We start from the raw sequence: 53,239 nt of genomic DNA, 5'->3' as shown, positions 1-53,239 counted from the left end.
TCCCCTTCCTTCAAAGGACGCGATGGTTTCAAAAACATGATGTGTATACCGCCAGGTTGAAGTTCGATCGTATCGCCAGCCCCAATTTCGATGCCATTTTGCACCGGCCTCATGCTGGCAACCCCGTCGATCACGGTCGACTCGTGGATTTCCGCCCGTTCTGACAGAGGTGATGAGATCGAGACCAGGCGGTCGGCCATGTGGCCATCGTTCGTTAGCGTCAGATAGCCGCCGGCTACCGGCGCGACCGGCGGAGTCGCGCGTGACCACGGATGATCGATGGTGATCGAACCGGCCTGGAAGTCGTTACCCACAGCAGGAACGATCGACGCGGTAAGGGCAAGGAACGCGCCGGATAGCGCTCGCAAACTAATCATGTTGTTTTTCCTTTGTTTCCAGCTTCGCCGGCCTTCTCAAGGATTTCGAAGCCGCTTCTGACAACGACAACAACCACACCCACGCCAATGATCAGATCCGGGTATGGCGAATTGAAAAGGATCACGGCCAGACCCGAAAGCGCGATGGCCGAGTTCACAAGCATGTCGTTTGTCGTGAAAATCCATGAGGCTTGCAGATGCACGCCGCCTTCCCGATGTGATTTCAGGAACCACATGCAGACCATATTTGTAAGCGCGCTTGCTATCGCCACGGCGATCATGACCGGCCCTATCGGATCGGAACCAGTGAAGAAGCGACGTCCGACTTCGAATAGAAGAAGACCGGCGAAAACGATCAGGAGGATACCCGACAGCCGGGCAACTCGAACCTTCGCGGCCAAACCGCGTCCGACGACAAAAAGGCTGATGGCGTAGACACCTGCATCGCCAAGATTATCGAGCGCGGAACCCATCAGTCCTGTTGACTGAGCCCACCACCCTAATCCTCCCACAATGGCTGCCTGGGCCGTATTGATCGCAAGCACCCATGCGAGCGCCCATTGTTCGCTCTTCTCGGATGAAGTGGCACTGCCCTTGGACTGATTCCTCATAAATTACACCTCGGCTTTCTTGGCAAGAAGTGGAAGCCGCGACCTGCCTTCGCGCACTGCTTAAGCTCATTTGTCGCGGGTGCCGCGCCAGGTCAGCAGGCGCAACGCATTGGCCGTAACGAGGACCGTAGCGCCCGTATCGGCGAGGATCGCCATCCAGAGCGTGGTAATGCCGAATAGAGTCGTCACGAGGAAGACGGCCTTCAGACCAAGCGCTATGGCGATATTTTGCCAAATATTGCCGAGTGTCGCCTGTGACAACCCGATGAGATCGGCAACACCCGTCACCCGGTTTCTGAGCAGCGCGGCATCTGCGGTCTCCAAAGCAACGTCGGTGCCTGCTCCCATGGCGACACCAACGGAAGCGGCTGCGAGCGCCGGCGCGTCATTGATACCGTCTCCCACCATGGCGATCGGGCCATCAGCCTTGAGGCGGCCGATCTCGGCGAGCTTGGCGTCGGGCAACAATTCGGCGCTCGCCTCAAGGCCAAGATGGGCCGCGATGGCGTCGGCCGTGCGCTTGTTGTCGCCGGTCAGCATCAGTGGCCGCACACCCCGATCTGTCAGTCGCTTCACACCTTCGATAGCGTCGTCGCGTGGTTCGTCGCGCAGAGCGATCAAACCCTCGACGGTCTTGCCCTTTAAAAGCACAACGACCGTCTTGCCTTGGCTCTCCAGTGTCGTGATCGTCTCGGCGATGTTCTCTTCAAGGGCAGCCTGTTCGGCGGCATGACGGGGAGACCCGACCGAAGCGAAGCCGTCCTTCAATCGCGCTGTGACCGCCTTGCCTGGTGTGGCAACGCCGCCTCCGAAGGTGACGGGCAGTTCGAGCCCACGCGACTCCGCCGCCGCCACGATTGCAACCCCAAGCGGATGGCTGGTGTTGCGCTCGACCGCTGCCGCGATGGCAAGGACGGAGTTCTCGTCCCCATTGATCGGCACAATGTCCGTCACCTGGGGGTGGCCACGCGTCAACGTTCCCGTTTTGTCGAAGGCAACGGTTACGACCTTGCCGAGTATTTCCAGCGCCGCCCCGCCCTTGATCAGCAATCCCTGACGCGCGCCGGCTGCAAGACCTGACGCGATGGCCGCCGGCGTGGAAATCACGAGTGCGCAGGGACAAGCAATCAGCAGCGTGGCGAGACCCCGATACACCCATGTCATCCAGTCGCCGCCGAAGGCGAGCGGCGGTACGACAACGATCAGAGCCGCAACGACCATCGCGCCCGGCGTATACCAGCGGCTGAAACGGTCGATCATGCGCGCCGTTGGGGCCTTTGATTCCTGAGCTTCCTCAACCATGTGGATGATACGGGCAATGGTGTTGTCAGCCGCGACATGGCTGATCGACACCCGCAGCTCGCCATTGGCATTGATGCTGCCGGCATAGACGGTTGCGCCGGCTTCTTTCAGCACGGGCACGGATTCGCCTGTCACGGGGGCCTCATCGACCTCGGATACACCGTCAATCACCGTGCCGTCAGACGGCACACGGTCACCAGGCCGGACAACGACGACATCACCAATGGCCAGCTCTTCGGCAGCGACCTGCTCAACGGCACCGTCGCGCTCGCGGAACGCGACGCGAGGCACGAGGTCGATCAACGCCTCGATACCGGCGCGCGCGCGGCCAGCCGCTACGGTTTCAAGCAGTTCGCCCACTGCGAACAGGACGATCACGACAGCGGCTTCTTCGGCCTCGCCAATGGCGACCGCGCCGAGTGCCGCAACCGTCATCAACGTCTCGATGGTGAAGGGCGAGCCGGACATCGCTCCGGCGACCGCGCGCCTCGCGAATGGGATAACGCTGATCAAGGCCGCGCCTGAATAGAGCCATTGCTCCCAATCCGGCAGGATACGCGCGAGGGCGAAGGCAAGCACGAACAACGCGCCGGTCAGGAGGACAAGCCGACCCTTGCTGCCTTTCCACCACGCCTCTGTACTGCGCTTACGAGGCGGGCCCGCCTTTGTCTCCGCCTGTTCGATCACTGGCGTGTAGCCCAGCGCGCGGATCTTTTGCTCAATCGTGCCGAGGGCCGTGCGGTCCTCATCGAGTTGCAACGCGAGCGTCTCGTTGGCGTAACTGACATTGACGTCGCTAACGCCTGGCAGACGTTGCATCGCCGTTTCGATTTTCAACGCGCAGGATGCACAGTCCATGCCTTCTACACGCAGTTTGTAAGGGCTCGCTGCCGCCATGAGATGTCACCTCGACAATTTGATGTAACACCGCAGATAGACCCTGTAGCAACTACAGGGTCAAGGGCCGGTTTCTATGATTACCTTTGCGCGGCGATCCGTGCGCGAATCCGTCGCACAGAGACTTGACCTTGTAGCTTGTACAGGGTGCAAAGATGCTCGAAATACAAAGCTTGATGGAACGAAAGAAACGTTGCGAAAGGGAGTGCTATGACCACCGGTGCGGGCACGACTGAAAATGTCTGGGCGGCCGTGTTCTTGGCATGGCTCATCGCGCTTGCCGCCTCGCTGGGCGCTCTCTTCATTGGTGAGATTATGGGACAGACACCGTGCAATCTGTGCTGGTATCAACGCGCTTTCATGTTTCCGCTGGCGGTCATTCTGGCTGTTGCCAGCTTTCGGGGCGATGCCAGCGTTTCCTGGTACGGGCTTCCACTGGCCGCCCTCGGCGCCGCCATCGCGGCGTTCCACTCCTTGCTTTATGCGGGCGTCATTCCCGCCGCCATCGAGCCCTGTGGTCAAGACGGCCCATCCTGTTCGAGCGCGGATATGACGATTCTTGGCGTTTTGCCGCTCCCCTACCTATCGCTCTCTGCCTTCTTGAGCATTGCCCTTCTTCTCGTTCTCGCGCGCCGGAGGCGTCCAGCATGACCAGACGGTCCATCGTACTTTTCACTGGCCTCGTCGCACTGATCGTCTTTGCCGGCGGAGCCTTTCTCTACGACCGCTACGGCAGCACCTCGGCACAGCTCGTTGCAACACCGCAAGGTGATTCGATGGTCAGGACGCATTCACCAATCATTGGCCCTGCGGATGCGCCGGTGACGATCGTGGAATTCTTCGATCCGTCCTGTGAGGCCTGCCGAGCCTTCTATCCAGCCGTTAAGCAGATCATGGCGAATTTCCCTGACGAGGCGCGCCTTGTCATCCGATATACGCCCTTCCATGAGGGATCGGAGGAAGCCGTCAGGATTCTGAAACGGCCCGTCTTCAGGACCGCTACGAACCCGTGCTGGAAGCCTTGCTGGCGCGCCAGCCGGAATGGGCCGTGCATGGTGCACCCGACCTTGTGAAAGCCTGGGAAATCGCAGCGGCGGCCGGGCTTGATGTCGAGCAGGCACGGCGCGAGATGTCCTCGTCCGAGATCGACGCGGTTCTTGAGCAGGACCTGGCCGATGTTCAGAGCAATAAAGTTCGCCAGACACCGACTTTTTTCGTGAATGGCAGGCCGCTCGAATCTTTCGGACCGCAGCAACTCTACGATCTGGTGCGTGAAGAGGTGGAGAGTGCCAGAGCGGCACAATAGGCGAGCCATCAAGATCGACAAACGTCCAGATCGAACCTACATTGACCCTGTATTCGCTATAGGGTCACGCAATGAACTCTTCAATTCTGACGATCGGACATCTTGCAAGGCAGACCGGCACCAAGGTCGAGACAATCCGGTTTTACGAGAAGAATGGTCTACTGCCCGAGCCGTCACGCACCGAAGGCAACTATCGGGCTTATGAGCCGGATCATCTGAACCGGCTGAGCTTCATCCGGCGCGCGCGTGATCTCGGTTTCTCGCTCGACCAGATCAGGGCGCTTCTCGCACTCTCCGACAATCGCGGGCAATCCTGTGCGGCTGTTGACGCCATCGCTAGTGAACACCGTGCAGAGGTTGAAAAGAAGATCACTGATCTGATGGCGCTTAAGGCCGAACTCGACAGGATGATCGACCAATGCGGGTGCGGCGTCGTCGCCGATTGCAGGATTATCGAAACCCTGTCTCCTCTGCCGTCGAGAACCTAATGACTGCTCACCGCAGCGCCGGGCCTCTCGATGCCAAAATCTTTGCGGCGATCGGTGACGTAATCATCTGGATCACAGCGAAGAAGGCGGCAGGCACGGCGATTTTCGAGGGCAACCCGGACGCCGCTACGAACGCCGCTGCAATGGAGAACTCCTTTTTGCTCACCGTGAACAGGTAGGCGATCAGTTCTTGCCGGTCGGCCACAAAGACTTGCGCGACGGACCCGACCGCATAGCCGATCAGGTTCAGCGTGAGCGCGGCCAGCGCGATCACGAAGGCGAACCAGCCATAGCCGAGGATTGTTTCGGCGTTCGGACCGACGACCGCCAGAAGCAGGAGCAGATAGAGCACCGAACCAAGAGAGGGATAGAGGCCATCGTGTCGGCCGACCGCTTCCGGGTATCGCGTGCGTAGGTAGACCCCGATCACGGTCGGCAGCACCACGATCTGCACTAATTCCATGATGACCGCCCCGATGGGAACTTGCAGCTCGATTCCGGTGAGAAGCAGGAACAGGATTGGCACGATGAAGGGCGAAAGCACTGTGTTGACCGCATTGAGGACCGCCGCGAGGGCGACATTGCCGCGTGCGAGCAGGACCAGCAACGGAGCGGAAACGTCAGTCGGCAGAGTGCCGACAAGGGTTTGACCGGCGGCCAGCGGCCCAGAGCCGAAGAACAGCCGCCCGGTGAACCATCCGGCGAGCGACATGGGACCATAGACGAGGCCAAGCGCCCAAAGCTGCCGGCTCGGCTTCCGGAAAACCAGCTTCACGGCGTGAGCGTCGAATGTCAGGCTGATGACCAGCATCAGCAATGCCAGAAGCGGGCTTATGCCGCTTTCAAGGACCATGCCGAGCGAAGGGACGAGCAGGCCAAGCGCGGCCGTTACAACGGCCAGCAGCAGGAGATTGTTTTCAACAAAAGCGAGGGCTTTCTGCATCGGCAGTCCTATTCGCAGCGGATCGTGCCGGTCGGGCGGCCCTCGCATTTCGCGAACAGGGCAATCGCTTGATCGCAATATTTGCAGTGACCTTGGCAGCAGTCGTGCATGAGGAAGGCGACGAGATCGGAGAGCGCCGGCCAATCGGCGCTGTAGATGATCGACTTGCCATCTCGCCGCCCCTGCACGAGTCCGGCACGCTCCAGTTCCTTGAGATGGAAGGAGACGCGCGACGGCGGCGCATTATCGAGCGCGCCGGCGATGGCACCAGCGGCCATGCCGTCAGCGCCGGCGACGACCAACATGCGGATTATCCGCAAGCGGTCCTCGTGAGAGAGCGCGGCGAAGCCCGCGAGCGCGTCGTTTTCGTCCATATCATTTCAACGTTTCATGTTTTGTTGAAATTGTTGCTTATAGACGGAGCGCACTCGCGTCAATGTCGCGCAAATCCTAAAGCCTGCAACAGATCGGCCGATCCTGGAAATCAAAGGTCTCCGTGTCGTATGTCTTTGTCGTTAGCGGCGGAAAACGCGCGACATAATTTGCGACAATAGGTGTCGTTTGATGGCGTTACCCTTCGGGCCGGGCTTTCGGCTGCGCCGGAACCACGCCTATGGCGCGTTTCCGCCATTCGGCTTCAATCCCATAACGCAAGGGCGGCGGCGCCCATTTCGCGGCAAGCCCAACCCGGTTGAGCAAGGGGCCCGGGGCCGATCCTGGTCGCCACGGCAGGCCCATGACGAGGTTGGGCTTTCCGTCCGCTTCAACCGGCAGGCGGATCAGCGCCGGGAAGCTCGAACCGTCCGCTTGGACGAGGCATGGCGCAACGCCCCGCAAGCGATCTTCGGGCCACGCCGGACACGGTAGCACCCGCGAAGGTCAGACGAAACCACACCCACTATAGCCCCCGCTGGCGATCGGCGAACTTGCCTTGCCGGTCGGGTCAGGGAAGGCCGTAACGGGAGGACCCGCGCACCGTCCCCGATCCCGGCGAGGCGCAGGACGGTCGCCATTGCCGTGTTCCATCTGATTTCCTGTTCGGACGCCCCATTCGCGTCCTCGATTGGCATGGTCTGACCGAGGACCGCCGCCGCTGAAGCGGCGCCTCGCTCCCTTCCCGCAACGTCCGTCGCCAGCTTTTTTCCGCCGCCTTCGGCTTTGCATCGCGAAACAAAAAAGCCGTCGCCGGCCGCCTTCCACGATGTTCCAGCCCCAAGGGGTGCGGGGCCGATCGTCCCCGGTCTCACGACCGCCATCGAGGTCGCAATGGCGCGGCCCGACAGGAAAAGGAATACGACAATGGCAACCATCGGCACCTTCACCAAGAACGAGAACGGCGTGGGCTTCACCGGCGCGGTCAAGACCCTGACCCTCAACGTCAAGGCGAAGTTCACCGCCACCGAGGGCGATAGCGAGCGCGGCCCCGACTTCCGCATCTTCGCAGGCGCTACCGAGTTCGGCGCGGCCTGGAAGAAGATCGCCCGCGAGACGCAGCGCGAATACTTCAGCGTCAAGCTGGACGATCCGAGCTTCCCTGCACCGATCTACGCCAGCCTGGTCGAAGCCGAGGACGGAAAGTCCCACAACCTCATCTGGTCCCGCCGCAACGGCGACTAAGACCGGCCCCGAGACTGCCCCGCTCAACCGAGCGGGGCTTCTTTTTGCTCATGGCCGCCACCGCTCAAGGAACAAGGAGATCGGGATACACGGCTTTCCGGTTCTCGGGTTTTGCGTATCCCGATCAGATTTTCTCTCCCGTCCTCCGCTGCGCTCTGGCCGGGCTGGTTGCTTGGGGGCGCTGCCCCCTGGCGCGGCACAAGGGCGGCCGGGCGGTATCCCCAGCCTTCCGCGCGGATGCCAGCTTTCGCACCTTCGTTATGACTTCGATCCGCTTGTGCAGGCCGGGTGATCCCCCTCCGCCCGTCCGTCCTTGCACCTTGCACCCCCCGGTCTCGCCGACGGGCAGGGTTGCAGCGCAGCGCTGCGCTCCAACCCAAGCCCATGAAAGGAAAGACCATGAACACCATGACCATCAACGCCAGCCAGCCGGTTTCCAAGGGGTATCGCGTGGACATTTCGCGCGGCCAGAATATTGGTCGCGTTTCATCGGAATGGTTTTCGCGCCCGGATGATGAGCGCTATCTGTCGCTCACCGAGCTTTACGACGCGGTGAAGGCCCGCGCGGATCGCGCCAAGGCGCGCACCGTGGAGAGCCGCGCCGTGCGCGTGGAGGCGACCCGCGACAATACCGAGCGGCTTTCGCTGATCGTGCCCGGACAGGAGCAACCCGTCGCCCCGACGCATTGGAGTTTCGGCCAGCTTTGCAGCCTTGTCGGTGCACCGGCCCGATACCTGCGCGAGCTTCCCGCGCCGCTGGCTGGCATCAACCTGCAACATGGCTTACTGTCCCATCGCGGCGAGCTTGTGAAAACGCTGGAAACCGAGGATGGCCGCGTTGAGCTTCGGGCCGTGACCGGCCCCGACTATGGCCGCATCTGGGATCATGAGCTTGTCGCCGCCGTGATGAAGATCGCCGGGAACGGAACCGGGGACACCATGTGGAAGGTGCCGGGCGTGCTGGATTGGGCGACCATGACGCACAACCCCTTTGTGGATGTAACCAAGGACACGACCACGCTTTACGCCAGCGACCGCGACGTTTTCCTGTTTCTGGTGGACGACACGCACCCCATCGAAGCCGGACGCCTGCCGAATGGCGACCCCGACCTTTATTTCCGGGGTTTTTATTGCTGGAACAGCGAAGTCGGATCGAAGACCCTCGGCATCGCCTCTTTCTATCTCCGGGCGGTCTGCATGAATCGAAATTTGTGGGGCGTCGAGAATTTCGAGGAAATCAGCATCCGGCACAGCAAGTTTGCCGCGCAACGCTTCGCCCATGAAGCCACCCCGGCGCTGACCAGCTTTGCCAATTCCAGCCCCGCGCCTTTCGTCGCCGGGATCAAGGCGGCGCGGGAGCGGATCGTCGCCCGCACCGACGAGGATCGGGAGAGCTTTTTGCGCAAGCGCGGTTTTAGCAAGGCGGAAACCGGCAAGATCATCGAAACCGTGTTGCAGGAGGAAGGCCGCCCGCCCGAAAGCATCTTCGATTTCGTCGCAGGCATGACGGCGCATGCCCGCAGCAAGGCCCATCAGGATACGCGCCTTGAACTGGAAACGAAGGCGAAAACCTTGCTGGAGAAGGCCGCATAGCCCTCAAAAGCCGCGCAGCCGGAAATCCGGTTGCGCGGCTTCCCGGTTCTCCAATTTTCCGCCGATCCGGCATCGCGGATCGGCGGTGCGGCCATGCCCAAAAACATGGCCGCGCTCGCCGGGCTGCGCCCGACTCGCAGAATCACACACGCACTGTTAAGAACAAAGTAACCAAGTAATTTATTGAGTTACGCGCTTCGGTTATCGCGACTGCACAGCTACAACGACTTCCGGTCTTCTTGAAATCTCTCTATCCGGGCGTTGCCCTGCGCCGCCCGGTATAGGGAGGTGACGCCATGTTGAGTATTGATTGGCGTGTTCCGGGCGCTTACGGGCACGCAAAAACCATCCCCGCCGCCGGATTCGCCTGGGAGTATCTTCGTCGCAATGAGGACTATCATCGCGACTTCGAGACCATATCACGCTTGAAGAAACCGGCTGCCAGCCGACTGGAAACCTTCTCGAAGCGTTGGGGGTTGCGATTTCCCGTCCGACCCCGAAACCCCACCTGACCGACAATCCCTGTTCTGGATTCCAAGCCTCCAGCCGCAAGTTGTTCTCCTTTCGCCCGTCCAGCATCGGGACGGCGCGACAGAACCTATAGTGACGCTGGCGCATCTGTCCGGCCTTGATCTGCGGCACGCGGCGGACGGATGGCATGGTATCTGGCAGGTCGATGGCGTCGCGCATCAATTCTGGCTGCCCGAGGCCGTGCCCGATGCAGCCGCCTTCTATGCCGCTACCCTGCTGATGGATTCCTTCATGGAGCTTCGCGCCCATGCGACCCGCCGCCTATGGCGATCCCTCAGCGGACGGGCACCTGGCCCGGACTTCCGAACCATGCCCGCCCAGCTCCGGCAGTTTCACACCTTGTCCCTGCGCGCGCTCGACGCTCGCCTGCGGGGCGAAAGCTACCGCGTCATTGCCGAAATTCTGCTCGGCTTTCGCGGGAGCAAGGAAGATTGGGAAGCCGATCCCCGCAAGAATCAGGTCCGGCGTCTGGTCGCCCACGGCATCAAGATGATGCGGGGCGGCTACCGCCTCTTGCTGCACTATCCGATCAAACCGCCTGCCAAGTGAAGCGCCAGCGCTAGTCAGCGCTGAGCTGCGACCGCCTGTTCCAAGATGCGCCGATATCCCTCGCGTGAAAGCCATTGGGCGCGCGCGAGGTGGCTTTCCCAGCAACGCAGCGTTCGCGCTTCGTCGTCAACCGGATCGCGGTGCAGGACGATCCGCGCAACTTCCTTCCAGTCCGTGCCTTCCGCCTTCGCGTCGAGAAGGCGCAGATAGGTGACGTAGTGCTGTTCATCGTATGGCGTGATGTTGTTACCCGTTGGCGCTTCGTCGCCTACATCAGGATCGAGTTCGACGGGTGTTTGCATCGTCGTTCCCCTTTTACCCGGAAGAGCCGAGCTTGCGGTGCGCCCCCGCAAATGGCCCCTCTGACCTGGTGATCGGGGAGTTAGTAACCGTGTTGGACGGCCCCATGGCCTTTAGGCGGGTAGCCCTGGACATACGCCATGGGCTCCCCGACCATAGGGTCAAGGAGTGTGGTGCCGTCACGGCCGACACCAACCGCCAACAGGGGTTACTAAGCCCCAGAGCAGCGCGTCTGCTCCGCCCGTAGTCTTAACCGAACCGCGCACGAATGTCTTCGCCAATTCAACGCGACGGCCACGCCCCCACTGAAATCGTTCCGCTTTTCGTCTTCGCGGGGGGTGCCGCCAGCGCATAGGCGCAAATACGGCACGCTACAGGTCGCCGATCCCTCGCCATCGTTCGCCATAGCCCGCTGCCGGCATCGGCAGCCCGACCGACGAACGAGGTGAACCCCATGGCCATCCGCCGCAATGCGGACCTGCCGCCGCGCCTGTTGCGCACAAAGGAAGCTGCGCGCTTCCTTGGCTTGTCCATCCGCACATTGGAGAAACATCGCACCTACGGCACCGGCCCGACCTATCGCAAGGTCGGCGGCCGCGTTCTCTACACCGTCCGCGATCTGGAAGCGTGGAGCGCCATCGGCACCCGCAAATCCACCCGCGACAAGAACGCCGGCACGGTCTTCGCCGCACGCCCGCTCACACCCAAAGAACGGGATGAGTGCTGAATGTTGCGCGACGACGAACATAGACCCGCGCAGCCGACCGACGCCAGCGAGCGCAGCCGCCTCGATCCCTTCGTGGTCGCAACCGGCGATGCCGCGCCGCGCGACCAGCGCGATTTGATGGAGCGGCCCTTCTTCTCGCTGGCGAAGCGGCCCCGCACTACGCCGATCCTCTACCGGGCCGCCGATGTAGAGGTGCAGGTGTTCGCCATGCCCGAACATGGCATGGCGACGATCTGGGATGCGGATGTGCTCATCTGGGCTGCCAGCCAGATCGTCGCGGCCGAGAACGCCGGTTTCACCACGTCGCGCTTCTTCCGCTTCATGCCATATCAGCTCCTGCGCGCCATCGGGCGGGCCACCGGCAACCGGGATTACCTGTTGCTCAAGGCCGCGCTCGCGCGCCTGCAATCGACCGTCATCGCTACGACGATCCGCAACGGCCGGCATTGGCGGCGGCGGCAGTTTTCATGGATCAACGAGTGGGAGGAAATGACGACGCGCACGGGCCGCGTCGAGGGCATGGAATTTGTCCTGCCCGAATGGTTCTACAACAGCGTCATCGACCGCTCGCTGGTGCTGACCATCGACCCGGCCTATTTCCGGCTGACCGGCGGCATCGAGCGCTGGCTGTATCGCGTCGCCCGCAAGCATGCCGGACGCCAGACCGAGGGCTGGGCGTTCGAGGTTTCCCACCTTCACCAGAAATCCGGTAGTTCGGCCCGGCCGTCCGACTTCGCGCTCGACCTGCGCCGGATCGCTGCCCGCCAGTCGCTGCCCGGCTATTGCCTCCAGATCGAATGGGAAGACGGCCGGGAGTTGCTGCGTTTCCGTCCCGAAAATCTATCCACAGTGCCTGTGGATAACCATGTGAATCCTATCGGGACATTAGGCGCACGCAGTATCGGGACATTAGGCGCAAATCGCCCGCCGGACTCTATAGAAGAATCTAACAAAGAATCTAACTCTTCTTCTTTGACGCGCGCGCACGCGATCCATGGTGCCTGTCGGGGTGCCAGGTTTCGCGAACCGGGGCGAGGTTTCGCGGACTCGCTCCGGGAAACGCGAACCGGGTTCACGAACCCGGAACCGAATACTGCCCAGAACCCCTCGGTTTCCAAGCCGGTCCACTCGATCAACGACGATCAGGTGGCGCAAAATCTGCGCAGAAACCAGTACGCAAACCCGGATCACCACGAGCCCGATTCACAAACCTGGAACGAGTCGCTCTCCGCCAATCCATTGGAAAGGCAAGATTCTGCCGACGGTTCGATTCACGAAACCTGGAAAAACGACAGTGCCGGCGCCACCCGGCGAGGTGCGCCATGATCGTCGCCGTTCTCAATCAGAAAGGCGGCGTCGGCAAAACCACGCTGGCGCTGCATCTCGCCGGAGCCTGGGCGGCGCAAGGACGGCGCGTCGTGCTGATCGACGCCGACCCGCAAGGCTCCGCGCTCGACTGGTCCGAACGGCGCAGCCATGAAGGGCTGCCGAGGCTGTTCAGCACCCTCGGCCTGGCCCGCGATACGCTGCACCGGGAAGCCCCGGAGCTGGCCCGCGATTCCGATCATGTCGTCATCGACGGGCCGCCCCGTGTCGCCAGTCTCATGCGCTCGGCGCTGCTCGCCGCCGACCTCGTGCTGATCCCGGTGCAGCCGTCCCCCTTCGATGGTTGGGCCTCGGCCGAGATGCTGGCGCTTCTGAGGGAAGCACGCATCTACCGGCCCGAGCTTGCCGCCCGCTTCGTTCTCAATCGTTGCGGCATACGCACGGTCATCGCGCGGGAGACGGCCGAGACGCTGGCCGATCACGATCCGCCCATGCTCTCCGCCACCATCGGCCAGCGTGTCGTCTTCGCCGACGCCGCGCAGTCCGGCCGGCTCGCCAGCGAGATTGACGGCGACAGCCCCGCCGCGCGCGAAATCGCGGCGCTGGCCGCCGAGATCGACCGGCTGCGCATCGGAAGGGCCGCGCCATGACCGGACGCACCCGCAAGCCCGGCTTCGCCTCCCGGCCGGGCAATCCCGAAAGCTGGATCAGGGCGGCCGAGGCGCAGCCGGATGGAAAGGCCGCCGGTGAAGCATTCACCGCCCGCCTGACCATAGACGTCACGCCTGAGCTGCGCGGCCGCATCAAGGTCGCCGCCTTCCGGCGCGGCATCACCGCCAGCGACATGCTGCGCGACCTGCTCGCGCGTGAATTTCCATCCTCCGAAGGAGATCAGCCATGACCGGCAAAGCGGCCCGCCGCATGCCCGGCCGTCCGCTGCCGGATGGCCCCGCACCCTTCACCACATTGGTCGAACTGACCTTCGAGAAGCGCAAGGTCGAGCATTGGATACGCTTCGGCCGCAAGAGCTACGAACAGATCATCGACCGCCGCCGCAGCGTCGTCGGCTTCGCGCCGAACAGCATATTCGCTTTCGTGCGATGGGCGGCCGGCGACCATGGCACGGTGATTTCCCGCATCGACATCGTGCGCGCCATCGGCCGTGGGGAGCCGTTCCAGACGCTGCCCTTTGTTCGCCCCGGTGGCGAAATCCTGTTGCGCCTCGGTAGCTGGGCGAAGGTGCAACGCGCACTTGCCGCCATCGACGCCGTGAAAGCGCTCGGCCTCGATCCGGCAGACGTATCGCCGGAGCACTGGCGGCATGTTCATAACCGCCTGACGGTCGGTCTGGAGCCGCATCCCTACACGCCCGAGCGGCATGCAGCATGGATCGGCCGCCAGAGGATCGACCCATGACGTGCCGCCGCATCCTCACGGTAACGGCGCTGGCCGTCATCGGTATCGCCGCCGCAAGCGTCGTCGATTGGCCTGCGAAACTGATCTGGAACGCCACCGCCAGCGCGCCCATCGGCTTCTACACGGTCGCGCCAGCCGACGCGCTCGACGTGCCGGAGCTGGTCGCCGTCATGCCGCCCGAACCGCTCGCCGCCTTCATGATCGAACGGGGTTACGTCGCACGCGGCGTCCCGCTCCTGAAGCGCGTACTCGGCTTGCCGGGACAGCGCGTATGCCGCGACGGCTCCGCGATCACGGTCAACGGAATCGAGATCGGCGAGGCGCTGGCGCATGACCGGATCGGCCGCGAACACCCTGTCTGGCAGGGCTGCCGCATCATCTGCGACGGCGAACTCTTCCTGATGAATTGGGACGTTCCCGACAGTCTCGACGGCCGATACTTCGGCCCCATCCCCGCAAATTCCGTCATCGGCCGAGCGGTCCCGATCTGGACCGACGAGGAAGGCGACGGCCGCTTTGAATGGCGCGCGCCGACGCAATGACCGCTTCCCCATCAGCGGGAGCGGTGCCCGCCGATGGTTCTCCAACCTCACCGCCAAGGAGAATGTCATGCCCCAGATTGGTGAATTTACGCGCGACGAGGCCGGCTTCATCGGAAACCTCGGGACGCTCTTACTGCATCAGGACATCATCATCGTCGCGGCAGAGCCGTCCGATGCGGAGAACGCACCGGATTATCGCGTTCACCTCTTCGACGGCATGAGCAACGAAACCGGCCCGGAGGTCGGCGCAGCCTGGAAACGCACCGGCGAGAAGGCCGGCGAATATCTTTCCGTGCTGCTGGACGATCCCACATTCCCGCATCCGATCCGCGCCAACCTGTTCCGCGACGACGATGCGGGCGCGTCGTGGTCGCTGCACTGGAGCCGCCCTAAACCGCGCGACGAGCGGGACTAAGGCCATGCGAACCCGCATCATTCCCGCACTCAAGACCCTCATCCCGTTGTTCGCGGAAGGACCGGCTCATCCCGCCGTCCCGCTCAGGCGCGAGACGGCCGACGCGCGCAGCGAAGGTCAAGGGCGGCCAACGGCCGGCGCTTGCGCCTTGCCCTTGACCGCAGCGAGCACGCTGGCAGGCTGGTGTCGTGGCGGAGACAGGGCGGCATGGCGCTATGCCGCCCTGATAGTAGCCGGCGTGCTGTCGTTCGGCGGCGGATCGGCTTTCGCGGTCGCGCAATCGACGCCGGCCGCTCAGTCCGCCGCCCATCCTCATGCCGCTCACATTGCCGAGGCGTCGCAGCGCTTCGGCATCCCCGAACTCTGGATTCGCGCCGTGCTGCGCGCCGAAAGCGCGGGCGACGTGCGCGCGGTCTCAACGGCCGGCGCGATGGGGTTGATGCAGGTCATGCCCGACACCTGGGCGGGCCTGCGCACCCGTCATCGGCTCGGCCGCGATCCCTACGAGCCGCGCGACAACATCCTCGCAGGAACGGCCTATCTGCGCGAGATGTTCGACCGCTACGGCAATGTCGCGGCGATGCTGGCGGCCTACAATGCCGGTCCCGGTCGCTACGATGAATACCTTGCGACCGGCCGCGCATTGCCCGCCGAAACCCGCGCCTATGTGGCCGCGCTCGCGCCGGTTCTCGGCGGCGCGGCTGCATCCGATACCATGGTATCGGCACCGCCACCGCCGCCCGACTGGCGCGAAGCCCCGCTCTTCGTCACGCGCCGCAGGCCGGCAGCATTTTCGTGGCCCGCGCCGACGATGGGGGAACGCCATGAGGACGGCGTTCCCGTCCTCGGCGCGATCCGTTCCGGTGTCCAGTCGGGCAGGTTTGCGCCTGGCTGGATTCCCGGCAGGAAGGGCGGAAAGGGCGAAAAGGAAGGAGGGCAAGATTGAAGAAACCGGCACCATATCGGGCCGGTTTCCGAAATTGTTGTTGTCTGCACACTGGTTGGGCGGCCGATTCCGGCACCATGGATTTGAGGCGTGGAGTGCCGCAATTTCGCGCAACGCCTTGGCTTTGCGGGATTTCGACCGGCACCATGGCCGCCGATTGCCCGATTTTCCACCATTTTGGCCGGAGGCGCATCCATGAGCGCCGATGACGAAAACCGCTTCCGGCCGAAGCCCGGCCGTATCCGCTCGGACACGCCGCGCGCGGGCAAGACCAAGAGCTTTCTCACGCAAGCCAAGAAGATCGCCCGGCAGCAGCGCCGCACGTCGCCCCGCGTCGGTTTCGGAACGGCGGCGTTCACGCCCGTAACCCCGGCCGGTTCGCATGTGGTCCTGTCGAGCGGCAAGGGCGTGAAGCGCGGGCGCGGCGCGATCTTCGTCCGCACTCGCAACCTCGGCGGCGGCTGGCATCACCGGCAGCCGGGCGCGCGTCGCGTCATCGTCCAGCAGCGCTACATCCTCCACCCCGGAAAGGGCCATAAGGCGCAATCCCATCTTCGCTATATCCAGCGGGACGGCACTTCGCGCGACGGCGAGCGCGGACAGCTTTATTCCGCCACCGAAGACCGCGCCGACCGCGACGCCTTCATTGATCGCGGCCAGGACGACCGCCACCAGTTCCGGTTCATCGTCTCGCCCGAGGACGGGGCAGAGCTATCCGACCTCACAGCCTATACCCGCGACCTCATGGGCCGGGTGGAAGGCGACCTCGGAACCAAGCTCGATTGGGTTGCGGTCAACCACTACAACACCGGCCATCCCCATGTGCATGTCATCGTCCGGGGCAAGGACGAGCTGGGGCAAGATCTGGTCATCAACGGCGACTACATCGTTCACGGCATCCGCGAGCGCGCCAGCGAGCTTGCCAGCCTCGAACTCGGCCCCGTGACCGAGATCGAGCAGACCCGCAAGCTCACCGCCGAAATAGATCAGGACCGATTCACCCGCATCGACCGAGCCATGGCTGAGGAAGCCGACGGACGGTTCATCGACCTGCGCCACGAGCCGGGGGAGCCGAAGCGGCAGTTCGAGCGCAGCCTTCGCCTGCGTCGGCTTTCCAAGCTGGGGCGGATGGGCCTCGCCACCGAACACGCGCCCGGCGTCTGGGAATTGAACGAGCGGCTTGAACTGACGCTGCGCGAGCTGGGCGAGCGCGGCGACATTATCCGCACCATGCAAAGATCGCTCGCCGCCGATGGGCTTGAGCGCGATCCGATGACCTTCCGCATCCATGAGGGCGCACCCGCAACGCCTGTCACCGGCCGCGTCCTCGACAAATATCTCGCCAACGAACTGGGCGACAATCTCACCATCGTCGTGGACGGGATCGACGGGCGGACGCACCATATCGCCAACATCGACCCCATGCAGTTGGAGGATGCCCGGATCGGCGGCGTCATCGAGATCGGCCGTGCCGAGGCGACGGCCCGACCGTCCGACCGCACCATTGCCGCCATCGCCGAGGACGGCATCTATCGGCCGAGCCGCCATCTGGAGCAGGCGAAATTCGAGGGCCGCGTTCCCGGCGGCGACTATGAGGGCTATGTCGATGCGCATGTTCGGCGACTGGAGGCGCTACGCCGCGCTGGAATCGCCGAGCGGATCGACGCCGACCAGTGGCGTATCCCCGAGGATTTCGAGAGCCGCGCCGCTGCCTATGACGCTGGCCGCACCCGGCAGGCCAGCGTTCGCGCCCTGTCGGCCTTCGATCTGGAAAAGCAGATCGGGGCGGACGGCGTGACCTGGCTTGACCGCCGGATGATCCACGGCGAGACCGCCGACCTTGCAGCAGCGGGTTTCGGTCAGGAGGTGCGTGAGGCCATCGACCGCCGCCGCGAGCATCACGTTGAACAGGGTGACGCTACCCGAGCGCGGGACGGCCGCGTGTTATACCGGCGCAACCTGCTAGCCACGCTGCGCGAGCGGGAGGTTGCCCGCGTCGGCGCGGAGATGGCGGAGAGCAAGGGGCTGCCGTTCCGTGCCGCCACAGATAGCGAGAACGTCAACGGCAAGTTCACCGGCACCGTGCAGCTATCCAGCGGCAAGTTCGCCATCGTCGAAAAGAGCTATGAGTTCACGCTTGTCCCGTGGCGGCCGGTCATCGACCGTCAGCTTGGCCGCGAGGTCATGGGCGTCGTGCAGGGTGGTTCGGTGTCGTGGCAGTTGGGGCGATCGAAAGGCCTGGGTATCTAGTGTGTCGCACTTTTCCCAGTTGTTCGAGCAGCGACACCATAAGTGCTCGTGTCTCAGAATAGTCAGTCAGCATTGTCGAGACGTGTTTTGATCTGCTCCATCTGTTCGATTTCAGACCGTTGCGCGCGGATTATATCGTCGCACAATGCAACCAGTTCGGCGTCTCTGATATCGGCCTCCCGACACATCAGGATAGCTCCCGAATGATGGGGGATCATCGAGTCGATAAACTGACGATCGTCGATGAAGGTTTGTGCGCGCGTCGCCGCAAACGACCCGATCGTCAGGACGATGAACGCCGCATAGAGCGCGAGATTGAGAGCCCTTCTTGGAAACATGCCCGGCATTGTCGCCAGCATGAAGATGCCCATCGGCGCCCACATGGTCACGGCCATGTAGAACATGTTGAGATTGTTCCGAAAGTCATGCAGACCGTCGATCATCGAAAACATCACGACGTACATGACGACCAGACCGAGCGCCATGTTGATCCAGAACATCAGATAGGGACGGCCTGCGCCGTGGTTCTCGTGGTGCCGTTTGTTGGTGTCGGATGATTGGGTCATCTCGTCTCTCCCGCTGCGCTTAATCAATGCCCAAGACCCACGCCCATCGGCTTGAGCAGCATCCAGATGGCCATTCCGACCATCATCAGGTTTTCGGTCAGCGACACAAATCCGAGCGGCACGTTGCTGTCTCCGCCGACACAAGCGCATTTGAGTTCGCGCTTATCGATATAGACCGCCTTGAAGACGGAGATGGCTCCGATTGTGCCGATGAAGAGGGCGACCGGAATCGACAGCCACATCAAGGCTCCGGCGATCATGAGAATGCCTGCCAAAGCCTCGGCGAACGGATAAATATAGGAGTAACGCACCCACCGCTGTGCCAACAGATCGTAGTTCAGGAACATGGTGGCGAAGCCCTCCACGTCCTTCAGCTTCTGTAAGGCGAGCAGGGACATGGCAATGGCGATGAACCACTCTGCCGCCTCGACGGTGAGGAGACTTCCGAACGCAGCCCAGCTCGCCGCCAGCGCCATTGCCGCTGCCATCGAGAACAGTGCGATCACAGGCGTGTAGGTGGTAGCGTCCTTGTCCTTCACCTCCTTGCCGAAAAAAGCGAGGAGATCGTCATAACCGCCAATGCGCTTGCCATCGATGAAGGTCTGCGGTGTGGTCTCTACACCATGCTCTTCCTTAAAGGCGTCAATTTCGGCGCGGGAAGTAAGTTCATGGTCGTTGACTGCGTAACCCTCACGTTTCAGAAGATCGAGGGATTTGAGACCGTAGGGACAGGTATGTTCGGGCGTCACCATCCGGTGCAGTTCGGCGTGTTTTCCAGATGCCATTTTCGGTTCCTTTGATGTCTATAGCTTCGCCTTGGCGAAGACCTCGACCAGCTCGGTAAATTTCGCGCGCTGCTGCGCGGCGTTCCCCGAGGCGATCGCATCCTCGACGCAGCAGGCGGCATGGGACTTCAGGATTTCAGTCTCGACCTTGGCGAGAGCGGCCTTGATCGCGTGAACCTGGTGCAGGATGTCGATGCAGTAGCGGTCATCCGCGACCATCTGGCCGACCCCGCGCACCTGTCCTTCAATCCGGTTGAGCCTCGTGCGGAGGGCTTTGTTGTTCTTCTGGCACATCGCCGTTAAATACCCCATATGGGTATATTAAGGCTCGAGAGCCACCTTGGGTTCCTTCCGATCAATAAATCTCTCGTCGGCACCTTCCGACTGCTTTGCCCATTGTCGTGATCATCAGTAGGGTTGACCTTCCAACGGTGGGAAGGATTATCATCCCAGACAAGCAAAGGAGATCAATCCATGAAGATCAGAGCCGAGAATCTGATCGCCGCTGTTGGCGAGCTTCGGGTCGGGTTGCTTACGGTCAGGAATCTGGCCGATACGCTACTATCCCTGGTCGAGGCAGCGGACGCATCACCATTATCTAAGCAGGGTTCCGGGCGTCGTTCTGTGTCCACCGCAGCCGTTTGCCTTGATCGTAGGCGAACCGATGGAGTGCTTGTCGCCTTCGCGGTGGCAACTGTCATCGTGCTGATGACCGGCAAAGGAAAAGGGCGGAATTGATCCGCCCTTCACCGTGTCATTGGCCGCGCTTGGCCAGCCATTCCTGCATCTGCGCGATTTCCGCCTCCTGGGCGGAGATGACCTCCTCAGCAAGTGCTCGCACCTCGGGGTCTGATCCGTGTTCGAGAACGACACGAGCCATGTCGATGGCGCCCTGGTGATGGGGGATCATGCCGCGCATGAAATCCTCATCCGCATCGCCCGTAAATTCGATCGCCATATCGGCATGCATCTTGTCGTTGGCTTGCCTGTAGGCCCGAATGACAGGGTTATCCGAAGGCGTGCCGGCGCCGTGTCCGGCATGTTCACCGTGATTCATGGTCGCTCCTTGGCCTTGCTCGTCCATCTGGGACTGTGCGTAGGCGAGTCCGCCGGCAATGACGAACGCGCCGGCAATGAAGATCGGGGTGAGCTTGTTCATGACGCAGCTCCTGGTCAGTTTACAGTTGCAGGATAGCCGGCTTCTTCGAGAACCTGCTGAAGAGCCCCCGCCGTAGCAGTCGTCTCGACCTTAACCGCGCGCGCTTCCGGATTCGTCTCCACCCTGGCGGTGGGGTCGACTGACTGGATCGCCTTGGTGACGGATTTCGCGCAGCCGCCGCAGGTCATGTTCTCGATTCTGAGTTCCATGAGAATTCTCCTTGTTTCGGTCTCACGCTGCCGGATGTAGGGCTTCCAACCATGGGAAGGTCAATAGCGATTTTTCTCTTTTTGTCCTCTTGACCTTCCCATGGCTGGAAGCCCCATCTTCTGTCCGAACTGGAATTTCGGGACAAAAAAGGAGGCGGCTATGAATGCCCCCGTTCGAGCAACAGACTTGTCTGGAACGATATCACTCCCCATTGAGGGGATGACCTGTGCATCCTGCGTAGGTCGTGTCGAAAGAGCCCTCAAGGCCGTGCCTGGCGTCGCCGATGCGGTCGTCAATCTGGCGACAGAAAAGGCGAGCATCACCACGAACGCTGCGGTCGATCCTGCCACGCTCGTCAAGGCCGTGGAGGATGTAGGCTATGAGGTTGCGGCAAGCTTCTCCGCGCCAACGGCAGCCTCGCTTGAAGTGGCGATCGAGGGCATGACCTGCGCATCCTGCGTGGGACGCGTCGAAAAGGCGCTCAAGGCCGTACCCGGCGTCACCAATGCCGTCGTCAACCTCGCGACCGAGAAGGCCACGATCCAGGGCAGCGCCGATGCGGCGGCTTTGGTGGCTGCCATTGAGGGCGCGGGATACGACGCCAGGGTGATCGCCACGGCGGCAGGAACCAGCCAGGGCGAGACGGATGATCGTTCCGAAAAGAAGGAAGCGGAGCGCCGTGAACTGACGCGCGATTTCACCATCGCGGCGGTGCTGACGGTGCCTGTCTTTATCCTGGAGATGGGCTCGCACGTCGTCCCGGGCATGCATGACCTGATCGCTTCGACCATCGGCATGCAGATGAACTGGTACATCCAGTTCCTGTTGACGACCATCGTGCTGTTCGTTCCGGGTATCCGCTTTTATGACAAGGGGCTGCCCGCCCTGTGGCGGCTCGCCCCCGACATGAATTCACTGGTCGCGGTCGGCACGCTCGCCGCCTATGGCTATTCGCTGGTCGCGACCTTCGCGCCCGGTTTCCTGCCTGCCGGAACGGTGAATGTCTATTTCGAGGCAGCCGCCGTCATCGTGACGCTGATCTTGCTCGGTCGCCTGCTGGAGGCTCGTGCCAAGGGACGCACCTCTGAGGCGATCAAGCGTCTCGTTGGCCTTCAGGCCAAGATGGCGCGCGTGCGCAGGGACGGCAAGACGGTCGAACTGCCGATCGACGCCGTGCTGTCGGGAGACATCGTCGAGGTTCGTCCCGGCGATCGCATCCCGGTGGATGGCGAGGTCATCGAAGGCCAGAGCTATGTCGACGAATCGATGATCACGGGCGAACCGATCCCGGTGTCCAAAACGAATGGCAGCGAGGTCGTGGCCGGAACGGTGAACCAGAAGGGTGCCTTTGCCATCCGTGCGACGGCGGTCGGCGGCAACACCGTGCTGTCGCAGATCATCCGCATGGTCGAGGAGGCACAGGGCTCCAAGCTGCCCATCCAGGCGCTGGTCGACAAGGTGACGATGTGGTTCGTACCGGCGGTCTTCGCCGTAGCGGCCCTGACCTTCGCGGCCTGGCTCTGGTTTGGGCCGTCACCGGCACTTACATTCGCTCTGGTCAATGCCGTCGCCGTCCTGATCATCGCCTGCCCCTGCGCCATGGGTCTGGCGACGCCGACCTCGATCATGGTGGGCACGGGCCGCGGTGCGGAACTTGGCGTGCTCTTCCGCAAGGGCGAAGCGTTGCAACTGCTCAAGGACGCCAGGGTCGTCGCCGTCGACAAGACGGGCACGCTGACCGAAGGCAAGCCTGCGCTCACCGATCTGGAACTGGCCCTTGGTTTCGACCGGGCAGATGTCCTCGGTCTGGTGGCGGCCGTCGAGGCGAAGTCGGAGCATCCGATCGCCCGTGCGATCGTGGATGCGGCCGCCGGGGGGAACATCCCGCTGCCGGCCGTGTCGGACTTCGAATCGGTGACGGGTTTCGGCGTCAAGGCCGTGAGCGGCGGCAAGCGCGTCGAGATCGGCGCTGACCGCTACATGGCAGACCTCGGCCATGACGTGGCTGCCTTCGCAAAAATTGCCGAACGTCTCGGCAATGAGGGCAAGTCACCGCTCTATGCGGCGATCGACGGCAAGCTCGCGGCGGTCATCGCCGTGGCCGATCCGATCAAGGAGACCACGCCTGCGGCGATCAAGGCGCTGCACGATCTCGGCCTCAAGGTCGCGATGATCACCGGCGACAACAAGCGCACGGCAAAAGCCATTGCGGCTCGGCTGGGGATCGACGAGGTGGTGGCAGAAGTGCTGCCGGACGGCAAGGTCGACGCGGTGCGCCGCCTCAAGGCCGAGCACGGCAAGGTCGCCTTTGTCGGCGACGGCATCAATGACGCGCCGGCGCTGGCCGAGGCGGATGTGGGCCTTGCCATCGGCACCGGTACGGACATCGCGATCGAGGCCGCCGATGTGGTGCTGATGTCGGGCAGCCTGCAAGGTGTGCCGAACGCGATCGCGTTGTCGAAGGCGACGATCGGCAACATCCGGCAGAACCTGTTCTGGGCCTTTGCCTACAACACGGCTCTGGTCCCCGTTGCCGCTGGCCTGCTCTATCCGGCCTACGGCATCCTGCTGTCGCCGGTCTTTGCCGCCGGCGCCATGGCCCTGTCGAGCGTCTTCGTGCTCGGCAATGCGCTGAGGCTCAAGACCTTCCGCGCGCCCGCGCAGGCGGAAATCGGTGCAGTCCGGCCCCGTCAGCCTGAACTCGCGCCCGCGGAGTGAGAACAGGCGAGCCTGCTCCGGCAGGCTCGCCACACCTAAAGGAATGAAGCGATGACCTACACGAAAACTCCGTCGGTGGTGCTTTATACCACGCCAACCTGCCCCGATTGCCATGCGGTCAAACGCTGGCTTGTTGATCAAGGCGTCTCATTCGAAGAGCTGGACCTGTCGGATCCGCAGATCGCCGAAGAGGCGAAAGCGCGGACCGGCGTGCGCGTTGCCCCGATCACGATCATCAATGAACAGGTCTTTTACGGAACGTTCGCCGACCAGAAACCTCGCCTGGCGGAAGCACTGTCATCGGGTGCCGCTTGAGGGAGATCGTCATGGCAAGACAAATCGAAATTCGGCAGGCGGGGCGCATCATCGACGTGCCGGATGGCCGAACCATTCTGGAGAGAGCGCTGGAAGAAGGGATCGCATATCCTCATGGATGCCGTTCGGGCCGCTGCGGCTCGTGCAAGTCCCGACTGCTCAGCGGCGAGGTCGATCTTCTGCCGCATACACGCTTTTCCCTGACGGACGATGAGCGGGCTGAGGGATTGATCCTTGCATGCCGCGCGCAGCCGCTCACGGATTGCACCGTCGCGTGGCTCGATGAGGAGGAAGAACAGCTTGATCTTCCCGTCCGCACCTATCGGACGCGGGTCGTCGCGATCGATGACGCAACCCACGACATCCGGCAGATCAGGCTGGAGGTCGAAACGGAAGAGGCCATCGCGTTCAAGGCGGGCCAGTATGCGCAGCTGACGTTCGATGGTGTTCCGGCGCGCGACTATTCGATGGCGAACCAGCCGGGTCGATCCTGCCTCGAATTTCACATAAGGCATGTCCCCGGCGGAGCGACCAGCGAACACGTCGCCAGGTCGCTCAAGGTCGGTGACGAGGTTTCGGTTCGCGGGCCGCTCGGCAGCTCGTTTCTGCGCGAACAGCATACGGGTCCAATTCTGGCGGTTGCCGGCGGGTCGGGACTGGCGCCGATCAAGTCGATTGTCGAAACGGCGTTGGCAAGCGGCCTGCAACAGCCGATCCATCTCTATTTCGGGGCGCGGACGGAACGCGATCTCTATCTCGTCGACCATTTCAGTCTTCTGGCGAGCGCCTACGACAACCTCACTTTCACACCCGTGCTTTCGGAAGTGAGGCGATCCGATCACTTCCGAACTGGGTTGGTAACGGATGCGATCGTGAGTGACGTGCAGGACCTCGATGGCTGGAAGGCATATATGGCCGGACCGCCTGCCATGATCGATGCTGCCGGCATCATGCTTCGCGAGTTGGGCTTGCGCGGCGAGGACATACATGCGGACGTGTTTTTTACGCCCGAAGAAGCACCTACATAAATCGAAGAAAGGAACCAGCGATGAACATCGGAAAGGCAGCGGCGGCATCGGGCGTCTCGGCGAAGATGATCCGCTACTACGAATCGATCGGATTGATCGCGGAAGCGTCGCGAACGGATAGCGGATACCGGGATTACTCCGACAAGGACGTGCATACTTTGCGTTTTATCAGGCGTGCGCGCGATCTCGGTTTCTCGGTCGAGAAAATGACGGAATTGCTTGCCCTGTGGCGAGACCGGAGCCGGGCGAGCGCGGACGTCAAGCGCGTGGCGCTCGAGCATGTCGAAGAACTTGAACGGAAGGCGCGCGAACTCAGGGAAATGAGCATGATGCTCAAGCATCTGGCCGAGAACTGCCGGGGCAATGCCCGGCCGGACTGCCCGATCATCGATGAACTGTCCGCGACTGATGGTCCTGAAACCAGCCCCACGCGCACCCGCGATCGTTCGGGCGCGACAGGGAACAGGTTCGAGCACACGAGGCCCGTCGTTTCGGCGAAGGCGAAACTGAGCGGCCACGGCGCCAGGAAGCAATAGCCATGACGCTTGCCGGCGAAATCCTGCACCTGTTCAAACGGGCGTGCTCGGACGGCGACATGGAAGTTGCCGAGAAGCTATTGCAGGCTCTTGAACTGATTGATGCGCGAGGGCTCGGCGCCACAGCTTCGCACAAGCCGTTGTCTCAAGCTTACCTGGCTATTGGTGAACTTCCTGTGTCTCCGAAAAAATGTCAGCGGCATCATTAAGACATCATCCGTTCAGTGAGGCCCAAGGATGGATGAGCCGGAAACGGGACGGGTCAATGCCGACTTCGCAGGTCAACAACTGCCCGCGTAGGCGGGACTCCGAACCTCAGCGGCGGCGGGAAACCTCCTCCTGATATCCGCGCTCTCGTTCCGGCCAGGTACTCTTGATAAAAGCGAGGACAGCCCGGATCTCGCCGTCGCTCAGGGCATCGGCAAAACCAGGCATGTCGCTCTCATAGCTCCCTCCGACGATGGCCGCTGTACCCTCCTTGACGATGCGGAACAGCATCTCATCGGCATGGTGCCAGGTGTGGCCGCTTTCGTCGTGCGGCGGTGCGGGGAGCCGACCAGAGGGAAGCGGCGAGCGCCAGTCCGGCTGCCCTTCCAGATTCGCGCCGTGGCAAGACGCGCATTGATCCGCATAGACTTGTCGGCCCTGCTCGACGACCTCCGCTGATGCCGCAACGGTGGACCCGGAACGGGCGTAATGCCATCCAGCCAATGTTGCCACGATCGCACCTCCGAGGAGCGACCCTGACCAGAAAGTAATTTGGAGCTTCTTTCGCATGGCACGCATGTTCAGTAGCGAGGAATTGCAACTCACGAGAGAGTCAAGAAGACTTGCCAGAGGTGCGACGCCATCTGCAATAGACATTCCGGTAAGCAGCGCCTATCTTTCCAGTATGTTTGCGCGTGTTGTATCCATGCTTGCCATAGTCGCGGTCGCCGTCATGACGATGGTGCTCTCCGCGCACGCTGTACGCATGAGCATAACGCCAGATCAAGCTGTTCATGTGAACGAGATGATGAACTCCGCAGCCGGCATCGAGCCTGCATGCAGCAGCAAACACTGCGGATCGGCAGATATGGATGCGGGAACCTGTGAACTGGTTTGTGCAGGTTTTTCGCTCTTTCTCATATCACCGAGCAGTGGTTCTGGAAACCAATACACGCCAACCATCTATGTCCTGCCGCCTGATGCAAGCATCGCCGGTCGGGCGCTTGGTCTGAACGAGCGTCCTCCGAAGATCCGTCTCCTCTGATCGCGCCCGGGCTTCGGCCCGTGGTCTTCCGACAGCTTTGAGAAACGGGACTGCTGTCCCGAGGAGACGACCATGAATACCCTTTCACGACGCGGCTTTCTCGCCGCTGGCGCAGCCATGCTGGCCTACGCTCATGTGCCCCGGATGGCGACAGCGCAGGACGCCACGCCGCTGTCGCTTCGCGCCGCCAGCCGGACGCTGGACATCGACGGACGCGCCGCCACTGTCTGGGGTCTTGCCGGGCCATCAGGACAGGGCCTGACACTCGATCCCGGCATGGCCTTCCGGGTGGATCTAACAAACGAACTCGATACCGCCACACTGATTCACTGGCACGGCCAGATCCCGCCCAATGCGCAGGATGGCGTGCCCGACATGCCCTTGCCGATGCTCGCCCCCGGCGAGACACGCGCCTATGACTTCGCACCTCTGCCTGGCACCTACTGGATGCACGCGCATGTGCCGCTGCACGAGATGCGCCTTCTGGCCGCGCCACTGATCGTGCGCAGCGCCGAGGATGTCGCGGCTGACCGGCAGGAGGTGGTGCTGTTTCTGCATGATTTCTCGTTCAAGGCGCCCGAGGAGGTGATGGCTGACATCAAGTCCGGCCATGGCGCCACGGGCAGTCACGGAAGCGGCGAAGGCGCAGGCACGAGCGGAATGTCCGGTATGGACCACGGCGCGATGGGAAACATGCCGATGAATGGCATGGATCACGGCGCCATGGGTGGCATGATGGGAATGGGGTCCATGGACAATATGGCGATGGACCTCAACGACTACGACTGGGACGCCTATCTTGCCAACGATCGCACGCTCTCGGACCCGGAAGTGGTGCAGGTCGAGCGCGGCGGGCGTATCCGCCTGCGGGTTATCAACGCCGCTGCGGCGACTGTGTTCTGGCTCGACACCGGCGAAGCGCAGGCCCGGCTCGTCGCGGTTGATGGCCATGCCGTTCAGCCACTCTCCGGCACGAGGTTCGGTCTGGCCATGGGCCAACGGCTCGACCTTGAGATCGACCTGCCTTCGGAGGGCGGTGCCTGGCCGATCCTCGCGCTGCGAGAAGGCGCGCCGGAGCGCACCGGTCTGATCCTTGCCACTCCGGGCGCCGAGATACGGCACATTGATGCTTTGGCAGAAACCGAAGCACCGGCCTTTGACACCGACCTTGCGCAGGAGACGCGCCTGATCGCCTCTGAGACCTTGCCGGACCGGCCGGTGGACCGCAGCCACATGGTGATGCTGGGCGGCTCGATGCAGCCCTATGTGTGGACGATCAACGGTGCCGTCTGGGGCCAGCATCGCCCGGTTACCGCGAGGCGCGGCGAACGGATCGTGCTGTCCTTCCACAATATGTCGATGATGGGTCACCCGATGCATCTCCACGGCCATGTGTTCCAGGTCGTCGGGCTGAATGGACGTGCGGTCACGGGCGCGCGGCGGGACACGGTGTATGTGCCGCCGATGTCGATGGTCGACGTGGCACTCGATGCCGGAGAAGCCGCGCGCTGGATGCTGCATTGCCATCATATGCCGCATCTTGAAACAGGCATGATGACCGAATTCGCGGTCAGCGCATAGGCGGCGCTGGCAGAGGACGCCGGCACCGGCGTCCTCCTTTGGCAACAAGGAGTGAACTCATGTCAATGTCTAACGGTGGCCATGCCGGCCACATGTCCGCGAGTGGTGATCGCAAAGCACTCGTCATTTCGGGCTGGCTCACCGCTGATGGCAGGAACTCTGGACTCCGATCACCTCTTGACCTTCCAACGGTTGGAAGGCGCAGAATAGGCAAAGAGCAAGCTTAGACGCCGAGGACGCGTGAAAATGGCCAGCAAGACCGAACACGATCATCAGAACCAGAGACACGCTCATACCGCCCAAGGTCATGCGCATGATCACGCGGCCGTCGCGCAGGACGACACGCACAAGGTCAAGGACCCGGTTTGCGGTATGATGGTCGATCCCCACACGACCCAGCACAAGGCCGAGCATGCCGGTCGGCCCTATTACTTCTGCTCTGCCGGATGCCATGCGAAGTTTCTGGCCGACCCCGACCGCTATCTCGATCCGGCAGTGGCGGCGGCGAAGGAAGAACCGGTTCACGAGGGAACGGTCTATACCTGCCCGATGCATCCCGAGATCAGGCAGGTCGGCCCCGGATCATGCCCGATTTGCGGCATGGCGCTGGAGCCGGTGCTGGTCAGCCTTGAGGCCGAACCCAATGTCGAACTGATCGACATGACGCGCCGCTTCTGGATCGGCCTTGTTCTGGCGATCCCGGTATTCGTTCTCGAGATGGGCGGGCATCTGTTCGGTCTGACTCACACCATCGGCCAGCAGGTCTCGAACTGGCTGCAACTGATCCTCGCAACGCCAGTCGTTCTCTGGGCGGGCTGGCCGTTCTTCCAGCGTGGCTGGCAGTCGCTCGTCAACCGCAGCCTCAACATGTTCACACTGATCGCCATGGGCACGGGAACGGCGTGGATATACAGCGTGGTCGCCACGCTGGCGCCGGGCATCTTCCCAGATGCATTCCGCCAGCATGACGGCTCGGTCGCGGTCTATTTCGAGGCGGCCGCGGTCATCACTGTGCTCGTGCTGCTCGGGCAGGTGTTGGAATTGCGGGCGCGCGCGAGCACCAGCGGCGCGATCCGGGCGCTGCTCGACCTCGCCCCCAAGACCGCCCGGATCATTCGTGACGACGGCACCGAGGAGGAGGTTCAACTCGACACCGTTCATGTCGGCGACCGCCTGCGGGTGCGTCCCGGCGAGAAGGTGCCGGTCGATGGCGAAGTTCTGGAAGGACGCAGCGCCGTCGATGAATCGATGGTGACTGGCGAGTCGATGCCGGTCACCAAGGAGGTGGGCGCCACCGCCATCGGCGGCACCATGAACCAGTCCGGCGCGCTGGTGATCGAGGCGAAGAAGGTCGGCCGCGACACCATGCTGTCGCAGATCGTCCAGCTCGTCGCCGAGGCGCAGCGTAGTCGCGCGCCGATCCAGCGCCTCGCCGATCAGGTGTCGGGCTGGTTCGTGCCGACGGTGATCGTGGTCGCAGTCCTTGCCTTCATCGCCTGGTCGATCTGGGGACCGGAGCCGCGCTTCTCTTTCGGTCTGATCGCGGCGGTTTCCGTGCTGATCATCGCCTGTCCCTGCGCGCTCGGGCTGGCGACGCCGATGTCGATCATGGTCGGTGTCGGGCGTGGCGCACAGGCGGGCGTGCTGATCAAGAACGCCGAGGCGCTGGAGCATATGGAGAAGGTCGATACCATCATAGTCGACAAGACCGGTACGCTGACCGAGGGCCGGCCCGCCGTCACCGCCATCGTTCCTGCGCCGGGGTTCACCGAGGAGGAGTCCCTGCGGCTTGCCGCCAGCGTGGAGCGGGCCAGCGAGCATCCGCTGGCGCTCGCCATCGTGCGCGCGGCCGAGGAGCGCGGGATCGTGACCGCATCAGTCACGGATTTCGACTCCCCGACCGGCAAAGGCGCTTACGGCACGGTCGAGGGCAAGCGCATCCCCCTTGGCAATGCAAAGTTCCTGGCCGAACAAGGCGTCGATGTCGCGCCGCTGGCCGATGAGGCCGACCGGCTGCGCGAGGACGGGGCAACCGCGATCTTCATGGGAGTGGAGGGCCGGGTTGCTGCCATCTTCGCCATCGCCGATCCGGTCAAGCCCTCGACGCCGGAGGCGCTTGCCGCGCTGAAGGCGCAGGGAATCCGGGTGGTCATGCTGACCGGCGACAACTGGACGACGGCGAAGGCGGTCGCCCGCCAGCTCGGCATCGACGAGGTCGAGGCCGAGGTACTGCCCGATCAGAAAAGCGCGGTGGTGCAGCGGCACAAGGCGGCGGGCGAGGTTGTCGCGATGGCGGGCGACGGCGTCAACGACGCGCCGGCGCTCGCCGCCGCCGATGTCGGCATCGCCATGGGCACCGGCACCGATGTGGCGATGGAGAGCGCGGGCGTCACGCTGCTGAAGGGCGATCTGACAGGCATCGTCCGCGCGCGGCGGCTGTCGGAGGCGGTCATGGGCAACATCCGCCAGAACCTGTTCTTCGCCTTCATCTACAACGCCTTGGGCGTGCCGGTGGCGGCGGGCGTGTTGTACCCATTCTTCGGCATCCTGCTGTCGCCGATCATCGCAGCGGCCGCAATGGCGCTGTCGTCGGTCAGTGTCATCGCCAATGCTGCGCGTTTGCGGAGGGTGAAGCTGTGACGATGGGAGTGTCGCGGGCTTCGATTTGCTGCTCACCCCTTTGTGCGCCGCATGCGGACCGTGACAGCGAGACAATGAATCCATGAAACGAGGTTTGACGATGAGAATCGATCACCACATCAGCCGGCGCACCGTTCTGACGGCCGCCGGCGCGCTGCCCCTGCTGATGACCATGGCAGGATCGGGACATGCCGAAACGCTGCCCCTGGTGAACGTCAACAAGGATCCATCCTGCGGCTGCTGCGACGGCTGGGTCGCGCATATCGAGGCCGCAGGCTTCCCGGTGCAAGTGGTAGAATCCACCGACATGGACCGCCTCAAGCAGCGGCTCGGCGTGCCAGCCGATATGGCATCGTGCCACACCGCCGAGGTGGGGGGCTATGTGGTCGAGGGCCATGCGCCTGCCGCGGCGATCCGCCGCCTGCTGGCCGAGCGGCCTGACGCGACGGGGCTGGCCGTGCCCGGAATGCCTGCCGGTTCGCCCGGCATGGATTTTCCCGGAGTCGATCCCGAGCCCTATGAAGCGTTCCTGTTCGGCCCGACCACCCGGAGCTTCGGACGCTTTCTCGGGCCACGGGAAATCTAAGTCAGAGGCACCACATGACTGCCCCGCCTCCCCAATGACCCACATCGACGAGGACCATGCCGATGACTAGCGAAAATCAGCGGAGCATCCGAAGCACGTCGCGATTTCGGCACTCGCGTCTTTGGCTCTGCATGGAAGGTTCATCGTTCCGCTTCCTGTCTGAGCGGTAGTACGAAGGTTGAACCTGCTGCTTTCAATCGAGTGCGAGTTTGGTTTGGGTTGTTGGAAATCAAGATGAAATAGGGTCTTGACCTTCCAACCCTTGGAAGGCACACGGTGCTGTTTGACACCCGTTGACGAAGGTTAGGAGGCGGCAATGAGCGTTCCGGTGAAGAACAATTTCTCGGTTGAAAGGAAATTCAGCCCGCCGGTCGAAGGCACGACCTGCGAGCGCTTCGACGTGATCCTGTTTGGATCGGCGGGGCGCGAAGTTTCCGCCTGCCGTTAGGATCACCATGCTTTCGATCCTCGCCAACCGAACTTATCGAAATCTCTTCGCTGCGCAGGTTCTCTCCCTGATCGGGACGGGCCTCACGACCGTCGCGCTCGGCGTGCTCGCTTACGATATCGCCGGCGCGGATGCGGGCCAGGTGCTGGGCGTGGCGCTGGCCGTCAAGATGATCGCCTATGTTGGCGTTTCCCCCTTTGCCGGCGCCTTGGCCGGCTGGATGCCGCGCCGCGCATTGCTCGTCACTCTTGATCTCATTCGGGCAGGGATGGTCCTGCTGCTACCCTTTGTCTCGGAGATCTGGCAGATCTATGTGCTGGTCTTCCTGTTCCAGTCCTGCTCGGCGGCGTTCACGCCGACTTTCCAGGCGACAATCCCCGATGTACTTCCTGATGAGGAGGAATACACGGCCGCGCTCTCCATGTCGCGGCTGGCCTATGATCTCGAATCCCTTGCCAGCCCTCTACTCGCGGCGTTGCTCCTGACGGTCATCAGCTTCCACTGGTTGTTCGTCGGAAATGCCATCGGCTTTGTGGCGTCGGGTATCCTGGTGCTGTCGGTCACGCTGCCCGTCGTGAAGGCCGTTCAGCGCAGCTTCGTGGAGCGGTTGACACGCGGCGCCTGGATTTACTTCTCGACTCCCCGCTTGCGTGGGTTGCTGGCCCTCAGCTTTGCCGCGGCGGCATCAGGCGCAATGGTGATCGTGAACACGGTGGTCATCGTTCGTGCAGGCTTCGGGGGCACGGAAGGTGACGTGGCATGGTTCTTCGCTGCCTATGGGGCTGGTTCCATGGTCGTCGCCATCGCCTTGCTTAAACTCCTCAAAGGCAGATCACCGCGCGGCGTCATGATCACGGGCGCAGTGGCTTTGCCGGTGTTGCTCGCGATCGCCGCGTTTTACCAGAACTGGTGGTCGATTCTGGTTCTTTGGCTCTTGCTGGGCGCTGCCGGTTCCGCTGTCATGACGCCAGGTGGTATCCTGCTGCGTCGCTCCGCACACCCGGAAGATCGGCCGTCGCTGTTCGCTGCGCAGTTCGCGCTGTCGCATGCTGGATGGCTCGTGACCTATCCGCTGGCGGGTTGGCTCGGCGCAAGTTTCGGGATGACGATAGCTTTCGCGGTGTTGGCCATCGCGGCTGGATCTGGCGCGATCGCAGCCATGCGGCTCTGGCCCGCAAATGATCCCGATATCATCGAGCACGATCACCACGAAATCGAGCACAGCCATCCGCTCGACGCCGGGACCGATCATGCGCCGCCGCTCCTTGGCAATGCTGACGGAAACCGCGTCCATCGCCATGGGCCGATCCGCCACGCTCACCCCTACATTATTGATGATCACCATCAAAACTGGCCAAAGGGGTAGCGATGCGTCGGCGTCGATCAGCACTCATGATTGATCGCCAAGGGGGCATGCCGACTGCGCTGGGGTCGCGCATCCCCCTTGCGTCGCTGATTCAGGCGCTCGCCGTCGCCGAATATCTCAGCTTCTACCGCGCTGCCCAGGCACTCGGCACCAGCCAGTCGAGCGTCAGCGCCCGGATCAGGGCATTGGAGGAAGAACTTGGCATCCTCCTGTTCGAGCGCAACACGCGAGGCGTCCGGCTCACCGAAGCCGGACGCCTGTTTGTCGAACGGGTGTCGGCCGGCGTCGATCAACTCGACCATGCCGTGAAGACCGCCGGCATGGCGGCGCAAGGGGAGTGCGGCCGGCTGCGCATCGGCATCCATGCCCTGATCCCGCGCAGCTTCCTCGCCGAACTGATCGGGCAATATCGCGAAGACCATCCCGGCATCGACGTGGAGATTATCGAAGGCACGGCCCGCGAGGCGGTGATGCAGCTTCGCGCCGACCGGCTGGATATAGCGTTCGTCGCCGGCACGCCGGAGCTGCCCGACTGCCATACCCGACCGATCTGGACCGAACCACTTCTGGCCGTGCTGCCGGAGGGGCATCAGCTCGCCGGGAAGCCTGCCGTCACCTGGGCCGATCTGGCGGGCGAGACCTTCCTTGTCCGGCACGGCGGCACCGGCCCGCAGGTGCATGACCATATCGTTCTGCGCCTCGCCGGGCGCTGGCCCGCGCCGTCGATCCTGCGCTTCGACGTGGGGCGCGGCACGCTGCTTTCCATGGTGGGAAAGAGCTTCGGCATCACCATCGTCGGCGCGGCAACGTCCCTGCTGCCGACGACCGGCATCGTCTTCCTGCCGTTCGCCGATGAACTGGAGCCGGTTCCGTTCTCGGCCGTCTGGTCGCCGTCCAACCGTAGCGCCATCTTGCCCGCGCGCAATGGATGGCGAATCAGGGCTACCGCAGAATCCTCGAACAAGCCTGCGACGAAGAACGGCGGGGCCGGACGCACTGACCCGACCCGTCCTATTTGCCGCCGATAGTATCCGGTAGCCCTCCGGCATCCTCTTTCCTGTTGCCTGTCCCATAATTGCCTACTCTCTGATCGGCTCCGTCCCTTTTGCAGACTGGAGCCTGGATGCGCGGAGGCCGAATCTTATGGGGCCAGATGGTGGTGGTTGCCACCATCGTTCTGGTGATGACGTGGGCGGCGACGCAATGGACGGCGTTCCGCCTCGGCTTCCAGTCCCAGCTTGGCAATCCGTGGTTCGAGCTGGTGGGCCTGCCGGTCTATTATCCGCCCGCCTTCTTCTGGTGGTGGTTTTCCTTCGACGCTTATGCGCCCGCGATCTTCGTGGAGGGCGGCATCATCGCGGTATCGGGCGGCTTCCTCGCCATCGCCGCCGCCATCCTCATGTCGATCATCCGGGCGCGAGAGGCGCGCAACGTCGCTACCTACGGTTCAGCGCGATGGGCCGAGGAAAGGGAAATCCGTGCGGCAGGATTGCTCGGCCCCGATGGCGTCGTACTTGGCAGGCATCCCAATGACTATCTGCGCCATGACGGTCCCGAGCATGTCCTTTGCTTCGCCCCGACCCGCAGCGGCAAGGGCGTCGGCTTGGTCGTCCCGACGCTGCTGACCTGGCCGGGAAGCTGTATCGTCCATGACATTAAAGGGGAGAATTGGACGCTGACAGCGGGCTTTCGCGCGCAGCACGGCCGCGTCCTGCTGTTCGACCCCACGAACGCGAAGTCCGCCGCCTACAATCCGCTGCTCGAAGTCCGGCAAGGCGAATGGGAAGTCCGCGACGTTCAGAACATCGCGGATATTCTGGTGGACCCGGAAGGCAGCCTCGACAAGCGCAACCATTGGGAAAAGACCAGCCACAGCCTGCTTGTCGGCGCAATCCTGCATGTTCTCTATGCCGAACCGGACAAGACGCTGGCGGGCGTCGCCAATTTCCTGTCCGACCCGCGCCGCCCCGTCGAGGCGACCTTGCGCGCGATGATGGACACGCCGCACCTGGGCGAAGCCGGTGTTCATCCCGTCATCGCGTCGTCGGCGCGGGAACTGCTCAACAAGAGCGAGAACGAGCGGTCGGGCGTTCTCAGCACCGCCATGTCCTATCTCGGCCTCTACCGCGATCCCGTGGTGGCGCGCGTCACGGCGCGGTGCGACTGGCGCATTGCCGATCTGGTCGGCAGCAAGGAGCCGGTCAGCCTCTACCTTGTCGTGCCGCCGTCCGACATCAACCGGACGAAGCCGCTGATCCGGCTGATCCTAAACCAGATCGGCAGGCGGTTGACCGAGGATTTGAACACGTCCGGCAAGCGCCACCGCCTGCTGCTCATGCTGGATGAGTTTCCCGCACTCGGCCGGCTCGACTTCTTTGAATCGGCGCTCGCCTTCATGGCCGGCTACGGGATGAAATCCTTCCTGATCGCGCAGAGCCTCAACCAGATCGAGAAGGCATACGGCGCAAACAACAGCGTCTTGGACAACTGCCACGTCCGCGTCGCCTTCGCCACGAACGACGAGAGGACCGCGAAACGGATCAGCGAAGCACTCGGCACCGCGACCGAGATGCGCGATTCCACCAACTACGCCGGGCATAGGCTGGCCCCGTGGCTCGGGCATTTGATGGTGTCGCGGCAGGAGACGGCCCGGCCGCTGCTCACGCCAGGCGAGGTGATGCAGCTTCCGCCATCCGACGAAATCGTCATGGTCGCGGGAACGCCGCCGATCCGGGCCATCAAAGCTCGCTATTTCGAGGATGCGCGGTTCATGGAACGCATCCTGACCCCGCCCGATCCGGCAGCCGGTCCCGCCGCAGCGAACCCGTCATCCGACGATTGGTCGAGCCGCGTGGTCGCAGCGGCGGGCCATCCCGCGACAGACGCCAGCGATAGGGCCGAAGGCGACCCGGCCAATGCCGGAATCCGCCGCGAGCCGGAATTGCCCGAGCATGAGGAAATCGTCGCGCCGCCGCCGTCGCCCACGCAGGAGTTCGACATTCTGGACGACGAACCGGACGTGGATGCGGCCAAGGCCCGCGCCATGCGCCAGCGCATGCGGATGGTCGCGCGGCAGGTCGCCATGAACCCTGATGACGGCATCGAGCTTTGAAGGAACGCCCATGACCACCCGCACCCGCATGAACGTCTATTTCGACCCGGAACTGCTCGAACAGGTCGAGATGTTGGCCCTGCGCCGGCAAGTGTCGAAATCCGCCATCGTCGAGGCCGCCGTAGCTTCCTTCCTGTCCGGCGACGCGGCGGATCGGCTGGAGGCGGCCATGTCGCGCCGCCTGGACAGGCTCGGCCGCCAGATCGACACGCTCGACGTAGATCTCGCCGTGCTCGGCGAGACCGTCGCGCTGTTCGTCCATTTCTGGTTGACCATCACCCCGCCGCTGGCAGATACGGCGCAAGCCTCGGCGCGCGCCAAGGGCGTCGAGCGGTTCGAGGGCTTCATGCTGACCCTCGGCAAGCGCCTTGCGACGGGCGACAGGTTTCTCAAGGAACTGTCCCGCGACATGCCCGCACTATCCATGCAGGATGGCGCGGTCGGCGAGATGGCTGCCGATGATTCCTTGAAAAACCCATCGTGATAGGTTATCTGGTTCTATGGTTACGATCCACCGCGCGCATGGGCTGCGCATCGTCATCTACACCGACGACCACGAGCCTGCCCATGTGCATGTGTTCGGCGATGGCCACGCCAAGATCAATCTGACCGGACCCGATGGCGGACCGGAACTGGTCTGGGCGGAGGACATGAAGCGGAACGAGGTGCGCCGCGCGATGGCCGTCGTGACCGAACACAGGGACGTGTTCCTGGCGCGATGGAGAGAGATACATGGTTGACCTGACCGATACCGCAATCGACGCCGCGCTGGAGCGGGGCTGCGCCGCACACGCCAACGAGCCGCGTGCGGCGGCTGCGCGCTATGACCGCTCTTCCGGTCGCGTGATCGTCGATCTTGAGAACGGTTGCACCTTCGCCTTTCCGCCACGTCTGGCGCAGGGGCTTGAGGCCGCGTCCGACGACCAGCTCGCCGCCGTCGAAATCCTCGGCCGGGGCTATGGCCTGCATTGGGAGGAACTGGACGTTGACCTTTCTCTGCCGGGCCTGATGGCGGGCCTCTTCGGCACGAAGGCATGGATGGTCCGCCGCGCCGGGCAAGCGACCTCGGCGGCCAAGGCCGCCGCGTCCCGCGCGAACGGAGCCAAGGGCGGGCGCCCACGCAAGGCGGCGAATCGGTAAAGCGCCAATCGCCGCCGATCCTGCGCGCGCACCCTCGAAACTACGACAACACAACCCGTCCTATTTACCGCCGATGGCCGCCGGTCGCCGCACGCGCGTAAATACTTGTTGAAGCAGCCCGATTTCGGGCTTTCTTAATCGACCCCGATGCGGGGACCGTCTGTTGCGCCCCGCCAGTGATCGGGGCCGACATGAATGCCAACCACCACAAACCGGAAGCGATCCAGCGTGGCGCGCGCATGTTGCGCACCGCACTCGGCCCGGCCATCGGACGGTTTCTCGAAGACCCGGCCGTGGTCGAGGTGATGCTGAATCCCGATGGCCGGCTTTGGGTGGACCGGCTCTCTGAGGGGCTTGCCGACACGGGCGAGCGCCTGTCCGCCGCCGATGGCGAACGTATCGTTCGGCTGGTCGCACATCATGTCGGCGCGGAGGTTCATGCCCGCAGCCCCCGCGTCTCGGCCGAACTGCCGGAGACCGGGGAGCGTTTCGAGGGCCTGCTTCCGCCCGTGGTCGCCGCGCCGGCCTTCGCCATCCGCAAGCCCGCCGTCGCGGTGTTTGGCCTCGACGACTATGTGGCCGCCGGCATCATGACCGCCGGTCAAGCGGAGACGCTACGCGAAGCCGTCGCGGCCCGCGCCAATATCCTGGTGGCGGGCGGCACCAGCACCGGCAAGACCACGCTGACCAACGCGCTGCTCGCCGAGGTAGCGAAGGGCGCGGATCGCGTCGTCATCATCGAGGACACGCGCGAGCTGCAATGCGCCGCGCCGAACCTTGTGGCGATGCGAACCAAGGATGGCGTCGCCAGCCTGTCGGACCTTGTGCGTTCCTCGCTGCGCCTGCGCCCCGACCGCATCCCCATCGGCGAAGTGCGCGGTCCCGAAGCCCTCGACCTGCTCAAAGCATGGGGAACCGGACACCCCGGCGGCATCGGCACCATCCATGCCGGTTCCGGCATCGGCGCGCTCCGTCGCCTTGAACAGCTCATCCAGGAGGCTGTCGTCACCGTCCCGCGCGCCCTGATCGCGGAAACCATCGACCTTGTTGCCGTCCTGTCCGGGCGCGGTTCCGCGCGCCGGCTGGCCGAACTCGCCCGCGTCGAGGGCCTGGGGCCGGACGGCGATTACCGCATCACGCATCCCATCCCTTTGGCAATCCCCACCAGCACAGGAGAATCTACATGATCCGCACGCTTTCGCGCGGCTGCCGCACCATGGCGACCGCCGCATCTACCCTTGTCATCAGTCTCATGCTCGCACCGGCCGCCCATGCGTCCGGTTCGTCGATGCCATGGGAGCAGCCTCTCCAACAGATTCTTCAAAGCATTGAGGGGCCGGTGGCCAAGATCATCGCGGTGATAATTATCATCGTGACCGGCCTGACACTGGCCTTCGGCGATACAGGCGGCGGTTTCCGCAAGCTGATCCAGATCGTGTTCGGCCTCAGCATCGCGTTCGCGGCCAGCTCGTTCTTTTTGAGCTTTTTCAGCTTCGGCGGCGGAGCGCTCATCTGATGGCGGGCGGCCTCGAACAACTCGACGCGGTGCCGGGCTTCACGGTCCCGGTCCACCGGGCGTTGACCGAGCATATTTTGCTCGGCGGCGCACCGCGCTCCATCGCCATCATGAACGGAACGCTGGCCGGGGCCGTGGGCCTCGGCCTGCGCCTCTGGCTGGTCGGCCTCGCCCTATGGGCCATCGGCCATTTCGCGGCCGTGTGGGCGGCGAAGCGCGATCCTCAATTCGTCGAGGTCGGGAGGCGGCATCTGCGCATCCCCGGCCATCTGGCGGTGTGAGGGCGCGGCCATGATGAACCTTGCCGAATACCGCCGCACCGCCACCCGGCTCGCCGACTATCTGCCATGGGCCGCGCTGGTCGGCTCCGGCGTCATCTTGAACAAGGACGGGAGTTTTCAGAGGACGGCGAAGTTTCGCGGTCCCGATCTGGATTCCGCCGTCGCGGCCGAGCTGGTCGCCGTCGCCGGCCGCATCAACAACGCCGTCCGCCGTCTCGGCTCCGGCTGGAGCATCTTCGTCGAGGCGCAGCGCAGCGAGGCGGCGACCTATCCCGACAGCACCTTTCCCGATCCCGCGTCGGCGCTGGTCGATGCGGAGCGCAAAGCCGGTTTCGAGGAAGCCGGCGTGCATTTCGTGTCCGGCTATTTCCTCACCTTCCTCTGGCTGCCGCCGGCCGAGGAAGCCGCGCGGGCGGAAAGCTGGCTCTATGAAGGCCGCGAGCAATCGGGGGTAAATCCGCACGAATTGCTGCGCGGTTTCGTGGATCGCACGGACCGCGTGCTGGCGCTGCTCGACGGCTTCATGCCCGAGTGCCGTTGGATGGATGACGGCGCGACGCTGACCTATCTCCATTCCACCATCTCGACCAACCGCCATCGCGTGCGCGTGCCCGAGGTGCCCATGCACCTCGACGCGCTGCTCGCCGACCAGCCGTTGACCGGTGGGCTGGAGCCGCGCCTTGGCGACGCACATCTGCGCGTCCTGACCATCGTCGGGTTCCCTACCGCGACGACGCCCGGCCTGCTCGACGAGATGAACCGGCTGCCGTTCCCTTATCGGTGGAGCACCCGCGCGATCCTGCTCGACAAGACCGATGCGACCCGGCTGCTGACCCGCATCCGTCGCCAATGGTTCGCCAAGCGCAAGAGCGTCGCCGCGATTCTGAAAGAGGTGATGACCAACGAGGCGTCCGCGCTTGTGGACACCGACGCCGCCAACAAGGCACTCGACGCCGACATGGCGTTGCAGGAGCTCGGGGCGGACGTGGCGGGCATGGCCTATGTCACGGCGACCGTCACCGTTTGGGATGCCGACCCGCGCCTTGCCGACGAGAAGCTGCGCCTGGTCGAGAAGATCGTTCAGGGCCGCGACTTCACCGCCATGGCCGAGACGGTCAACGCGGTTGACGCATGGCTCGGCAGCCTGCCCGGACATGCCTACGCGAACGTGCGGCAGCCACCCATCAGCACACTGAATCTCGCCCACATGATCCCGCTTTCAGCGGTGTGGGCGGGGCCGGAACGGGACGAGCATTTCGGCGACGCTCCATTGCTATACGCCAGGACCGAAGGCTCAACCCCGTTCCGGCTAAGTCTCCATGTCGGCGACGTAGGCCACACCCTTGTCGTCGGCCCCACAGGAGCGGGCAAGAGCGTGTTGCTCGCCCTCATGGCGCTCCAGTTCCGGCGCTACCAACGCAGCCAGGTCTTCGCCTTCGATTTCGGCGGCAGCATCCGCGCCGCCACGCTCGCCATGGCGGGGGACTGGCACGACCTGGGCGGCGGCCTGACCGATGGGGCGGAATCTTCCGTTTCCCTCCAGCCGCTCGCTCGCATCCAAGATACCTATGAACGGGCTTGGGCCGCCGACTGGATCGTGGCGATCCTCATGCGCGAAGGCATGACGATCACCCCGGAGGTGAAGGAACATATCTGGACGGCGCTGACCTCGCTGGCGTCCGCGCCAGTCGGAGAACGCACCATCACCGGCCTCGCGGTCCTGCTGCAAAGCAACGACCTCAAGCAAGCCCTTCGGCCCTATTGCGTCGGCGGTGCCTATGGTCGGCTGCTCGACGCCGAAACGGAACACCTTGGCGCGGCGGATGTGCAAGCCTTCGAGATCGAGGGCCTTGTCGGGACCGGCGCGGCCCCGGCGGTGCTGGCCTATCTCTTTCATCGCATTGGCGACCGGCTCGACGGGCGGCCGACGCTGCTCATCATCGACGAAGGCTGGCTTGCGCTGGACGACGAGGGGTTTGCCGGCCAGCTCCGCGAATGGCTGAAAACGCTGCGCAAGAAAAACGCCAGCGTCATCTTCGCCACGCAAAGCCTGTCCGACATCGACGGCAGCAACATCGCGCCCGCGATTATCGAGAGCTGCCCGACGCGGCTCCTGCTGCCGAACGAGCGGGCCATCGAACCGCAGATCACGGCCATTTATCGCCGCTTCGGCCTCAATGACCGCCAGATAGAAATCCTCGCAAGGGCCACGCCCAAGCGGGATTATTACTGCCAGTCACGGCGCGGCAATCGCCTGTTCGAGCTTGGCCTGTCCGAAGTCGGCCTCGCGCTCTGCGCCGCATCCGCCAAATCCGACCAGACGCTCATTGCGCAGATCGTCGCCGAACACGGCCGCGACGGCTTCCTCGCCGCATGGCTGCGCGAGCGCGGCGTCGAGTGGGCGGCCGAGCTGATCCCAAACCTCACCAATCTTGCCGACCGGCCGGAATCCTCCGCACCGGCCCGGCTCGATACCCACCCCACACAGGAGATTCTTCCATGACCTATTCCAAGATCGTCGGGGCCTCGGCCCTCGCGCTGGCGCTCGCCGTGCCCGTCGCGCTTTCGCCCATGCTGGCAAGCCCGGCCCATGCGCAATTCGGCTTCGGCCGCATCGTTTATGACCCGAGCAACTACGCGCAGAACGTCCTCACGGCAGCGCGCACGCTGGAGCAGATCAACAACCAGATTCAGAGCCTCCAGAACGAAGCGCAGATGCTCATCAATCAGGCCCGCAATCTGGCGAGCCTGCCACATAGCTCGCTCCAGCAGCTCCAGCAGAGCGTCCAGCGCACGCAGCAGCTTCTCAGGCAGGCACAGAACATCGCTTTCGAGGTCGGCTCCCCCGGTTGATCGCGCTCCGACTTTCTTGGCCGGTGCCATCTGACGGTTGTCGAAACCGCCTTCCTGCTTCGAGGAAGAGAGCCCGGGAGAACCAGGTTGGCTGCAGTCGGCCTTCCGAGCCGCTGCCTGCTGTCTCTTCCTATCTCGTCAGCGCCGAAGCGCTGTCCTCAGCATGCACGGAGCACCTCCGCGCTCAACATGCTCTGAGGAAATCTGGTGGATGATGGAAGGATTCGAACCCCATACCTATCAAAGGAGCAGATTTACAGTCTGCCGCGGGCTCGCCAGTCCCGACGTTCATCATCCGAAGGATCAATCCTTCAAGTTCGGCGGCGGTCGGCGCGAGATTTGAACTCGCGGCGGACGGTGACGCCCGCTGCTGCTTAGCAAGCAGCTGGTTTAAGCCTCTCACCCAGCCGACCTTCCGATTGAGGATCGCGGCACACCCTCGATAGGGCAGCGCAACTCCTCTGCTTGGGCTTCCGCCCAACATGAGCGCACCGGTGTGGCGACCGATGCGCGAGCCAAATTGTCAAACAGCGGTGGGTCAATCGATGACCCGGAAATGAAAAAGGCGAAGCCCCCGATCGGTGTCCGACGGGGGCTTCGCCTTGATCTTCAGTCTGTTGGGAGTTTGGGGCCTCAGGGGCTCCCGTCATCCGCACAGTTTCGACCATGCCCCGTCGCGCTCTGTTACGAGCCTGCGAGATGGAGAGCTGGTTTTCGAGGAGAAGCTCGATGGCGGCGAGGTCGGGATTTACCAGGACGAGGGCAATCTGCTCCTCCGGCATCGGGGCACAGTGCTCGGTGGTCACTCACGGGAGCCACAGTTCGATCTCCTGAAGGTCTGGGCTGCGGTCCACGACGGCTGGCTGCGGGATCTCGTTCGCGAGCGCTATGTCATCTACTGTGAGTGGCTGCACCGCGTGCACTGCGCCTATTACGACCTGCTCCCGCATTTCCTGTTCGAATACGACGTCTACGATCGGGAGACCGGGCGATATCTGGCAACGGATGAGCGGCACGCCCTGCTCGATGGCGCTCCGATGCCGTCGGTTCCGGTTGTCCATCGGGGACACCTGAAGGCCGATGCCGAGATCCAGAAGCTGGTACAACCCAGCCTCTTCAAGAGCTCTGACTGGCAGCGGAGCCTGGCCGAGCAATGTGTAGCGGCCGGCGTTGCTGCGTCCGACGCTGCGACCTGGATCGACATGACCAGCCTCCCCGAAGGCCTCTATGTGAAGCATGAGGTCGATGGTTGCGTCGTCGGGCGCTATAAGTGGATACGCGCCGAGTTTCTGGCGACCATAACCTCGGGAGCGCACTGGTCGCAGCGACCGGCTCTTGAGAATGGTCTCGCCCCCGGCATCGATATTCTGGCAGCTCCGTATTCCGGCGTTGCACTCCGAGGATAAGTCGTGACGACCTCATTCAAACAGGCGGGCTTCGAGGAGCTCGTGCAGCTTCTCGATCAGCCGCTCGGTTCGCCTCTCGCATGGGAGGCGATCGCGGCGCGCGTCCCATGGCATGCCGACATGGCAGCGTCCTCGCAGGACCCGGTCTATCATGCGGAGGGCGACGTCTGGACCCACACGGTGATGGTGGTCGAGGCGCTTCGGCAAGACGCTGCCCTGTGGGATCTCTCGGACTTCGATCGCCAGGCGCTCCTGGTCGCGGCGCTGCTGCATGACGTCGCCAAGCCGGAAACGCGCCTCGAGGAATTCTCGACCGAGCTCGGCAGGGTCAAGGTTTCGAATCCCCATCATGCGCTGAAGGGTGCGCGGGCGGCCTGGTCGTTTCTTTGGAAGCTTGGGGCCGACGTTGAAATGCGGGAGCGGGTCTTCGCCCTCGTCGCCTGGCACCAGCGTGTCTTCCATGTGCTGAGCAAGCCCGAGCCGCGCGACGAGTTCATCGCCTTCTCGCATCTGGCAACCTGGCGGGACCTCGTCATGCTGGCGCAGGCGGACAACCAAGGCCGGATAAGTCCCAACACGGAAGAGACCGCGATCGAGCTCGAATGCGTCCGCCTCGCGGCCGAGGAATTCGGCTGCCTGGATACTCCGTGGGCTTTCAGCAACGACGAAGCCCGGGTCATTTTCTGCCGGGAGACCGGAAAGTCACCGTTCTATGAGCCGCGGCCGCCGGCGGGAAGTCGCGTCTTCGTGCTGAGCGGCATTCCTGGCTCCGGAAAGAACACCTATGCCGCGAAGGCATTCCCGGGCCTGCCGCAAGTCTCGTTCGACGACCTGCGCGAAGACGAGGACGATCCGGGTCGCGTGATGCAGCTCGGATACGAGCGGGCGCGAGAGCACCTGCGGAAGAAACAGGCCTTCGTGTGGAATGCGACGAACACGAACAAGCTCATGCGCGATCGCATCATCTCCCTTGCTCGCAGCTATGACGCGCATGTCGAGGTTCACGCACTCGATACCCCCTACCAGACGGTGCTCAAGCAGAACCGTGACCGATTGGCGCAAGTGCCGGAGGAAGCGATCGAGCGCTTCATCGACAGGTGGCAGCCGCCGACCCCGCTCGAAGCCCATCAGGTGTTCTGGGTTTCGCCCGACCACACGCTACGGCCGGCCTTCGCCAATCTCGGGGCGGCTACCGCGCCAGGGCCGGCGGCCCCGTAAGATCGGCCGGCTGGTCTCGTTCGACCTCGGCTTCGCCGAGAAGGCGCTCCAGTCGTAGCGTCCCGCCTGGCACGGCGCGGGCCTTGAACCCGGCTTCGTCTCCATAGGCTGGGTACAGCACGATCGAGTTCGGCAGTTCGCCGCGGAGCCAGAAGCCGTGCGCTGTGCAGAGGTTGCTGAGCGCGCCGAGGAACACTCGGATCTTCTCCTCACGCTCTCTGGCTTGAGGGAGGTCGTCGAAGAGCTCGCAAAGGTGGTCTCCGGCGCGCTCGATCATCTTCTCGGTCGTGTCGGGCACCTCTGCCAGGAGAGCAGCCTCCGTCGTCGGCACCAGCCGAAGCGGGCCCATCCCGCCATATGGCCGGCGGAATTCGAGCTCTTCGACGACGCCCCGGATATCGCGCAGCTCACCAGCGTCAGTTCTCACGCCAGCGTGGATCAGCCGCCCTTCCTCTGTCCGCAGGATGACGAGCTCGGCGCCAGTGGCTCGGGCCAGCGCGATCGCCAGGGGAACGCAATGCCCGTGGAGATAGCCATTCTCGTAGTAGCCGGCGAGGATGCTGCGATCTTCTTCAGAAAGCGGAACGATCTCGATCAGAGCTGGCTGACGCGGCATAATAAGGCCCGTTCGTATCGGAAGATGCCCAGATGTGGGGCTGGGCGGTTGTCGATTGCAACCTCTAAGCCCAATCTTCGGTGGACGCCCCGACTGGCGCGTGAACATCGGGAGCTCGATTTGAACAAGCGGATCGTCAGCCTGCCGGCTGCTTATCGGGCCCAGGTCATCCCTCCCCGACACCGGAATCCCCAGCCCACGATGTTCCGCGAGAACGTCACGGTGGCGATCGCGGATTTGGCGTCGATCGAGGCTCCTCTCGGTGTCGAATGGATCCAGAATAGCCTGAAGGCGCGCTACAAGGTTGAAGGGCCTGCTCCCCGGATCGTCTCTCGGTTCCATGAGGGAAGGCACTATGGCGCCGTGCTGACTGGCGACGGATCTCCGCTGCGCGTTGACGACTTCCTCGCGGACGTCGAGCAGCCATCGCATTCCAATGGGGCAATCGGCGAACGCCGTTGGCGCAGATCCGATTATCCCGCCGTTCCGGGCCTCGATGCGCGGGCGCGCTTCTATCGCGACAACGCACTCACGCTCGAAACCCTGTCGGAAGCTGGCAAATTCGGGCGCATCGCGTCTTCCAGTCGCGAAGAAGACCTGACTGCTGGTCAAGATGCCTTGGCAAAAGGCCTGATCTTCGTCGACGGTTGTGTCTGGAGTACAGAAATTGCCGATGAGATGTGGTGGGGAGTTTACCGCTCCGCTGAGGCGATCGAGCTGATGGTCGGATATCGCCAGGAGATGCTGAGCTATTGCTCGCCGTTTCGTCTGGATCGCCGGGATGAAGCGCTCGCCTTCGCATCGCGTGTTGCGGAGCAATCCAACCTGCCCCTCAGCGTAACCGATGACGAGATCATCATTCACTCACCGGCCTCGATCGTGCGCGATGACCTGGTCATGCTCGCCGAGCAGATCACCGCCGGCGCCGGTCTATTCGTCACCAATGGGCAGCAAGGCTGGCCCGAAGAGATTTCCGTCGCGCGCCATGGCCTTCTGCAGCTTCGCTCGACTTCAAGAGCGGAGCGAGACCGCTCGTGGGCGGGCCAGGTGATCCAATATGCCGCAATTTTGCGGGCCGGGCTCTCATCGGTGAACGGCGACAGCCTGGCGGCCGATACGCTTCGAGGCATCGATCTCGGCATGCTTCGTTGGGAGTTGATGGAGAAAGGCCGGCACGCCGATATCGAGGCAATCATGGTGTCCGAGGCCGATCTCGCGACACTCGCGCTCTAGGCTTTGCGACTTTCATCGTTGGGGCGCAGCTTCGCGGGAGCATTTCCAGGAGCACGCCATGGCCGAGTGGACCACCAACGAGGACGGTAACCCGCAGATCTCGCACGAGGACGGGACATTCCGGATCGTTCCCGTTCCCGCTTACGGCAAGCGTATCCCGCCGGGCTTCGTGATCGAAGAGCTCGACACCCGTTATCGCTTCGCCGACCCAAACTGGGAGCGCAACGGCACTCGCCATGATTCCGTCGCCCTCGCGAAAAACGACGTCGCCTCGATCTTCGCCCACCGCAAGGAGCTGAAAGGCTTCAACCGGCAAGAGCGCTCATTCGGTCGCGGACGAGGACGCTCGACCCCCTGGGGCAAGGCAGACAGCTGCACAACCTATGCCCGCGGCGTTCAGGCCTATGGCACACCGAGTCATGGTGGCTTCCTGCTGTCGAAGAGCGCCAATGAACAGGTCCACCCCGCGTGGCGCAACGAAAAGGGTGCGTACGAGGAGGACAGCGAGGCGAACATTGTCGTCATCACCTTTCCCGCGCTGTTCACTCGCCGCGAGCAGGAGATGGCGCGTCGCGCTGCGATGAACGGTGATCCCCACCGCTTCATGGCCGCGACCGGCAAGGACGTTCCGCACGAGGCTTCGAGAAAGCTTCGTGAGGAGGCGTTCCTGGAAATTCACAAAGGATGCTGGATGGTGGTCTCGGCTTCGGGACGTGACGACGGGATGGTCGTCGTCACCGCCACTGTCGACGGTGTCCGTGACGCCAACGCCGAGCGCCGGACGTTCCTCGTTCCCAAAGACGACTATGTCATGACCGAGGGGCATTTCGTCGTCGATCTCACGCGGCACGCCGAACTGGAAGCCGAGTCCACCTTCACGCCTTGACGGTGGACGGCCAGGCTCCGGTTCTTGCTGAGACTTCAAGGATGGCCTACGCAATCCTTGAAGCGCGTTCCTGTGGTTGGTGAAACGATGAACGACACGCCCGGGCCGGAAGCCCCTCAGCAACCGGTTCCTTCCCCGGACATCCCTGCCCTGATCGAGCTGCTTCGTCCCCTCGCGGAGGCCGCCGCCGGCGCCGACACTGCCTCGGTGAACCGCGACGTTCTTATGCGCGCGAGCAAGCTCTATCACGAGCTCCGGTCACTGCCGCAGGTGCTTCATCTGAAGCGCCAGTCGACCTATGTGCGCCTTGGCAACGCCAAGCTCCAACTCGCATGCCCGCCCTCTCCCGACGGCTCCCGACCCGCTTTCGAGGGCAACAGCTTCACTGTCTATCGCTGCGACGCGGACGGCTCACTGCATGCGCGCTTCCAGGACGAATTCGAGGACGGGCGCTTTGTTCGCCGGCCCGAAACCGAAGGATCTCGCGATGCGGGCTGAGGCGATGACGGATCAGGAGTTCCTCAACTACTGCCGAGGAATGGCCGAGACGCCGCGGTGCGGTTTCGTCCCCGAGCAGATCGCGCGTCTCTACCGCCTCGCCGGCCATAGCGCCCTTGCTGACAGATGGGGCGAGCAGCCAAACGCGGTCTGCAACATGGATCGCTGGGCGATCCGCGACGCCGTGAAACAGGCGGAGGAGCGCATATTGAACCGGCCGAGGCAATCGGCGGAAGTCATCCCCTTCCCTGGCTAGGATACGAGCATCATGAGGATGGCTGGCTCCGCATCCGAGACTGAATATCGGGTCGCTCTCTCCACGATCTTGCGAACTCATGATGCGGCTGCGCTAGAACATCTGCGTGCGGCTCGGGATAGCCTCCCGTCCACCGCCAGAAAGCTGCTGGTCGGGGTCCACCCCGCGCAGGATGGCGAGGGCTATTTCGACGTGACCCTTCACCTGGACGGGCCCGATCTCTACGTCCTCAACCGAGCCATAGCCCCTCATCGCTCCCTCATTTCGGTGCGCAGCATCGGTGGCCGCCTTGAACCGGATGTTCCCCTGTTCTTCGATCCCGATGAGGTGAGTTTCTCTGTGAACGACAAGATCGTAGATATTTGCATGGAGTGGATCGATGAGCTTTGGGCAAAGTTCGGCGGCGCCGGCATTCCGGCATTCGTTTTCGGGGCCGACGGCTATGGCTCAGTCGAAATGAAGCCCTTGCTTCCCTGAAGCGTGATCGATGGACAGGATGGAACAAATGGGCCTCTCTTCCCGGTCGGTTCTCTGGGTATTCCTGGCGCTCGCCGGCTCTCCGGCGACGGCCGAGATCTATCCAACGATTTTCCCGGATGTGCGCGAGCTTGTGCTCGACTGGACCGTCACCCTGCCCGAGCGGCGCGCAGACGGGCTGGAGTACAACACCCGCATGGACTTCAAGCCCATCGGCAAAAAGCCGGTGACGCGGTGGGAGGTCGTGATCGAATGCGAGACGACGAACACGACGACGAGGCACTTCGAGATCAAGGGCGACGAAGGTCGTGCTGAGATTCGTGGAGGCAAGATGGTTCTCATCTTCCCGGAGCTCGGAACCGGCACCATGGAGCTGAAGGAGCCCATGCGCGTCACGATGGCGGACAAGCGCTGCGGCAGCGGCGTGCCCTGGATCGCGCCGTCCGAAAATTTCGGAACGACACAGCCGGCCCCTTAGCCGTCGCGGTCGAGCCTCTCAGGATCGGAGCTTTTGAATGCAGTGGTTTGACGTCGACAGGGCCGGCCTCGGCAAGCTTCTCGAACGCCGAGGCAAGTCCTTCGTCGGCGCGGAGCTCCTGCAGAACGCCTGGGACGCCGAAGGCGTAACCCGCGTCGAGTTCACTGCCGAAGCGGTGAAGGGACGCGCCTTGGTCGATCTCGTCGTCAAGGACGATAGCCCCCAGGGTTTCCACAACCTGACCCACTCCTTCACGCTCTTCTCGGAGTCCGTGAAAAAGAGCAACGCCAGCCTTCGTGGCCGTTTCAATCTCGGCGAAAAGCTGGTTCTGGCACTCTGCGATTCCGCAACGATCATGTCGACGAAGGGGACGATCGCCTTCAACGCCGACGGGCGCGCGTCGTTTCCCCGGCGGAAGACCGAAGTCGGAACCGAATTCAGGGCGCAGATTCGGATGACGCGTGACGAGCTAGCAGAGATGCTGGCCTTCGTTCGCGGCTTCATTCCTCCCGCCGGCGTGCAAACGCTGATCAATGGCGAACACCTGTTCCAGCGGCAGTCCCTGCGCAGCTTCCAGACGACGCTTCCGACCGAGCTCGCGGACGAGAACGGCGTTCTCCGGCGCTCCGCCCGCCGGTGCAGTGTCAACGTCTATATGCCTCAGGCCGGTCAGCCTGCCCGGATCTTCGAGTTGGGAATCCCGATCGTCGAGACCGGCGATCTGTTTGACGTCGACATCGGCCAGAAGGTTCCGTTGTCGCTCGAACGCGACTCGGTGACGCCTGCCTATCTCAGGGACGTTCGCGCCGCTGTCCTGTCGCACACCTCCGACCTGGTGCCTAAGGCGGAAGCGGGCGCTCCTTGGATCAATGACGCCATCGAGGACGAAGGCGTCTCAACCACGGCGGTCGCAGACGTCCTCAAAGCGCGCTACGGCGAGAAGATGGTCAGCTACGACCCCAGCGACCGTGAGGCCAACGATCGCGCCGTAGCTTTGGGGTATGCCGTCATCCATGGCGGCGCCTTCTCCGGCCAGGCGTGGACCCAGATCCGCGCAGCAGGGGTGCAGCCCGCCGGCCGGATCACGCCAACGCCGAAACCATTCAGCGAGGACGGTGAGCCCGCCAAACTCGCTGAGCGCACGCCGGCGATGGATGCGTTCGCCGGATTTTGCAAGGCGATGGCTCGCGAGCTGCTCGACACCGAGATCTCTGTCACCTTCTACAAGCGCTTCAACGCGGCCGCCGCTTACGGTCCTGGTCGCCTCTATTTCTGCGTGAGCGCGCTTGGCGAAGAGTTCTTCGAAGGCCCGCTCAATCGCCGGCAGCTCGACCTGCTGATTCACGAATTCGGACACCATCGCGAGATGAACCATCTCTCCCGAAATTTCAGCGACGCCCTGTCCGAGCTTGGCGCGCGCACGACGCTTCTGGCGATCGAGCGCCCCCACCTCTTCGACCTTGATGGCTACGGTCTTCGGGTCGAACCACCGGCGCCGCGCCGATGATCACGGCTTTCGACTTCCCTGACAGCGCGCTGAATTCCCACGACCATCGGTTTCTTGGGCACATCCGCGACAGCGGTTGGGCCGGCACGTCGGTCAGCGGAGGGCCGGGCCCCAGCTTTACCTACTCTACTGGAATGTGGTTCTCAGCCCAGCAGCCTGACCACATCATCTTCGGCTTCCCGCCGCATGTCGCGCACGCCGTGCTCTGGAAGGCATACCGTGATGCCAAAGAAGGGAAAGCCCTTGAGGTCGGATTCCCGACCGGCGAGCTCCTCGAAGACGTTCAAGTCTATGTTTTCGATGTCGACCAGGCGCGATATCGAGAGTTTCTCGGCTGGAGCGTCTGGTTCTATCGAGGTAGCGATTTTCCGACGCGACAGCTGGTCTGGCCGGACAAGAAAGGGATCTTCCCTTGGCAGAATGGCTTCGACGAGAGCCTGCGGCGCTACCAAGTCGACCTGACGCGCGACGGCTGGGAGAGATGCGTCCGCCCGACGCCCCGCGTCGCGACGCTGCACTAGTGGACCCCGAAGGATTGCGATCGCATTCCTTCATGATGGAAGAATCCACTTGCCAACGCCGGTCGCCTCCCCTACAAGGGCTCCAACGACGACGTCGAGGGATCTTCCCTTCGTTGTCTAGACGGCCATGAGCTGGATTTGGTGACGCCGGATGTACGCGCACCTCATCAGCTACATGGCCGTTCGCATTTTCGGGTCATCGTCCGCTCCTTAGCTGTCCGCGGGCAAAAGCGTGACCCGCTTGACCTTGCGAGCGGCGACGACTTCAAACCGCCTGACGACGATGTCATGTTCGTCGAAGGCTTCCTGGAAGTCAGGAGCGATCGGTTCGCCTGCCGGAAGCACGATGATGCGCTTCGGACCGCTGACGCCGTGGGTTAGAAGCTGTCCGATGGCCGTGTAGAGCACCTGGCGCTCAGTGCTGGTCTTCACCTCGTAGAGCTCGATCAAGCGGCCGCGTTCGCGGACGCACAGATCGATGAGCCCAGTGTTCGAGATCTCCTCGGCCTTGGTCTTCCGCGCGACGCGCTCATCGTAGAGCGCCTGGACCACGTCGCCGTGATAGCTGAGGTAGTCGATGGCGCCGCCGGCGCGCACGCCCCGCTTGCGTCCAGAAAACTCCTTTCGGTACCGATCATAGGCCTCGACCTTGGCCTGGAACTCCTCCGTTTCGAGCGCGCCGGCGACTGCAGCCTCCTTGAAGGCCGCGACCAGCTTCACGAAGCGCCAGATGCGGCCGGCGAGGTCAGGATCATCGATGCGTCCGATGACAATGCCTCCGCGGACGTCGCCCTCCCCGTCGGCTGTCGCCACCAGCTCGGATTTAGACCAGGCAAGGAAGGCCGACTTGCCGACACCCGGGCGGCCGCCGCCGATCTTCCCTGAGTGCATCAGGTAGATGGCTCCGCTCACCGGCTCCTGCGCGAAGTAGCCGGCGACCCGGGCGGTGTTGACGTGCAGCGCGATGTTGATTTCAACCGTGATGTTCTGGGCACTCGCTCCCTCTCGGAACACCCCAAACCCGTTCCAATAGCGCTTGGTCGACTCCTCTTGGTCAGGCGGGCTGAAAGCCGCCCAAAGATCCTCGACCCCGCCTGTGTAAACAGCGCGATCGAAGTTTCCAGCGGGAAAGCCGACGTTCAGCTCGCCTTTGTAGCCGAGCGCCGCGGTGATGGTGCGCTCCATCTGCGCCTGCGCGCGCTTCTTGGCGACCGTGTTGTCAACGAGTACGAACAAATCAGCGTCCCCCTGCGAGACACTGACTATACGGCAGCCGCCCGGATAGGGAATGGCAGAAATGACGATCGCAAACTGAGGCCAGGGCGCCTAGCCTAAGCCCATCCCCCAAAAAGGATCGATACATCAATCCTTTTGTTGACGCCCTGACTTCGCTCTGCCCAACTTGTGGGAAGGCGTTGAGAAGCCTTGCTGCCCACTATGGCGAAGCCTGACGGCATCTCTGGAAATTTGGCGTCCAAAATGGGTCGAGCGATCCAACAAGGACATCTGACCAGTGGGCGGTCCTGCTTAGGAGCTTGAGATGCGAATTCACTTTGCTAACGCGACTCACGTTGCCCGTGTTTCCAAGTCGTTGCGGAAGAGCCTCCTTGCGAGGCAAGTCGACGTGCCGCTCCACAGGTGCCAGGAAACTCTCGCGCGCATGGTCGGCTATGGTGACTGGCAGGACCTCATCAGGTCCGTCGGCGGCGCAGAATTGCCGTCAGTTCCGGACGAGCTCGCACCGATCGCGGTCCAGGCCGCTCGAACGCGTCAGTACATCTCGGTGTTGGTCGAGGGAGGGATCCCCGAACCAATTGCTCACGCCGTTATCACCGAACTCTCTCCCAGTTCCCGCCGGCTGACCCAGGTCGAGGAAGACGATATCGTTCTGCGTTATAGCGATGCCCCCCAGGGG

62 protein-coding genes, 2 tRNA genes and 2 pseudogenes (2 of these 66 only partly in view) are annotated in these 53,239 nt (G+C 63.2%); 50 read left to right on the top strand and 16 right to left on the bottom strand.

Going from position 1 to position 53,239, the window contains the following annotated elements:
• From ACODTJ_RS10680 to ACODTJ_RS10670, 3 genes are all read right to left on the bottom strand, one after another.
• A protein-coding gene (locus tag ACODTJ_RS10680) for a copper chaperone PCu(A)C (protein WP_488848644.1) crosses the window boundary here: on the bottom strand, positions 1 to 377 show its 5' portion. It extends 127 nt beyond the left edge of the window; the window shows 377 of its 504 coding nt (coding positions 1-377); its start codon is at positions 375 to 377; the stop codon falls past the left edge of the window.
• Positions 374 to 988 carry a cation efflux transmembrane domain-containing protein gene (locus tag ACODTJ_RS10675; RefSeq protein ID WP_142847992.1) on the bottom strand — a complete coding sequence of 205 codons (615 nt, stop codon included), beginning with the start codon at positions 986 to 988 and terminating at the stop codon, positions 374 to 376. The genes ACODTJ_RS10680 and ACODTJ_RS10675 overlap by 4 nt, the downstream gene beginning before the upstream one ends.
• 66 nt (positions 989 to 1,054) lie before the next feature.
• A complete protein-coding gene (locus tag ACODTJ_RS10670; RefSeq protein WP_142847991.1) occupies positions 1,055 to 3,187 on the bottom strand; it encodes a heavy metal translocating P-type ATPase in 2,133 nt (710 codons plus the stop codon).
• A gap of 210 nt (positions 3,188 to 3,397) precedes the next feature.
• On the opposite strand from ACODTJ_RS10670, the gene ACODTJ_RS10665 reads away from it, so the two are divergent.
• From ACODTJ_RS10665 to ACODTJ_RS10650, 4 genes are all read left to right on the top strand, one after another.
• Positions 3,398 to 3,838 (top strand): disulfide bond formation protein B, encoded by a 441-nt coding sequence (locus ACODTJ_RS10665; protein WP_142847990.1) that lies wholly within the window; start codon positions 3,398 to 3,400, stop codon positions 3,836 to 3,838.
• Positions 3,835 to 4,260: a DsbA family protein gene (locus ACODTJ_RS10660; protein WP_488848641.1), complete on the top strand. Its 426-nt coding sequence runs from the start codon at positions 3,835 to 3,837 to the stop codon at positions 4,258 to 4,260. Before ACODTJ_RS10665 ends, ACODTJ_RS10660 begins: the two co-directional genes overlap by 4 nt.
• Positions 4,197 to 4,493, top strand: coding sequence for a DsbA family protein (locus tag ACODTJ_RS10655; protein ID WP_488848639.1), 297 nt, complete (start codon positions 4,197 to 4,199; stop codon positions 4,491 to 4,493). The genes ACODTJ_RS10660 and ACODTJ_RS10655 overlap by 64 nt, the downstream gene beginning before the upstream one ends.
• A 71-nt stretch (positions 4,494 to 4,564) precedes the next feature.
• Positions 4,565 to 4,981 carry a MerR family transcriptional regulator gene (locus ACODTJ_RS10650; RefSeq protein ID WP_142847988.1) on the top strand — a complete coding sequence of 139 codons (417 nt, stop codon included), beginning with the start codon at positions 4,565 to 4,567 and terminating at the stop codon, positions 4,979 to 4,981.
• A gap of 7 nt (positions 4,982 to 4,988) precedes the next feature.
• Here ACODTJ_RS10650 and ACODTJ_RS10645 read toward each other — a convergent pair whose 3' ends face one another.
• A complete protein-coding gene (locus tag ACODTJ_RS10645; RefSeq protein WP_488848637.1) occupies positions 4,989 to 5,924 on the bottom strand; it encodes a bile acid:sodium symporter family protein in 936 nt (311 codons plus the stop codon).
• An 8-nt stretch (positions 5,925 to 5,932) separates the two neighbouring features.
• Positions 5,933 to 6,298 (bottom strand): ArsR/SmtB family transcription factor, encoded by a 366-nt coding sequence (locus ACODTJ_RS10640; protein WP_142847986.1) that lies wholly within the window; start codon positions 6,296 to 6,298, stop codon positions 5,933 to 5,935.
• Between the two features lie 925 nt (positions 6,299 to 7,223).
• Here ACODTJ_RS10640 and ACODTJ_RS10635 point away from each other — a divergent pair.
• The 4 genes from ACODTJ_RS10635 to ACODTJ_RS10620 all read left to right on the top strand — a co-directional run bounded on the left by ACODTJ_RS10635 (position 7,224) and on the right by ACODTJ_RS10620 (position 10,214).
• Positions 7,224 to 7,541 carry a DUF736 domain-containing protein gene (locus ACODTJ_RS10635; protein WP_488848636.1) on the top strand — a complete coding sequence of 106 codons (318 nt, stop codon included), beginning with the start codon at positions 7,224 to 7,226 and terminating at the stop codon, positions 7,539 to 7,541.
• Between the two features lie 399 nt (positions 7,542 to 7,940).
• On the top strand, positions 7,941 to 9,134 hold the full coding sequence (locus tag ACODTJ_RS10630; RefSeq protein ID WP_142848013.1) for a DUF932 domain-containing protein: 1,194 nt from the start codon (positions 7,941 to 7,943) through the stop codon (positions 9,132 to 9,134).
• 296 nt (positions 9,135 to 9,430) lie between these two features.
• On the top strand, positions 9,431 to 9,646 hold the full coding sequence (locus ACODTJ_RS10625) for a transcriptional regulator domain-containing protein (RefSeq protein WP_142847985.1): 216 nt from the start codon (positions 9,431 to 9,433) through the stop codon (positions 9,644 to 9,646).
• 91 nt (positions 9,647 to 9,737) lie between these two features.
• Positions 9,738 to 10,214 carry a DUF2285 domain-containing protein gene (locus ACODTJ_RS10620; protein WP_255448417.1) on the top strand — a complete coding sequence of 159 codons (477 nt, stop codon included), beginning with the start codon at positions 9,738 to 9,740 and terminating at the stop codon, positions 10,212 to 10,214.
• Between the two features lie 14 nt (positions 10,215 to 10,228).
• Here ACODTJ_RS10620 and ACODTJ_RS10615 read toward each other — a convergent pair whose 3' ends face one another.
• Complete coding sequence (locus ACODTJ_RS10615; RefSeq protein WP_142847983.1) at positions 10,229 to 10,516, bottom strand: DNA -binding domain-containing protein; 288 nt, start codon at positions 10,514 to 10,516, stop codon at positions 10,229 to 10,231.
• 452 nt (positions 10,517 to 10,968) lie between these two features.
• Here ACODTJ_RS10615 and ACODTJ_RS10610 point away from each other — a divergent pair, with 452 nt between their 5' ends.
• The 9 genes and pseudogenes from ACODTJ_RS10610 (at position 10,969) to ACODTJ_RS10570 (ending at position 18,136) form a co-directional block, all read left to right on the top strand.
• Positions 10,969 to 11,241 carry a helix-turn-helix transcriptional regulator gene (locus ACODTJ_RS10610; protein WP_142847982.1) on the top strand — a complete coding sequence of 91 codons (273 nt, stop codon included), beginning with the start codon at positions 10,969 to 10,971 and terminating at the stop codon, positions 11,239 to 11,241.
• Positions 11,242 to 12,270 (top strand): annotated as a pseudogene (locus ACODTJ_RS10605) (replication initiator protein A); the annotation flags it as partial.
• Between the two features lie 293 nt (positions 12,271 to 12,563).
• On the top strand, positions 12,564 to 13,217 hold the full coding sequence (gene parA / locus ACODTJ_RS10600) for a ParA family partition ATPase (RefSeq protein WP_142847981.1): 654 nt from the start codon (positions 12,564 to 12,566) through the stop codon (positions 13,215 to 13,217).
• The gene (locus ACODTJ_RS10595; protein ID WP_142847980.1) at positions 13,214 to 13,468 is read left to right on the top strand and encodes a hypothetical protein; all 255 of its coding nucleotides are present in this window, start codon (positions 13,214 to 13,216) and stop codon (positions 13,466 to 13,468) included. The genes parA and ACODTJ_RS10595 overlap by 4 nt, the downstream gene beginning before the upstream one ends.
• On the top strand, positions 13,465 to 13,983 hold the full coding sequence (locus ACODTJ_RS10590) for a DUF2840 domain-containing protein (protein WP_142847979.1): 519 nt from the start codon (positions 13,465 to 13,467) through the stop codon (positions 13,981 to 13,983). Before ACODTJ_RS10595 ends, ACODTJ_RS10590 begins: the two co-directional genes overlap by 4 nt.
• Positions 13,980 to 14,525, top strand: coding sequence for a S26 family signal peptidase (locus ACODTJ_RS10585; RefSeq protein WP_488848631.1), 546 nt, complete (start codon positions 13,980 to 13,982; stop codon positions 14,523 to 14,525). The genes ACODTJ_RS10590 and ACODTJ_RS10585 overlap by 4 nt, the downstream gene beginning before the upstream one ends.
• A gap of 67 nt (positions 14,526 to 14,592) precedes the next feature.
• Positions 14,593 to 14,940, top strand: a complete 348-nt coding sequence (locus ACODTJ_RS10580) for a DUF736 domain-containing protein (RefSeq protein WP_142847977.1) — start codon at positions 14,593 to 14,595, stop codon at positions 14,938 to 14,940.
• A 4-nt stretch (positions 14,941 to 14,944) separates the two neighbouring features.
• The gene (locus ACODTJ_RS10575) at positions 14,945 to 15,886 is read left to right on the top strand and encodes a lytic transglycosylase domain-containing protein (RefSeq protein ID WP_488848630.1); all 942 of its coding nucleotides are present in this window, start codon (positions 14,945 to 14,947) and stop codon (positions 15,884 to 15,886) included.
• 195 nt (positions 15,887 to 16,081) lie between these two features.
• Positions 16,082 to 18,136, top strand: a complete 2,055-nt coding sequence (locus ACODTJ_RS10570; RefSeq protein ID WP_142847976.1) for a relaxase/mobilization nuclease domain-containing protein — start codon at positions 16,082 to 16,084, stop codon at positions 18,134 to 18,136.
• 62 nt (positions 18,137 to 18,198) lie between these two features.
• On the opposite strand, the gene ACODTJ_RS10565 is transcribed toward ACODTJ_RS10570, so the two are convergent.
• The 3 genes from ACODTJ_RS10565 to ACODTJ_RS10555 are packed head-to-tail and all read right to left on the bottom strand — an operon-like array spanning position 18,199 to position 19,781.
• The gene (locus ACODTJ_RS10565) at positions 18,199 to 18,702 is read right to left on the bottom strand and encodes a DUF305 domain-containing protein (protein ID WP_488848628.1); all 504 of its coding nucleotides are present in this window, start codon (positions 18,700 to 18,702) and stop codon (positions 18,199 to 18,201) included.
• Positions 18,703 to 18,725: 23 nt separating this feature from the next.
• Entirely contained in the window at positions 18,726 to 19,487 is a 762-nt protein-coding gene (locus tag ACODTJ_RS10560) for a MauE/DoxX family redox-associated membrane protein (RefSeq protein WP_142847974.1), read from the bottom strand.
• A gap of 18 nt (positions 19,488 to 19,505) precedes the next feature.
• Positions 19,506 to 19,781, bottom strand: coding sequence for a metal-sensitive transcriptional regulator (locus ACODTJ_RS10555; protein WP_142847973.1), 276 nt, complete (start codon positions 19,779 to 19,781; stop codon positions 19,506 to 19,508).
• Between the two features lie 180 nt (positions 19,782 to 19,961).
• Between ACODTJ_RS10555 and ACODTJ_RS10550 the strand changes: the two genes are divergently transcribed.
• Positions 19,962 to 20,225: a hypothetical protein gene (locus ACODTJ_RS10550; protein WP_142847972.1), complete on the top strand. Its 264-nt coding sequence runs from the start codon at positions 19,962 to 19,964 to the stop codon at positions 20,223 to 20,225.
• Positions 20,226 to 20,241: 16 nt separating this feature from the next.
• Here the strand turns inward: ACODTJ_RS10550 and copM are convergent, their stop codons facing one another.
• Entirely contained in the window at positions 20,242 to 20,646 is a 405-nt protein-coding gene (gene copM, locus ACODTJ_RS10545) for a CopM family metallochaperone (RefSeq protein WP_142847971.1), read from the bottom strand.
• A 14-nt stretch (positions 20,647 to 20,660) separates the two neighbouring features.
• Positions 20,661 to 20,855 (bottom strand): heavy-metal-associated domain-containing protein, encoded by a 195-nt coding sequence (locus tag ACODTJ_RS10540; RefSeq protein ID WP_142847970.1) that lies wholly within the window; start codon positions 20,853 to 20,855, stop codon positions 20,661 to 20,663.
• A gap of 160 nt (positions 20,856 to 21,015) precedes the next feature.
• On the opposite strand from ACODTJ_RS10540, the gene ACODTJ_RS10535 reads away from it, so the two are divergent.
• Genes ACODTJ_RS10535 through ACODTJ_RS10515 form a run of 5 tightly spaced genes read left to right on the top strand, consistent with a single transcriptional unit; the run spans position 21,016 to position 25,662 of the window.
• The gene (locus ACODTJ_RS10535; RefSeq protein WP_142847969.1) at positions 21,016 to 23,574 is read left to right on the top strand and encodes a heavy metal translocating P-type ATPase; all 2,559 of its coding nucleotides are present in this window, start codon (positions 21,016 to 21,018) and stop codon (positions 23,572 to 23,574) included.
• 51 nt (positions 23,575 to 23,625) lie between these two features.
• On the top strand, positions 23,626 to 23,889 hold the full coding sequence (locus ACODTJ_RS10530; RefSeq protein ID WP_142847968.1) for a glutaredoxin family protein: 264 nt from the start codon (positions 23,626 to 23,628) through the stop codon (positions 23,887 to 23,889).
• A gap of 11 nt (positions 23,890 to 23,900) precedes the next feature.
• Positions 23,901 to 24,917: a 2Fe-2S iron-sulfur cluster-binding protein gene (locus ACODTJ_RS10525; RefSeq protein WP_488848626.1), complete on the top strand. Its 1,017-nt coding sequence runs from the start codon at positions 23,901 to 23,903 to the stop codon at positions 24,915 to 24,917.
• A 20-nt stretch (positions 24,918 to 24,937) separates the two neighbouring features.
• Positions 24,938 to 25,453, top strand: coding sequence for a Cu(I)-responsive transcriptional regulator (cueR, locus tag ACODTJ_RS10520; RefSeq protein WP_142847966.1), 516 nt, complete (start codon positions 24,938 to 24,940; stop codon positions 25,451 to 25,453).
• Between the two features lie 2 nt (positions 25,454 to 25,455).
• The gene (locus ACODTJ_RS10515; protein WP_488848624.1) at positions 25,456 to 25,662 is read left to right on the top strand and encodes a hypothetical protein; all 207 of its coding nucleotides are present in this window, start codon (positions 25,456 to 25,458) and stop codon (positions 25,660 to 25,662) included.
• A gap of 106 nt (positions 25,663 to 25,768) precedes the next feature.
• On the opposite strand, the gene ACODTJ_RS10510 is transcribed toward ACODTJ_RS10515, so the two are convergent.
• The gene (locus tag ACODTJ_RS10510; protein ID WP_255448414.1) at positions 25,769 to 26,173 is read right to left on the bottom strand and encodes a c-type cytochrome; all 405 of its coding nucleotides are present in this window, start codon (positions 26,171 to 26,173) and stop codon (positions 25,769 to 25,771) included.
• A gap of 55 nt (positions 26,174 to 26,228) precedes the next feature.
• Here ACODTJ_RS10510 and ACODTJ_RS10505 point away from each other — a divergent pair, with 55 nt between their 5' ends.
• The 16 genes and pseudogenes from ACODTJ_RS10505 to ACODTJ_RS10430 all read left to right on the top strand — a co-directional run.
• On the top strand, positions 26,229 to 26,705 hold the full coding sequence (locus ACODTJ_RS10505; protein ID WP_221930915.1) for a hypothetical protein: 477 nt from the start codon (positions 26,229 to 26,231) through the stop codon (positions 26,703 to 26,705).
• A gap of 72 nt (positions 26,706 to 26,777) precedes the next feature.
• Positions 26,778 to 28,286 carry a multicopper oxidase family protein gene (locus ACODTJ_RS10500; RefSeq protein WP_142847963.1) on the top strand — a complete coding sequence of 503 codons (1,509 nt, stop codon included), beginning with the start codon at positions 26,778 to 26,780 and terminating at the stop codon, positions 28,284 to 28,286.
• Positions 28,287 to 28,532: 246 nt separating this feature from the next.
• Positions 28,533 to 30,926, top strand: coding sequence for a heavy metal translocating P-type ATPase (locus ACODTJ_RS10495; protein WP_142847962.1), 2,394 nt, complete (start codon positions 28,533 to 28,535; stop codon positions 30,924 to 30,926).
• Between the two features lie 100 nt (positions 30,927 to 31,026).
• Positions 31,027 to 31,512 (top strand): DUF411 domain-containing protein, encoded by a 486-nt coding sequence (locus ACODTJ_RS10490; protein WP_488848620.1) that lies wholly within the window; start codon positions 31,027 to 31,029, stop codon positions 31,510 to 31,512.
• 316 nt (positions 31,513 to 31,828) lie between these two features.
• Positions 31,829 to 31,960: a hypothetical protein gene (locus tag ACODTJ_RS10485; RefSeq protein ID WP_255448413.1), complete on the top strand. Its 132-nt coding sequence runs from the start codon at positions 31,829 to 31,831 to the stop codon at positions 31,958 to 31,960.
• A 7-nt stretch (positions 31,961 to 31,967) separates the two neighbouring features.
• Entirely contained in the window at positions 31,968 to 33,326 is a 1,359-nt protein-coding gene (locus tag ACODTJ_RS10480; RefSeq protein ID WP_488848618.1) for an MFS transporter, read from the top strand.
• A gap of 26 nt (positions 33,327 to 33,352) precedes the next feature.
• Complete coding sequence (locus ACODTJ_RS10475; protein WP_488848616.1) at positions 33,353 to 34,354, top strand: LysR family transcriptional regulator; 1,002 nt, start codon at positions 33,353 to 33,355, stop codon at positions 34,352 to 34,354.
• A gap of 95 nt (positions 34,355 to 34,449) precedes the next feature.
• Positions 34,450 to 36,438, top strand: coding sequence for a conjugal transfer protein TraG (locus ACODTJ_RS10470; RefSeq protein ID WP_142847956.1), 1,989 nt, complete (start codon positions 34,450 to 34,452; stop codon positions 36,436 to 36,438).
• Positions 36,439 to 36,448: 10 nt separating this feature from the next.
• Positions 36,449 to 36,922: a ribbon-helix-helix domain-containing protein gene (locus ACODTJ_RS10465; RefSeq protein ID WP_142847955.1), complete on the top strand. Its 474-nt coding sequence runs from the start codon at positions 36,449 to 36,451 to the stop codon at positions 36,920 to 36,922.
• A gap of 16 nt (positions 36,923 to 36,938) precedes the next feature.
• Positions 36,939 to 37,178 carry a DUF4160 domain-containing protein gene (locus tag ACODTJ_RS10460; protein ID WP_142847954.1) on the top strand — a complete coding sequence of 80 codons (240 nt, stop codon included), beginning with the start codon at positions 36,939 to 36,941 and terminating at the stop codon, positions 37,176 to 37,178.
• A complete protein-coding gene (locus ACODTJ_RS10455; RefSeq protein WP_142847953.1) occupies positions 37,171 to 37,578 on the top strand; it encodes a DUF2442 domain-containing protein in 408 nt (135 codons plus the stop codon). The genes ACODTJ_RS10460 and ACODTJ_RS10455 overlap by 8 nt, the downstream gene beginning before the upstream one ends.
• 191 nt (positions 37,579 to 37,769) lie before the next feature.
• Entirely contained in the window at positions 37,770 to 38,765 is a 996-nt protein-coding gene (gene trbB / locus ACODTJ_RS10450; protein ID WP_488848659.1) for a P-type conjugative transfer ATPase TrbB, read from the top strand.
• The gene (locus tag ACODTJ_RS10445) at positions 38,762 to 39,094 is read left to right on the top strand and encodes a TrbC/VirB2 family type IV secretion system protein (protein WP_488848609.1); all 333 of its coding nucleotides are present in this window, start codon (positions 38,762 to 38,764) and stop codon (positions 39,092 to 39,094) included. The genes trbB and ACODTJ_RS10445 overlap by 4 nt, the downstream gene beginning before the upstream one ends.
• On the top strand, positions 39,094 to 39,375 hold the full coding sequence (locus ACODTJ_RS10440) for a VirB3 family type IV secretion system protein (RefSeq protein WP_488848607.1): 282 nt from the start codon (positions 39,094 to 39,096) through the stop codon (positions 39,373 to 39,375). Before ACODTJ_RS10445 ends, ACODTJ_RS10440 begins: the two co-directional genes overlap by 1 nt.
• Before the next feature lie 10 nt (positions 39,376 to 39,385).
• The gene (trbE, locus tag ACODTJ_RS10435; protein WP_488848605.1) at positions 39,386 to 41,878 is read left to right on the top strand and encodes a conjugal transfer protein TrbE; all 2,493 of its coding nucleotides are present in this window, start codon (positions 39,386 to 39,388) and stop codon (positions 41,876 to 41,878) included.
• Positions 41,875 to 42,213: pseudogene (locus ACODTJ_RS10430) on the top strand (TrbJ/VirB5 family protein); the annotation flags it as partial. The gene trbE and the pseudogene ACODTJ_RS10430, both read left to right, overlap by 4 nt.
• Positions 42,214 to 42,433: 220 nt before the next feature.
• Here the strand turns inward: ACODTJ_RS10430 and ACODTJ_RS10425 are convergent.
• Positions 42,434 to 42,525 (bottom strand) — tRNA-Tyr (locus ACODTJ_RS10425).
• Between the two features lie 27 nt (positions 42,526 to 42,552).
• A tRNA-Ser gene (locus tag ACODTJ_RS10420) sits at positions 42,553 to 42,641 on the bottom strand.
• 189 nt (positions 42,642 to 42,830) lie between these two features.
• On the opposite strand from ACODTJ_RS10420, the gene ACODTJ_RS10415 reads away from it, so the two are divergent.
• Entirely contained in the window at positions 42,831 to 43,634 is an 804-nt protein-coding gene (locus ACODTJ_RS10415) for an RNA ligase family protein (protein WP_488848604.1), read from the top strand.
• Positions 43,635 to 43,637: 3 nt separating this feature from the next.
• Positions 43,638 to 44,852: an AAA family ATPase gene (locus ACODTJ_RS10410; RefSeq protein WP_488848602.1), complete on the top strand. Its 1,215-nt coding sequence runs from the start codon at positions 43,638 to 43,640 to the stop codon at positions 44,850 to 44,852.
• Here the strand turns inward: ACODTJ_RS10410 and ACODTJ_RS10405 are convergent.
• A complete protein-coding gene (locus ACODTJ_RS10405) occupies positions 44,824 to 45,468 on the bottom strand; it encodes a hypothetical protein (protein ID WP_488848600.1) in 645 nt (214 codons plus the stop codon). The genes ACODTJ_RS10410 and ACODTJ_RS10405 overlap by 29 nt on opposite strands.
• Positions 45,469 to 45,588: 120 nt before the next feature.
• Between ACODTJ_RS10405 and ACODTJ_RS10400 the strand changes: the two genes are divergently transcribed.
• The 8 genes from ACODTJ_RS10400 (at position 45,589) to ACODTJ_RS10365 (ending at position 51,324) form a co-directional block, all read left to right on the top strand.
• Entirely contained in the window at positions 45,589 to 46,701 is a 1,113-nt protein-coding gene (locus tag ACODTJ_RS10400; protein WP_488848598.1) for a hypothetical protein, read from the top strand.
• Positions 46,702 to 46,759: 58 nt separating this feature from the next.
• Entirely contained in the window at positions 46,760 to 47,587 is an 828-nt protein-coding gene (locus tag ACODTJ_RS10395; protein ID WP_488848595.1) for a DUF7007 domain-containing protein, read from the top strand.
• 87 nt (positions 47,588 to 47,674) lie between these two features.
• Entirely contained in the window at positions 47,675 to 48,085 is a 411-nt protein-coding gene (locus ACODTJ_RS10390) for a hypothetical protein (protein WP_488848593.1), read from the top strand.
• Positions 48,075 to 48,341 carry a hypothetical protein gene (locus tag ACODTJ_RS10385; protein WP_488848591.1) on the top strand — a complete coding sequence of 89 codons (267 nt, stop codon included), beginning with the start codon at positions 48,075 to 48,077 and terminating at the stop codon, positions 48,339 to 48,341. Before ACODTJ_RS10390 ends, ACODTJ_RS10385 begins: the two co-directional genes overlap by 11 nt.
• A gap of 18 nt (positions 48,342 to 48,359) precedes the next feature.
• Complete coding sequence (locus ACODTJ_RS10380; protein WP_488848590.1) at positions 48,360 to 48,818, top strand: DUF6389 family protein; 459 nt, start codon at positions 48,360 to 48,362, stop codon at positions 48,816 to 48,818.
• 10 nt (positions 48,819 to 48,828) lie between these two features.
• Positions 48,829 to 49,296, top strand: a complete 468-nt coding sequence (locus tag ACODTJ_RS10375) for a hypothetical protein (protein ID WP_488848588.1) — start codon at positions 48,829 to 48,831, stop codon at positions 49,294 to 49,296.
• A gap of 190 nt (positions 49,297 to 49,486) precedes the next feature.
• Complete coding sequence (locus tag ACODTJ_RS10370) at positions 49,487 to 50,803, top strand: hypothetical protein (protein ID WP_488848585.1); 1,317 nt, start codon at positions 49,487 to 49,489, stop codon at positions 50,801 to 50,803.
• The gene (locus ACODTJ_RS10365) at positions 50,800 to 51,324 is read left to right on the top strand and encodes a DUF4262 domain-containing protein (protein ID WP_488848583.1); all 525 of its coding nucleotides are present in this window, start codon (positions 50,800 to 50,802) and stop codon (positions 51,322 to 51,324) included. The genes ACODTJ_RS10370 and ACODTJ_RS10365 overlap by 4 nt, the downstream gene beginning before the upstream one ends.
• Before the next feature lie 210 nt (positions 51,325 to 51,534).
• On the opposite strand, the gene ACODTJ_RS10360 is transcribed toward ACODTJ_RS10365, so the two are convergent.
• Positions 51,535 to 52,560 carry a hypothetical protein gene (locus tag ACODTJ_RS10360; protein ID WP_488848581.1) on the bottom strand — a complete coding sequence of 342 codons (1,026 nt, stop codon included), beginning with the start codon at positions 52,558 to 52,560 and terminating at the stop codon, positions 51,535 to 51,537.
• 424 nt (positions 52,561 to 52,984) lie between these two features.
• Between ACODTJ_RS10360 and ACODTJ_RS10355 the strand changes: the two genes are divergently transcribed.
• A protein-coding gene (locus ACODTJ_RS10355; protein ID WP_488848579.1) for a hypothetical protein crosses the window boundary here: on the top strand, positions 52,985 to 53,239 show its 5' portion. Its footprint extends 1,479 nt past the window's final position; only the first 255 of its 1,734 coding nucleotides appear in the window; its start codon is at positions 52,985 to 52,987; the stop codon falls past the right edge of the window.

The organism is Allobosea sp. FG18 (genome assembly GCF_057809495.1).
This window is presented reverse-complemented; position numbering and strand designations above follow the sequence as displayed.

What these genes read in the sequence shown, in the direction of transcription:
- ACODTJ_RS10675 (WP_142847992.1), bottom strand. Translation starts at nt 988, where the DNA reads ATGAGGAATCAGTCCAAGGGCAGTGCCACTTCATCCGAGAAGAGCGAA.
- ACODTJ_RS10670 (WP_142847991.1), bottom strand. Translation starts at nt 3,187, where the DNA reads ATGGCGGCAGCGAGCCCTTACAAACTGCGTGTAGAAGGCATGGACTGT.
- ACODTJ_RS10665 (WP_142847990.1), top strand. Translation starts at nt 3,398, where the DNA reads ATGACCACCGGTGCGGGCACGACTGAAAATGTCTGGGCGGCCGTGTTC.
- ACODTJ_RS10660 (WP_488848641.1), top strand. Translation starts at nt 3,835, where the DNA reads ATGACCAGACGGTCCATCGTACTTTTCACTGGCCTCGTCGCACTGATC.
- ACODTJ_RS10650 (WP_142847988.1), top strand. Translation starts at nt 4,565, where the DNA reads ATGAACTCTTCAATTCTGACGATCGGACATCTTGCAAGGCAGACCGGC.
- ACODTJ_RS10645 (WP_488848637.1), bottom strand. Translation starts at nt 5,924, where the DNA reads ATGCAGAAAGCCCTCGCTTTTGTTGAAAACAATCTCCTGCTGCTGGCC.
- ACODTJ_RS10640 (WP_142847986.1), bottom strand. Translation starts at nt 6,298, where the DNA reads ATGGACGAAAACGACGCGCTCGCGGGCTTCGCCGCGCTCTCTCACGAG.
- ACODTJ_RS10635 (WP_488848636.1), top strand. Translation starts at nt 7,224, where the DNA reads ATGGCAACCATCGGCACCTTCACCAAGAACGAGAACGGCGTGGGCTTC.
- ACODTJ_RS10630 (WP_142848013.1), top strand. Translation starts at nt 7,941, where the DNA reads ATGAACACCATGACCATCAACGCCAGCCAGCCGGTTTCCAAGGGGTAT.
- ACODTJ_RS10625 (WP_142847985.1), top strand. Translation starts at nt 9,431, where the DNA reads ATGTTGAGTATTGATTGGCGTGTTCCGGGCGCTTACGGGCACGCAAAA.
- ACODTJ_RS10615 (WP_142847983.1), bottom strand. Translation starts at nt 10,516, where the DNA reads ATGCAAACACCCGTCGAACTCGATCCTGATGTAGGCGACGAAGCGCCA.
- ACODTJ_RS10610 (WP_142847982.1), top strand. Translation starts at nt 10,969, where the DNA reads ATGGCCATCCGCCGCAATGCGGACCTGCCGCCGCGCCTGTTGCGCACA.
- parA (WP_142847981.1), top strand. Translation starts at nt 12,564, where the DNA reads ATGATCGTCGCCGTTCTCAATCAGAAAGGCGGCGTCGGCAAAACCACG.
- ACODTJ_RS10595 (WP_142847980.1), top strand. Translation starts at nt 13,214, where the DNA reads ATGACCGGACGCACCCGCAAGCCCGGCTTCGCCTCCCGGCCGGGCAAT.
- ACODTJ_RS10590 (WP_142847979.1), top strand. Translation starts at nt 13,465, where the DNA reads ATGACCGGCAAAGCGGCCCGCCGCATGCCCGGCCGTCCGCTGCCGGAT.
- ACODTJ_RS10585 (WP_488848631.1), top strand. Translation starts at nt 13,980, where the DNA reads ATGACGTGCCGCCGCATCCTCACGGTAACGGCGCTGGCCGTCATCGGT.
- ACODTJ_RS10580 (WP_142847977.1), top strand. Translation starts at nt 14,593, where the DNA reads ATGCCCCAGATTGGTGAATTTACGCGCGACGAGGCCGGCTTCATCGGA.
- ACODTJ_RS10575 (WP_488848630.1), top strand. Translation starts at nt 14,945, where the DNA reads ATGCGAACCCGCATCATTCCCGCACTCAAGACCCTCATCCCGTTGTTC.
- ACODTJ_RS10570 (WP_142847976.1), top strand. Translation starts at nt 16,082, where the DNA reads ATGAGCGCCGATGACGAAAACCGCTTCCGGCCGAAGCCCGGCCGTATC.
- ACODTJ_RS10565 (WP_488848628.1), bottom strand. Translation starts at nt 18,702, where the DNA reads ATGACCCAATCATCCGACACCAACAAACGGCACCACGAGAACCACGGC.
- ACODTJ_RS10560 (WP_142847974.1), bottom strand. Translation starts at nt 19,487, where the DNA reads ATGGCATCTGGAAAACACGCCGAACTGCACCGGATGGTGACGCCCGAA.
- ACODTJ_RS10555 (WP_142847973.1), bottom strand. Translation starts at nt 19,781, where the DNA reads ATGTGCCAGAAGAACAACAAAGCCCTCCGCACGAGGCTCAACCGGATT.
- ACODTJ_RS10550 (WP_142847972.1), top strand. Translation starts at nt 19,962, where the DNA reads ATGAAGATCAGAGCCGAGAATCTGATCGCCGCTGTTGGCGAGCTTCGG.
- copM (WP_142847971.1), bottom strand. Translation starts at nt 20,646, where the DNA reads ATGAACAAGCTCACCCCGATCTTCATTGCCGGCGCGTTCGTCATTGCC.
- ACODTJ_RS10540 (WP_142847970.1), bottom strand. Translation starts at nt 20,855, where the DNA reads ATGGAACTCAGAATCGAGAACATGACCTGCGGCGGCTGCGCGAAATCC.
- ACODTJ_RS10535 (WP_142847969.1), top strand. Translation starts at nt 21,016, where the DNA reads ATGAATGCCCCCGTTCGAGCAACAGACTTGTCTGGAACGATATCACTC.
- ACODTJ_RS10530 (WP_142847968.1), top strand. Translation starts at nt 23,626, where the DNA reads ATGACCTACACGAAAACTCCGTCGGTGGTGCTTTATACCACGCCAACC.
- ACODTJ_RS10525 (WP_488848626.1), top strand. Translation starts at nt 23,901, where the DNA reads ATGGCAAGACAAATCGAAATTCGGCAGGCGGGGCGCATCATCGACGTG.
- cueR (WP_142847966.1), top strand. Translation starts at nt 24,938, where the DNA reads ATGAACATCGGAAAGGCAGCGGCGGCATCGGGCGTCTCGGCGAAGATG.
- ACODTJ_RS10515 (WP_488848624.1), top strand. Translation starts at nt 25,456, where the DNA reads ATGACGCTTGCCGGCGAAATCCTGCACCTGTTCAAACGGGCGTGCTCG.
- ACODTJ_RS10505 (WP_221930915.1), top strand. Translation starts at nt 26,229, where the DNA reads ATGGCACGCATGTTCAGTAGCGAGGAATTGCAACTCACGAGAGAGTCA.
- ACODTJ_RS10500 (WP_142847963.1), top strand. Translation starts at nt 26,778, where the DNA reads ATGAATACCCTTTCACGACGCGGCTTTCTCGCCGCTGGCGCAGCCATG.
- ACODTJ_RS10495 (WP_142847962.1), top strand. Translation starts at nt 28,533, where the DNA reads ATGGCCAGCAAGACCGAACACGATCATCAGAACCAGAGACACGCTCAT.
- ACODTJ_RS10490 (WP_488848620.1), top strand. Translation starts at nt 31,027, where the DNA reads ATGAGAATCGATCACCACATCAGCCGGCGCACCGTTCTGACGGCCGCC.
- ACODTJ_RS10485 (WP_255448413.1), top strand. Translation starts at nt 31,829, where the DNA reads ATGAGCGTTCCGGTGAAGAACAATTTCTCGGTTGAAAGGAAATTCAGC.
- ACODTJ_RS10480 (WP_488848618.1), top strand. Translation starts at nt 31,968, where the DNA reads ATGCTTTCGATCCTCGCCAACCGAACTTATCGAAATCTCTTCGCTGCG.
- ACODTJ_RS10475 (WP_488848616.1), top strand. Translation starts at nt 33,353, where the DNA reads ATGATTGATCGCCAAGGGGGCATGCCGACTGCGCTGGGGTCGCGCATC.
- ACODTJ_RS10470 (WP_142847956.1), top strand. Translation starts at nt 34,450, where the DNA reads ATGCGCGGAGGCCGAATCTTATGGGGCCAGATGGTGGTGGTTGCCACC.
- ACODTJ_RS10465 (WP_142847955.1), top strand. Translation starts at nt 36,449, where the DNA reads ATGACCACCCGCACCCGCATGAACGTCTATTTCGACCCGGAACTGCTC.
- ACODTJ_RS10460 (WP_142847954.1), top strand. Translation starts at nt 36,939, where the DNA reads ATGGTTACGATCCACCGCGCGCATGGGCTGCGCATCGTCATCTACACC.
- ACODTJ_RS10455 (WP_142847953.1), top strand. Translation starts at nt 37,171, where the DNA reads ATGGTTGACCTGACCGATACCGCAATCGACGCCGCGCTGGAGCGGGGC.
- trbB (WP_488848659.1), top strand. Translation starts at nt 37,770, where the DNA reads ATGAATGCCAACCACCACAAACCGGAAGCGATCCAGCGTGGCGCGCGC.
- ACODTJ_RS10445 (WP_488848609.1), top strand. Translation starts at nt 38,762, where the DNA reads ATGATCCGCACGCTTTCGCGCGGCTGCCGCACCATGGCGACCGCCGCA.
- ACODTJ_RS10440 (WP_488848607.1), top strand. Translation starts at nt 39,094, where the DNA reads ATGGCGGGCGGCCTCGAACAACTCGACGCGGTGCCGGGCTTCACGGTC.
- trbE (WP_488848605.1), top strand. Translation starts at nt 39,386, where the DNA reads ATGATGAACCTTGCCGAATACCGCCGCACCGCCACCCGGCTCGCCGAC.
- ACODTJ_RS10405 (WP_488848600.1), bottom strand. Translation starts at nt 45,468, where the DNA reads ATGCCGCGTCAGCCAGCTCTGATCGAGATCGTTCCGCTTTCTGAAGAA.
- ACODTJ_RS10395 (WP_488848595.1), top strand. Translation starts at nt 46,760, where the DNA reads ATGGCCGAGTGGACCACCAACGAGGACGGTAACCCGCAGATCTCGCAC.
- ACODTJ_RS10390 (WP_488848593.1), top strand. Translation starts at nt 47,675, where the DNA reads ATGAACGACACGCCCGGGCCGGAAGCCCCTCAGCAACCGGTTCCTTCC.
- ACODTJ_RS10385 (WP_488848591.1), top strand. Translation starts at nt 48,075, where the DNA reads ATGCGGGCTGAGGCGATGACGGATCAGGAGTTCCTCAACTACTGCCGA.
- ACODTJ_RS10380 (WP_488848590.1), top strand. Translation starts at nt 48,360, where the DNA reads ATGGCTGGCTCCGCATCCGAGACTGAATATCGGGTCGCTCTCTCCACG.
- ACODTJ_RS10375 (WP_488848588.1), top strand. Translation starts at nt 48,829, where the DNA reads ATGGACAGGATGGAACAAATGGGCCTCTCTTCCCGGTCGGTTCTCTGG.
- ACODTJ_RS10365 (WP_488848583.1), top strand. Translation starts at nt 50,800, where the DNA reads ATGATCACGGCTTTCGACTTCCCTGACAGCGCGCTGAATTCCCACGAC.